General features: G+C 59.9%; 55 protein-coding genes (2 of these 55 cut by a window edge). 15 read left to right on the top strand and 40 right to left on the bottom strand.

Features of this window, described 5'->3' with window-relative positions:
• From DDZ17_RS09015 to DDZ17_RS09035, 5 genes are all read right to left on the bottom strand, one after another.
• Positions 1–167, bottom strand: the start of a protein-coding gene (locus DDZ17_RS09015) for an amidohydrolase family protein (protein WP_116365960.1). 1114 nt of this gene lie to the left of the window's left edge; only the first 167 of its 1281 coding nucleotides appear in the window; its start codon is at positions 165–167; the stop codon falls past the left edge of the window.
• 44 nt (positions 168–211) lie between these two features.
• Positions 212–2017 carry a DUF885 domain-containing protein gene (locus DDZ17_RS09020; RefSeq protein ID WP_157976555.1) on the bottom strand — a complete coding sequence of 602 codons (1806 nt, stop codon included), beginning with the start codon at positions 2015–2017 and terminating at the stop codon, positions 212–214.
• 17 nt (positions 2018–2034) lie between these two features.
• Positions 2035–3789, bottom strand: coding sequence for a DUF885 family protein (locus tag DDZ17_RS09025; protein ID WP_116365964.1), 1755 nt, complete (start codon positions 3787–3789; stop codon positions 2035–2037).
• Between the two features lie 95 nt (positions 3790–3884).
• Positions 3885–6038 (bottom strand): TonB-dependent receptor, encoded by a 2154-nt coding sequence (locus DDZ17_RS09030; protein WP_241505834.1) that lies wholly within the window; start codon positions 6036–6038, stop codon positions 3885–3887.
• A 632-nt stretch (positions 6039–6670) separates the two neighbouring features.
• Entirely contained in the window at positions 6671–7585 is a 915-nt protein-coding gene (locus DDZ17_RS09035; RefSeq protein ID WP_116365967.1) for a LysR substrate-binding domain-containing protein, read from the bottom strand.
• Positions 7586–7908: 323 nt separating this feature from the next.
• On the opposite strand from DDZ17_RS09035, the gene DDZ17_RS09040 reads away from it, so the two are divergent.
• Genes DDZ17_RS09040 through DDZ17_RS09055 form a run of 4 tightly spaced genes read left to right on the top strand, consistent with a single transcriptional unit; the run spans position 7909 to position 11759 of the window.
• Positions 7909–8832, top strand: a complete 924-nt coding sequence (locus tag DDZ17_RS09040; protein WP_116365969.1) for a dihydrodipicolinate synthase family protein — start codon at positions 7909–7911, stop codon at positions 8830–8832.
• Complete coding sequence (locus DDZ17_RS09045) at positions 8832–10016, top strand: NAD(P)/FAD-dependent oxidoreductase (RefSeq protein ID WP_206613488.1); 1185 nt, start codon at positions 8832–8834, stop codon at positions 10014–10016. The genes DDZ17_RS09040 and DDZ17_RS09045 overlap by 1 nt, the downstream gene beginning before the upstream one ends.
• A gap of 2 nt (positions 10017–10018) precedes the next feature.
• Positions 10019–10348, top strand: coding sequence for a (2Fe-2S)-binding protein (locus tag DDZ17_RS09050; protein ID WP_116365973.1), 330 nt, complete (start codon positions 10019–10021; stop codon positions 10346–10348).
• Positions 10338–11759, top strand: coding sequence for an FAD/NAD(P)-dependent oxidoreductase (locus tag DDZ17_RS09055; protein ID WP_170150190.1), 1422 nt, complete (start codon positions 10338–10340; stop codon positions 11757–11759). The genes DDZ17_RS09050 and DDZ17_RS09055 overlap by 11 nt, the downstream gene beginning before the upstream one ends.
• Here the strand turns inward: DDZ17_RS09055 and hpaR are convergent.
• On the bottom strand, positions 11753–12211 hold the full coding sequence (gene hpaR, locus DDZ17_RS09060; RefSeq protein ID WP_241505835.1) for a homoprotocatechuate degradation operon regulator HpaR: 459 nt from the start codon (positions 12209–12211) through the stop codon (positions 11753–11755). The two genes, DDZ17_RS09055 and hpaR, sit on opposite strands and share 7 nt — an antisense overlap.
• Before the next feature lie 32 nt (positions 12212–12243).
• Complete coding sequence (locus tag DDZ17_RS09065; protein WP_116365977.1) at positions 12244–13104, bottom strand: fumarylacetoacetate hydrolase family protein; 861 nt, start codon at positions 13102–13104, stop codon at positions 12244–12246.
• Between the two features lie 206 nt (positions 13105–13310).
• On the opposite strand from DDZ17_RS09065, the gene hpaE reads away from it, so the two are divergent.
• From hpaE to DDZ17_RS09100, 7 genes are all read left to right on the top strand, one after another.
• Positions 13311–14834: a 5-carboxymethyl-2-hydroxymuconate semialdehyde dehydrogenase gene (hpaE, locus tag DDZ17_RS09070; protein ID WP_116365979.1), complete on the top strand. Its 1524-nt coding sequence runs from the start codon at positions 13311–13313 to the stop codon at positions 14832–14834.
• Between the two features lie 21 nt (positions 14835–14855).
• Positions 14856–15245, top strand: a complete 390-nt coding sequence (locus DDZ17_RS09075; protein WP_116365981.1) for a 5-carboxymethyl-2-hydroxymuconate Delta-isomerase — start codon at positions 14856–14858, stop codon at positions 15243–15245.
• Positions 15242–16051 carry a 2-oxo-hept-4-ene-1,7-dioate hydratase gene (hpaH, locus tag DDZ17_RS09080; protein WP_116365983.1) on the top strand — a complete coding sequence of 270 codons (810 nt, stop codon included), beginning with the start codon at positions 15242–15244 and terminating at the stop codon, positions 16049–16051. Before DDZ17_RS09075 ends, hpaH begins: the two co-directional genes overlap by 4 nt.
• Positions 16052–16065: 14 nt before the next feature.
• On the top strand, positions 16066–16878 hold the full coding sequence (locus DDZ17_RS09085) for an aldolase/citrate lyase family protein (RefSeq protein ID WP_116365985.1): 813 nt from the start codon (positions 16066–16068) through the stop codon (positions 16876–16878).
• An 8-nt stretch (positions 16879–16886) separates the two neighbouring features.
• Positions 16887–17813, top strand: coding sequence for a 4-hydroxyphenylacetate catabolism regulatory protein HpaA (hpaA, locus tag DDZ17_RS09090; RefSeq protein ID WP_116366216.1), 927 nt, complete (start codon positions 16887–16889; stop codon positions 17811–17813).
• A 100-nt stretch (positions 17814–17913) separates the two neighbouring features.
• A complete protein-coding gene (gene hpaD / locus DDZ17_RS09095; protein ID WP_116365987.1) occupies positions 17914–18840 on the top strand; it encodes a 3,4-dihydroxyphenylacetate 2,3-dioxygenase in 927 nt (308 codons plus the stop codon).
• A gap of 46 nt (positions 18841–18886) precedes the next feature.
• A complete protein-coding gene (locus tag DDZ17_RS09100; protein ID WP_241505836.1) occupies positions 18887–19984 on the top strand; it encodes an aromatic ring-hydroxylating oxygenase subunit alpha in 1098 nt (365 codons plus the stop codon).
• Between the two features lie 15 nt (positions 19985–19999).
• Here DDZ17_RS09100 and DDZ17_RS09105 read toward each other — a convergent pair whose 3' ends face one another.
• The 16 genes from DDZ17_RS09105 to DDZ17_RS09180 all read right to left on the bottom strand — a co-directional run bounded on the left by DDZ17_RS09105 (position 20000) and on the right by DDZ17_RS09180 (position 37855).
• On the bottom strand, positions 20000–21502 hold the full coding sequence (locus DDZ17_RS09105; protein WP_116365990.1) for an amidase: 1503 nt from the start codon (positions 21500–21502) through the stop codon (positions 20000–20002).
• A gap of 105 nt (positions 21503–21607) precedes the next feature.
• The gene (locus tag DDZ17_RS09110) at positions 21608–22723 is read right to left on the bottom strand and encodes a DmpA family aminopeptidase (protein WP_116365992.1); all 1116 of its coding nucleotides are present in this window, start codon (positions 22721–22723) and stop codon (positions 21608–21610) included.
• A gap of 48 nt (positions 22724–22771) precedes the next feature.
• Positions 22772–23926 carry an MFS transporter gene (locus tag DDZ17_RS09115; RefSeq protein WP_157976556.1) on the bottom strand — a complete coding sequence of 385 codons (1155 nt, stop codon included), beginning with the start codon at positions 23924–23926 and terminating at the stop codon, positions 22772–22774.
• The gene (locus DDZ17_RS09120) at positions 23916–24314 is read right to left on the bottom strand and encodes a nuclear transport factor 2 family protein (RefSeq protein ID WP_157976557.1); all 399 of its coding nucleotides are present in this window, start codon (positions 24312–24314) and stop codon (positions 23916–23918) included. Before DDZ17_RS09120 ends, DDZ17_RS09115 begins: the two co-directional genes overlap by 11 nt.
• Positions 24315–24357: 43 nt before the next feature.
• Complete coding sequence (locus DDZ17_RS09125) at positions 24358–25473, bottom strand: class II histone deacetylase (RefSeq protein ID WP_116365999.1); 1116 nt, start codon at positions 25471–25473, stop codon at positions 24358–24360.
• 97 nt (positions 25474–25570) lie between these two features.
• Positions 25571–28015, bottom strand: a complete 2445-nt coding sequence (locus DDZ17_RS09130) for a TonB-dependent receptor (protein ID WP_116366001.1) — start codon at positions 28013–28015, stop codon at positions 25571–25573.
• 57 nt (positions 28016–28072) lie between these two features.
• Positions 28073–29830, bottom strand: a complete 1758-nt coding sequence (locus tag DDZ17_RS09135) for an amidohydrolase (RefSeq protein ID WP_116366003.1) — start codon at positions 29828–29830, stop codon at positions 28073–28075.
• A gap of 225 nt (positions 29831–30055) precedes the next feature.
• The gene (locus DDZ17_RS09140; protein ID WP_241505837.1) at positions 30056–31126 is read right to left on the bottom strand and encodes an AraC family transcriptional regulator; all 1071 of its coding nucleotides are present in this window, start codon (positions 31124–31126) and stop codon (positions 30056–30058) included.
• 55 nt (positions 31127–31181) lie between these two features.
• Positions 31182–31748 (bottom strand): c-type cytochrome, encoded by a 567-nt coding sequence (locus tag DDZ17_RS09145; RefSeq protein WP_116366008.1) that lies wholly within the window; start codon positions 31746–31748, stop codon positions 31182–31184.
• Positions 31745–32182, bottom strand: a complete 438-nt coding sequence (locus tag DDZ17_RS09150) for a c-type cytochrome (protein ID WP_206613490.1) — start codon at positions 32180–32182, stop codon at positions 31745–31747. Before DDZ17_RS09150 ends, DDZ17_RS09145 begins: the two co-directional genes overlap by 4 nt.
• Positions 32179–32700: a methylamine dehydrogenase light chain gene (locus DDZ17_RS09155; RefSeq protein ID WP_116366010.1), complete on the bottom strand. Its 522-nt coding sequence runs from the start codon at positions 32698–32700 to the stop codon at positions 32179–32181. The genes DDZ17_RS09150 and DDZ17_RS09155 overlap by 4 nt, the downstream gene beginning before the upstream one ends.
• Positions 32697–33317, bottom strand: coding sequence for a redoxin domain-containing protein (locus tag DDZ17_RS09160; protein ID WP_116366012.1), 621 nt, complete (start codon positions 33315–33317; stop codon positions 32697–32699). Before DDZ17_RS09160 ends, DDZ17_RS09155 begins: the two co-directional genes overlap by 4 nt.
• A gap of 3 nt (positions 33318–33320) precedes the next feature.
• Complete coding sequence (locus DDZ17_RS09165) at positions 33321–33845, bottom strand: MauE/DoxX family redox-associated membrane protein (protein ID WP_116366014.1); 525 nt, start codon at positions 33843–33845, stop codon at positions 33321–33323.
• A gap of 9 nt (positions 33846–33854) precedes the next feature.
• Complete coding sequence (locus tag DDZ17_RS09170; protein ID WP_157976558.1) at positions 33855–35051, bottom strand: amine dehydrogenase large subunit; 1197 nt, start codon at positions 35049–35051, stop codon at positions 33855–33857.
• 55 nt (positions 35052–35106) lie between these two features.
• Positions 35107–36528, bottom strand: coding sequence for an aldehyde dehydrogenase family protein (locus DDZ17_RS09175; RefSeq protein ID WP_116366019.1), 1422 nt, complete (start codon positions 36526–36528; stop codon positions 35107–35109).
• A gap of 136 nt (positions 36529–36664) precedes the next feature.
• The gene (locus tag DDZ17_RS09180; protein WP_116366021.1) at positions 36665–37855 is read right to left on the bottom strand and encodes an MFS transporter; all 1191 of its coding nucleotides are present in this window, start codon (positions 37853–37855) and stop codon (positions 36665–36667) included.
• Between the two features lie 70 nt (positions 37856–37925).
• On the opposite strand from DDZ17_RS09180, the gene DDZ17_RS09185 reads away from it, so the two are divergent.
• From DDZ17_RS09185 to DDZ17_RS09200, 4 genes are all read left to right on the top strand, one after another.
• Positions 37926–38639 carry a response regulator transcription factor gene (locus DDZ17_RS09185; RefSeq protein WP_116366022.1) on the top strand — a complete coding sequence of 238 codons (714 nt, stop codon included), beginning with the start codon at positions 37926–37928 and terminating at the stop codon, positions 38637–38639.
• A 92-nt stretch (positions 38640–38731) separates the two neighbouring features.
• Positions 38732–39529, top strand: coding sequence for an SDR family oxidoreductase (locus DDZ17_RS09190; protein ID WP_116366024.1), 798 nt, complete (start codon positions 38732–38734; stop codon positions 39527–39529).
• 19 nt (positions 39530–39548) lie between these two features.
• The gene (locus DDZ17_RS09195; RefSeq protein ID WP_116366026.1) at positions 39549–40856 is read left to right on the top strand and encodes an aspartate aminotransferase family protein; all 1308 of its coding nucleotides are present in this window, start codon (positions 39549–39551) and stop codon (positions 40854–40856) included.
• Positions 40849–41880: a phosphotransferase enzyme family protein gene (locus DDZ17_RS09200; RefSeq protein WP_116366028.1), complete on the top strand. Its 1032-nt coding sequence runs from the start codon at positions 40849–40851 to the stop codon at positions 41878–41880. Before DDZ17_RS09195 ends, DDZ17_RS09200 begins: the two co-directional genes overlap by 8 nt.
• 103 nt (positions 41881–41983) lie before the next feature.
• Here the strand turns inward: DDZ17_RS09200 and DDZ17_RS09205 are convergent, their stop codons facing one another.
• The 17 genes from DDZ17_RS09205 to paaK form a co-directional block, all read right to left on the bottom strand.
• The gene (locus tag DDZ17_RS09205) at positions 41984–44257 is read right to left on the bottom strand and encodes a TonB-dependent receptor (RefSeq protein ID WP_170150191.1); all 2274 of its coding nucleotides are present in this window, start codon (positions 44255–44257) and stop codon (positions 41984–41986) included.
• Positions 44258–44438: 181 nt separating this feature from the next.
• Entirely contained in the window at positions 44439–45395 is a 957-nt protein-coding gene (locus DDZ17_RS09210) for an AraC-like ligand-binding domain-containing protein (RefSeq protein ID WP_116366032.1), read from the bottom strand.
• A gap of 78 nt (positions 45396–45473) precedes the next feature.
• Positions 45474–47171 (bottom strand): sodium:solute symporter family transporter, encoded by a 1698-nt coding sequence (locus tag DDZ17_RS09215; protein WP_116366034.1) that lies wholly within the window; start codon positions 47169–47171, stop codon positions 45474–45476.
• Positions 47172–47175: 4 nt separating this feature from the next.
• A complete protein-coding gene (locus DDZ17_RS09220) occupies positions 47176–47418 on the bottom strand; it encodes a DUF485 domain-containing protein (protein ID WP_116366036.1) in 243 nt (80 codons plus the stop codon).
• A gap of 6 nt (positions 47419–47424) precedes the next feature.
• A complete protein-coding gene (locus DDZ17_RS09225) occupies positions 47425–47784 on the bottom strand; it encodes a cytochrome c3 family protein (protein ID WP_157976559.1) in 360 nt (119 codons plus the stop codon).
• On the bottom strand, positions 47781–48494 hold the full coding sequence (locus tag DDZ17_RS09230; protein ID WP_116366040.1) for a ferric reductase-like transmembrane domain-containing protein: 714 nt from the start codon (positions 48492–48494) through the stop codon (positions 47781–47783). Before DDZ17_RS09230 ends, DDZ17_RS09225 begins: the two co-directional genes overlap by 4 nt.
• Positions 48491–48811, bottom strand: coding sequence for an EthD family reductase (locus DDZ17_RS09235; RefSeq protein WP_116366042.1), 321 nt, complete (start codon positions 48809–48811; stop codon positions 48491–48493). The genes DDZ17_RS09230 and DDZ17_RS09235 overlap by 4 nt, the downstream gene beginning before the upstream one ends.
• 15 nt (positions 48812–48826) lie before the next feature.
• A complete protein-coding gene (gene paaE, locus DDZ17_RS09240) occupies positions 48827–49918 on the bottom strand; it encodes a 1,2-phenylacetyl-CoA epoxidase subunit PaaE (protein WP_116366044.1) in 1092 nt (363 codons plus the stop codon).
• 8 nt (positions 49919–49926) lie between these two features.
• Positions 49927–50469, bottom strand: a complete 543-nt coding sequence (gene paaD / locus DDZ17_RS09245) for a 1,2-phenylacetyl-CoA epoxidase subunit PaaD (protein ID WP_241505838.1) — start codon at positions 50467–50469, stop codon at positions 49927–49929.
• Positions 50466–51230 carry a 1,2-phenylacetyl-CoA epoxidase subunit PaaC gene (gene paaC, locus DDZ17_RS09250; protein WP_116366048.1) on the bottom strand — a complete coding sequence of 255 codons (765 nt, stop codon included), beginning with the start codon at positions 51228–51230 and terminating at the stop codon, positions 50466–50468. Before paaC ends, paaD begins: the two co-directional genes overlap by 4 nt.
• Positions 51231–51243: 13 nt before the next feature.
• Positions 51244–51528, bottom strand: a complete 285-nt coding sequence (paaB, locus tag DDZ17_RS09255) for a 1,2-phenylacetyl-CoA epoxidase subunit PaaB (protein WP_116366050.1) — start codon at positions 51526–51528, stop codon at positions 51244–51246.
• A 9-nt stretch (positions 51529–51537) separates the two neighbouring features.
• Positions 51538–52500 (bottom strand): 1,2-phenylacetyl-CoA epoxidase subunit PaaA, encoded by a 963-nt coding sequence (gene paaA / locus DDZ17_RS09260; RefSeq protein WP_116366052.1) that lies wholly within the window; start codon positions 52498–52500, stop codon positions 51538–51540.
• A 13-nt stretch (positions 52501–52513) separates the two neighbouring features.
• A complete protein-coding gene (gene pcaF, locus DDZ17_RS09265; protein WP_116366054.1) occupies positions 52514–53719 on the bottom strand; it encodes a 3-oxoadipyl-CoA thiolase in 1206 nt (401 codons plus the stop codon).
• Positions 53716–54165: a hydroxyphenylacetyl-CoA thioesterase PaaI gene (gene paaI, locus DDZ17_RS09270; protein WP_116366056.1), complete on the bottom strand. Its 450-nt coding sequence runs from the start codon at positions 54163–54165 to the stop codon at positions 53716–53718. The genes pcaF and paaI overlap by 4 nt, the downstream gene beginning before the upstream one ends.
• A gap of 2 nt (positions 54166–54167) precedes the next feature.
• Positions 54168–54959: a 2-(1,2-epoxy-1,2-dihydrophenyl)acetyl-CoA isomerase PaaG gene (gene paaG, locus DDZ17_RS09275; protein WP_116366058.1), complete on the bottom strand. Its 792-nt coding sequence runs from the start codon at positions 54957–54959 to the stop codon at positions 54168–54170.
• A gap of 32 nt (positions 54960–54991) precedes the next feature.
• Positions 54992–57028 (bottom strand): phenylacetic acid degradation bifunctional protein PaaZ, encoded by a 2037-nt coding sequence (paaZ, locus tag DDZ17_RS09280; RefSeq protein ID WP_206613491.1) that lies wholly within the window; start codon positions 57026–57028, stop codon positions 54992–54994.
• Between the two features lie 56 nt (positions 57029–57084).
• Positions 57085–57359, bottom strand: partial view of a phenylacetate--CoA ligase PaaK gene (gene paaK, locus DDZ17_RS09285; RefSeq protein ID WP_116366062.1) — the 3' end only. Its footprint extends 1021 nt past the window's final position; only the last 275 of its 1296 coding nucleotides appear in the window; its start codon lies beyond the right edge, outside the window; its stop codon occupies positions 57085–57087.

Consider the following 57359-nt stretch of genomic DNA (forward strand, 5'->3'; position numbering starts at 1 on the left):
GCGGTAATGCGCTCGTCTTCAACAAGCACCACCGCATCCTTGAGGATGTCGCCGCTGCTGATGTCCACTACGTTGCCGCCAACAACTGCACGGAGTTCCGCCAGTGCAACGGGGCTGGCCAGCAACGGCATCAACATCGCAAACCACAGTGTTCGCACGCTTTTCATTGTCATCTACCTCATCTGTTTTCTGGTTTTCCGGGGGTATATATTCACTGGCGGCTGGCGGTCGCAATCCAGCGGTCGATCTGTTGCTCCAACAGGTGCAGCGGCACCGGCCCGCTGCGCAGAACCAATGCGTGGTAGTCGCGGCTGTCGAATTGCTCACCAAGGCCCGCTGCGGCGCGCTCACGCAACTCAAGCAGTTTACCCATGCCAATTCTGAAGGCGGTGGCCTGCCCGGGCACAGCCAGGTATCGGTCCACCGCCCTTTCGTTGTTCTCAACTGAACTCGCCGTGTTGTCATTGAGATAGGCGATGGCCTTCTCACGCGACCAGCGCCTGGCATGCAGCCCGCTGTCCACCACCAGACGGCAGGCACGCCAGAGCTCGCCGGCCAGGCGACCAAATTGGGCATAAGGGTCCTGATACAGTCCCATATCGTTTGCGAGCGACTCGGCGTACAGGGCCCACCCTTCGGTGTAGGCGGTATTCTGCCACCAGGTGTAATACTGCCGGATGGCGGGAATGGCTGGTTCAGTCTGCATCACCGCTGCCTGCAGATGGTGGCCCGGCACCCCTTCATGGAAGAGCAGCGCGGGCAAATCGTAACGGGCAGCCCCTGCCATGTCATACATGCCAAGGTAGACCGTGCCCAACTTGCCTTCAGCAACATTACCCGCCTCATAAAAGCCAACTGGCGCAGACTTCTCCCGATAGGCCTCGATTCGCTTGACCCTCAGCGGCGCGGGAAGCTCCCCGGGAATCACCTCACCTACCCGCGCCACAGCGCCATCGACCAGTTGCTGGGCCAGTGCAAGATAGGCGGAGCGGCCCTCGCTGCTATTGTCGAAATAGAACTGGGGATCGGTTTTGAGATGCGCTAGAAAGTCCTTCAAGTTGCCATCGAAGCCCACCTGCTCACGGATGGCATCCATCTCACGATGCAACCGCTCGACTTCAGCGAGCCCCAGTGCATGCACCTCATCGGGACTAATGTCGGTGGTGGTGTACTGACGGAGCAGAAACCGGTAGAAAGCATCGCCATCGGGCATGCGCCAGACACCATCGTTGCCCCGCGCCCGGGCCTGCTCCGCTTGCAGCTCTGCCACCAGGCGCGCATAGGCTGGCGCGAAGGCGCCATCGAACGCTGCACGAGCACCCTGCAACAGCGCCTGGTGTTGCGCCTCAGGCAATGCCAACTTCTGCAACTTGCGCTGGAAATCACTCAGGATCACATTGTCATCACCCACACCGCTTGCGATGGATTGGGCTGACTGGATCAGGCGTGGAAACAACGCAGCGGGCAGCTGGAAACCCCGGGCTTCACGAACCTTGAGCGCAGCAATCAACTGATCGACCGGCTCACCAACACTTGCCAGCCTATGTATATAGGCTTCCGCTGCAGCAACGTCATCGACGGTATGGTAGTTGACCAGCACGCCAGTAATTTCAAGGTGCAGGCCGACAATCTGGTTGATGGGATTGATATGGTAGCGCCAGCGGTCGCGCTCAAGGCGCAGGTTGAGATCCGCCTCGAAGGCGCTGTAATTCAGTTGGGCAGTGCTATCAAGTTGCTCCGCATCAATATCACGATGCAGGCGCGTAAGATCAGCGCGCACCTCGGCCACGCCGCGTTCATAGGCCTCTGCCGAAAGATCTGGCCAGGCATCCATGCCGCTGCGCCTGCCCAGTTTGGTCGCCAGTATCGGATCACTCTGAACACGGCGTTCGTAAACGGCATCAAGCATGTCATCGAGCTTCTGCGCCTCGGTGGATAGAGCCGACAGCGGGAGCAATAGCAATAACAATAGACAGCTGAATTGGCTGCGCCAGACCATTGTGCGATTGAAGATCACGTTTGCTGATTCCCCGTTCAGAATGAGTGCGCAGCACTTCCACCAAGCAACGCCGGCAGATCGGGGACCGGGATTGGCCCGGCCTGCAACACGGCATCCACCAACGCTCGCTGATTGAATTTATCGCCCTGTCGTTCCTGCTGCTTGCGCCAAAGCTGCTGAAACTGGTGATAGCCGACGAAATAGTCCGTTAGTTGCATCGGTGAATTGACAACCCGCTGCCAAAGGTTGACCGCAAACTGCGGCGCCAGCAATCCGCGTTCCACCGCGAAGGCCGCCACTTTATCCTCGCCCCAGCCACGGGTATGAACCATTACGCTGACGTAGCTGCGGGTCGCATTCTCCAGGCGCTTGCGGTAGTGGGCCAGCCAGGTCAGTGGATCATCATCTCCCCAGCCCGCCTCCAGCATCAGCACCTCGCTGAAGCTGCCCCAGCCTTCCACGTACGCGCCGTTGGCAAAGATGGAGCGAATCGGCGGCGCGTGGGTTACCGCCACCTTGTACTGCATATAGTGTCCCGGGAACATCTCGTGGGAGATGATCATGGTATTAAAATGCGTGTTGAATGAGCGATAGAAGCCTTCAGCAACGATTGGACTGACATCGGCCGGGATGGAGGGCAGGTAAAACAGCGTATTCGACTGCGGCATGAAGGGACCTGCGGGATAGACACCACCCACCGCCGCACCCGCGAAATGATCCGGTGAACTGGCGATAAGGAGAGTCGTTGGCTGTGGCACTGTCGCCAACTGCTTCTCGCGCACGAACTGCTCCGCCGCGTGGGTCATGTCACTGAACTGTTGCAGGAAGTCAGCACGATTGTCTGCGCGGTCGCCCTCCATGGCCGAGAGCGCCGCGGCGAGCAGCGCTGCGTCATCGGGTGCGGGCGCTGCATCACGGCGTGTGTGTCGCCACCATTCCCTTGCAGTGGCAACCATGCGTTGCCGAACCTGATCTATCTCTGCCAGGGCATGCTTGGCCAGCGCCTCGGGCGTCAGGCGGCCGTCGCTGCGCTGCTCGAGTCGCGCTGCATAGCGCGCTTCACCCATGGATGGCGAGTCCACCGCCACAGGCAGCACTTTTTGCCCAATGTGGCGGCGCAGGGCGCGCACCGCTTGGGCCGTATCGCGGGCCGCCGAAGATAACGCTGGCTCGGCTGCGCCCTCCTGCGGTAGCAACAGCGTCGGCAATGCATCCTGGAAGAAGTCGGCGGTCGCTTCCAGTGAACGCATGGCGGACTCACTACGCAGGCGATTTCCGGCTGTAAGTTCACGGCGTCCCTGCTCACAGAGTGTACGGATACCGGCGAGCCTGGCCAAAACCGCATCGCGCTTCTGCGCCAGTGTCAATCGCTCGCTTACCAACAGGTAGGTCAAGGCCTGGGAGATCTGTTCGGCATACCATTCAGGTTGGTTCTGCAGGGGGTGATCATCCCGCCACAGCGCCAGTTCAGCGTTCACCTGCCGCGCCAGCACCATGGCGTCTATGCGGTCACTGGCATCAGCAGGTGTGGCCCTGGCAGCCAGTTCATCCCTCAGAGCCCGGTTTGCACTGCGCCATTGCGCGAGATTGTTATCGGAATAATCTTCAAACTGCGCGGCTGCCTCTTGCGATCCTTCGGCGAAGGCGCGCGTTGGATAGAAGGCGGTCCACAGGGATAGATAGCGGTCAGCCAGTTCGTCGATCGTTGCGGAGTTCGCTGCGGGGATACAACACCCGAGCACGAGAATACCGAGCAGGCGATTGCAGAATTTTCGCGGGAATGCCGTCATCCAGATGACCACCTTTAGCAGAGTCCGGTGAGAAAAGAGCGCGGGGGCGCCGAGTAACCACCCCCGCGAAAGCGTCGACCTGGGTCAGACGGCGGTCAGTTGAAGTTGTACTTCACCCGCACACCGTAGGTCTGGAACGAGGGCTCAATAAACAGGCCACTCATAAACGCCTTTTGGTAAGCATTGGTGTAGTACTCCTCATCCAGCGCATTCTCGATATAGGCAACCACTGAGTAGGTGTCGTTCTCTACACCGGCGCGAAGGTTGACCACATCATAGCTTGGCACTTCCCAGGGGAATCCGGTATTGATCAGCGCCGTGGTAGACGGGCGCACCTCGTCGCGGTAGTTCCACTCTGCGCGTACAAAACCGCGCAGATTATCCGTTACGGCAAAACCGTACTCCGCATCGGCCGATGCGGTCCAACGTGGCGCATTGGGGATGGTCTTGTCGTCAAGAACCCGGTTCTCACCATCGATGAACGCCGTGAAGGTATCGAACTTGGCATCGAGGTAACCAATACCGAAGTTGACCACAAAATCTTCACCCAGCACTGCGGTACCGCTGAGTTCTGCCCCTTTGGAGGTCGCCTGCTCGGCATTGTCGATACCGCCAAAGAGAATGAAGTTGCCCTCATCATCCGTGCCGGCCTGCTGGAAGGAGGCCTGCATATCTTTCCAATCCATGTAGAACACGGCGGTATTCAAACGCAGGCGGCGCTCGAAGAACTCACCCTTCATCCCGACTTCGTAGTTCCACAGGGTTTCTGGCTCATAGGATTGGGCCGACTCGAAGGGCGCGTCCTGTACACCACCGGATTTGAAGCCCTTGGAAATCGTCGCGTAGAGCGTGACCTCCTCATTCATGGCGAAATCGGCGGATACCTTGGGCGAGAAGTCATAGAACGTATCTTCATAACTGACTTCGGTCACCAGGGCGCCGGAGAAGCCGAGAATGGTGGCGGTTTTGGTCTCCTCGCTGTAGCGACCACCGGCAGACAATGTCAGTCGCTCGGTGATCATGTAGTCCACCTGGCCGAAGGCTGCCCAGTTTTCGGCTTCATGCTCGGAATCTTCACTGTCGATCAGGAAGCCACCTGGCAGGCCGAAGCTCGGTAGCCCCGCATCACCCACGTAGGTTTTGTTGTCCATGGTGCCTTCGTCTTTGGCGTACAGCAGGCCTACGTTCCAGTTGAAAGCGGAGTCGTTGGCACTCTGCAGACGGAATTCCTGGCTGACGCTCTTGCGCGGCACGGTGCGGTACTCGCGCAGGTAGTCCACGCTGCCGCCATCAATGTCACCCTGCAGGAAGAAGTCCGACTCCATCCAGCCGGTGATGCTGGTGAAGGTCATGCTGTCCATGGCGTAGTCGAGCCGGCCCACCAGGTACTTGAACTCGGTGCCCACATCCTGGGGCGCATTGAAGTTGACCTTGTCCTGGTTATCCGGATAAAAGCCCACACCATCCGGGTCGGGATCAGCGAGGCCATCGCCATCGCGGTCGGGAAAGTCAGAGAACAGCGTGCCACCGGCAAAGGTGGAAAACACTCCGGACGGCACGCCTTCGCGCATCCCGACGTTCTCGTCGGCGTAGCTACCGAAGACGTTGATGGTCAAGGCATCGGTAGGGGTATAAAGCACAGACGCCTTGGCATATTGGTACTTGGAGTCGTTGCCACCGCCGATGGGGTTGATGTTCTCAATGTTGCCGTCAGACTCGGACTGCTTGAGATTGACCCGCGCGGCCAGCACATTCTCAATGATGGGAATGTTCAGGACACCTTCGACATCATAGGTATCAAAGCGGGAATAGTCCGCCATGATGGAACCTTCCAACTCGTCGGTGGGCTTGTTGGAGGTGATGCTGATACCGCCACCCAGTGCGTTGCGTCCGAAGTAAGTGGCCTGCGGCCCACGCAATACCTCGATACGCTCAATGTCCATCATCGGTGGGTTAATGCTGGCACTGGACACACTGAAACCATCAACATAGAAGCCGAAGGTGGAAGTCCGGATGGCGTTGTTCTGGCCAACAAAGTTGGTGACCCCGCGAATACTGATATCCCGGCGCGATCGTGCACCGGCGGAGGTAAAGCTGGCATTCGGGGTTTTCATGACGTAGTCAGTCACATCCCGGAACATGTTCTTCTCGACCGCCTCGCTGGTGAAGGCCGAAATGGCGATGGGCACATCCTGCAGGTTCTGCTCCCGCTGCTGGGCCGTAACAACAATCTCTTCGATTTGGGCCATGGCTGAAGGGGCGATAATCCCCGAGGCGATTGCGACATTGGCAGCCAGTACAGTGCGAAGTGCGGCAACGCTCCGGCGCGATGCGGCCGGCTTATTGGTGGTATCCAAAATATCTCTCCCGTTTGTGATTTTCAGTGACATGCGTGTCAAGCGGCGCCAATGCGCAGTACTGAATCGTTGATTATTTTTTGACGTATGCGTCCCACATTGCCAAAACACTTAGACGGGAAAGTGCCTGCCAGAGCCTCTGTTGTGGGTATCGCCAGTGCCAGAACAGCCCGGGGCAAGAAATGTCTCATGCTGGCATGCTCCTACTTCTTCGTCAGGTGTTTCCGCTGCACCCGACTCTTAGACGGGCAGGTTGCAGGGACGACAGATTCATTCGACAAGATTGCACCCATTGTTTCAATAACAGCAAAAGCTACTGTTTGTTGCTTCTGCCGCAAACTAAATCACTGGGTTGACGAGACCACGCAATCCGCCGGGAACGGCAAAAATGGGGCATATCAAGCGACAAGCCCGCTGCAAACAGCAGCGCTTGCAGGGGAGAAAACGACACGGGCGGATTGGCAGCAGCCCCCAACGCACCAGTGGGCCAGGTCGGTCCTGCCCAATACGAAAAGGGGAAGAAATCAGGTTTCGACGGCTTCCTCGGCGGCCTTGAGGAAACCTTCAAGGCTCAGCAGCAGGCGGTAGGCACCGATCGGTAATTGCCGCCCCACCCGCGTAATCAGGCTGGTCTTGGTGGAATTAAGAATCGAATTGTCCGTGTCCAGGGCATACAGCGCGCCCGACAGCAGTTCCTCATGCACCACCAACTCCGGCAGAATGGAGATGCCGCGCCCGGACTTTACAAAGTCCATCAGCAAGGTCAGGGAATTGGTTTGCAGGGACGCTTCGAGAAAGGCGCCATCTTCCTGCTCCGCCGCGTGAATGAGCTGGCGAATACGATAGCCCTCGTCGGCAAGCCCGATGCTTTCCGATGCAATATCCCGCAGGTTGACCCGCTGCCGCTGGCTGAGCGCATGGCTGCGATTGACAATAACCTTCAGGGGCTGGGGAATCACCAGCCGGGCCCTCACTTTGGGCTCGCGGGGAATATCAAAAATCAGCCCCATGTGGGCCTCGTCCTCACGCACCCGCTCCACCACACGGGTGGTGTTGCCCACCTGCACCTGCACCTCCATGCCAGGGTAGCGCTGCATGAAGTCATCCAGCAGGTCGCTGAACGACTGGGTGACGAAGGCTTCGCCCACCGCCAGCGATATCTTGCCGGTGCGGATGCTCTTCATCTCCTTGATCCGCGACAGAAAAGCCTCTTCCTGGGAGAGCTTTTCCCGGTAGTACTGACAGGCGGCCTCTCCGGCCTCAGTGAGGCGAATGCGACGACGCCCCTTCTCAATCAACGCCAGCCCCAGTTCCTGTTCCAGTTCAGAGATCTGGCGACTGACTGATGAGGTGGCCACATCGAGCTTTTCACTCGCGGCGCGCATGGTCCCGAGTTGGGCCGATTCAAACAGGTAGCGCAAGCGCACGTCACTGGGCATGGCGGGTAACCTTTGGCAGCGGTGTGGTAGAGCAGGCCTTGGCAATCGCTCCACAAGCGCGCCGGCAGCCGTCACAGAGCCTCGCCTGCCGCTACCTCAGGCCATTGTTTGCCTTTCAGGCAACAAAAATCACAGTCTATTGTTATTGAATGAAAAATACTATCGATTACCTTGGCGCGGTATCAGGCAGCCGACCCTTTCGGCTGACAGAGACACCGCGCCTGTCCTTTAGGAACTGCTGGCAGTCTGGCCGCCATCAACCGGACCGCTGCAATGAATCACGGGTGGGCGCCTATCCCTAACCCCTGGGCTGGAGACCCCGCATGGATCGAAATTCGGTTGACTGGCGCGGCTATATTCCCGCGTTGACCACCCCCTTTACCGCCGACGGCGCCTTTGACATCGAGGCTACCCGGCAACTGCACCGCTGGGTCTACGACAACGGCGTCCACGGCTTCATCATCATGGGCACCCAGGGCGAATGGTTCAGCATGAGTACCGAGGAAAAGCACGCACTGATGCATGTGGCCGGGGACCAGTTTGCCGGCAAGCTCACCCTCATTGCGGGGTGCAGTGCCTACACGGCAACAGAGGTCTTGCAGAATATCGAAGTCGCGCGCGCCGCCGGCATGGACGGGGTGTTGCTCACCGCGCCGCCCTATATAATGCCTACCGAAGAGGAAATTTATCGCTTTTTCGAAGAGGTCAGCGACAACAGTGCCCTGCCGATTTGCGTTTACAACTGGCCCCCGGGTACGCATGTCGACCTGTCGCTACCCCTGCTGACCCGACTTGCGGACCTGGACAAAGTGGTGGCCATCAAAAATTCAACCCCCAACCTTCGCCACTTTATGGACGTTTTCTTTACCCTCAAGGATAAAGTCCGCGTTTTCGGTATCCCCATGAACGAGTTGGGCATTACCCTCACGCAGCACCACAATGCCGACGGCACCATGGGCGCGGGTGCCGTTCTGGGGCCCGACCAACCCGGGTTTTTCAACGCCATCTGGGAAGGTGACATTCAGCGCGCGCGACAGTTGGGGCAGCGTGACAGCACCATCATGAAGGACTGGTTCACCCCCGGCCTCACCGGCCGCTTTGGCTCCGCCCAGTCGATCTTTAAGGAGGCGCTGAACCAGCTCGGGCAACCCGGGGGTCATCCCAGGCGCCCGATTCTGCCGCTGGACGACAGTGGCGTGGAGAAGGTGCGCGCGACCCTCGACAAACTGGGCCTGCTCGCCAGCTGATGCACTACGATGCCCTGGTGATTGGCGGAGGGCTGGCAGGCTGCGCCACTGCCTGCTACCTCGCCGAAGCGGGGCTTTCTGTGGCGCTGCTGGAGCGCGGTGAAATCAACCGTGGCGCTTCCGGCCAGAACGCGGGGTCCCTGCACTTCCAGCTTGAGCACCGGCTGATCCACCACGCCGATGCGCTCGCAGACGAGCTGCAACACTATGTCGCCCTGACACAGGTAGCCATAGACCACTGGCGCGGCATCGAGGCCGAACTGGAAAGCCCGCTTGAACTGGCCATGCATGGGGGGCTCATGCTGGCTGAAACAGACGAAGATATTGGGCTTCTGGAGCGCAAGGCCGCCATCGAACAGGCACAGGGACTGGAAGTCACCCTGCTGGACGCGGCTCAAACCCAGGCCCGCGCGCCCTACCTCAGCCCGGCCGTGCGCGCCGCCCTTTACTGCCCCCACGAAGGCCACTGCAACCCAAGGCTCCTGACCCCCGCCTACGCGCGCAAGGCAAAGCGCCTTGGCGCGAGTATCGTCACCCACTGCGCGGTAACCGAGACCCGCCGCCAGGGCAACCGCTGGCGGGTTCGCGGCGCTTTGGGCAGCGGGGAGGTTTGCGAATGGACGTCTGATGTCCTGGTCAATGCGGCAGGCGCCTGGGCCATGGACCTTGGCCGCATGGCGAATCTGCACCTGCCAGTCTTTCCGGTGGGCCTGCTGATGAACGTGACCGAGCGCACCGCGCTGTTCATACACCACCTGATCCAGCATGTGGGGCGCAGGCTGTCCATGAAGCAGGTGGACGATGGTAACGTCCTGATCGGCGGCGGCTGGTCGGCACGCCTGCCGCAACAGCATGGACAGTGGCTGCCGGGGCGCCCCCAGGTTGACATGGCGGCCCTGCGCGCCAACCTGCGCACCGCCCTCGCCGTGGCTCCTGGCATTGAATCGCTGCGGGTGCTGCGCAGCTGGACAGGCACCACTGGCATCACCCCGGACCAGCTGCCCCTGATTGGAGCTGTTTCGCGCGCGCCGGGCTACTATGTTGCCGCCGGCGGCTCCGGCTTCACCTACGGCCCCACCTACGCCCGGCTGCTGTCGGAGCTGATCACCCGTGGGGAAGCCTCCCATTCACTGGCGCCCTACTCACCAGATCGCTTTGCACACATGAACATGTTTATGGGATAGCCATGGCCAGACGAATTGAACAGGGCGTGCAAAGAGGCGAACCGGTCGAACTGATCGTTGACGGCGGGCCTGTCATTGCCCGCGAGGGAGAAACCCTGGCCAGCGTATTGTTGCTGCAGGGTTGTAGCGCGTTTTACCGGACCCACAACGGCCAGCCCCGGGCACCCTTCTGCAACATGGGCACCTGCTTCGAATGCCGGGTGCAGATTGAAGGGCGCGGCTGGGTGCTTGCCTGCCAGAGCCCGGTCGAGGCGCACATGCAGGTACACACCGGCCGACAGCTGCCCTGCCTCAATGCCGATGCAAGGAAGGCAGACAAGCATGCGCACTGACCTGGCCATTGTCGGCGCCGGTCCGGCGGGTATGGCGGCGGCCCGCATCGCCGCCAGCCACGGCCTGGCGGTAACGGTCATCGACGAGCAGGCCCGTGCGGGCGGGCAGATTCTGCGCCAGCCACCGCAAGCCTTTCGCGTTGACCGCTGGCTGACCGATCGCATCTATAGCCCCCAGCAGCAGCTGCTGCGCCAGAGCACGGAACTCACCAACGTGCGCTGGCTACAGGCCACCACGGTACTGGGCGCCGACCTTGTCGCCGAGGGTGTTCGACTGCAACTAAACGGAGCAGGCGGCACCTGTGAACTGACCGCAGACCGTCTGCTGATCGCCACTGGCTGTCATGACATGCCGGTCAGTTTCCCGGGCAGCACGCTGCCGGGGGTTATGGCCACCGGCGGTATTCAGGCTTTTATCAAGAGCCAGCAAATAGTGCCGGGGGAACGTTTTCTGTTTAGCGGTAGCCATCCCCTGCAATTGATCGTGGCGGACCAGGTGCTGCAGGCCGGCGGCGACGTGGCCGCGGTGCTGTTTTCACAACCGCCTTCGGTTATCGGCCAGGCCCTGCGCCACAGCCCGGCGCTGTTGCCCCACCCCGGAAAGATCCTGTACTTCAGCCGCGCCTGCGCCCGCCTGTTGCGCCGTGGAGTGCCCGTTCGCTTCGGTCAGGTGGCCAGCTGCGCGCGAGGCGATGGCCGCTTGCAGAGTGTCGAAATCACTGCCAGCAAAACGCTGCAAAACGGCGCCCCATCCCGCCCCGTCGATAGTATTGACTGCGACCGTCTCGGCATCGGGTTTGGCTTTCTGGCCAACAGCCAACTCGCCAGCCAGCTCGGCGCTAGCGGCCACTGGTCGGATACCGCTGGCGGCTGGGTCGCGGAGGTGGATGCCTGGATGCGCAGCTCGCTGCCTGGTGTGTACGTTGCCGGCGAGACAACCGGCATTGGCGGCGCCGATGTCGCCCAGCGCGAGGGCGAGCTGGCCGGGCTGGCCGCCGCCTTGGATGCTGGTGTGCTGCCAGTTGATGCGGCGAACAACCAGGCCCGGCCCACACGCCGTGCCCTGCGCTCACTGTATCGCTTTGCCGACCTGCTCAGCCGTCTGTCGCACCCGGGAGCAGACCTGCTGCGCGGGCTAATGACACCGGATAGCACCCTGTGCAAATGTGAGGAGGTCAGCGTTGGCGACGTTACCACCGCCCTCAAGAACAACCCCTTCGCCACCGACATCAATGCGCTCAAGCTGCTGTCACGCTGCGGCATGGGCCTGTGCCAGGGCCGGTACTGCCAATACCAGTTGCGCAGCCTGCTGGCAGAACACCGGGGCGAAGCGGTCTTTCAATCGCGCTTCCCCATCAAGCCTGTATCGATTGGGGAGCTGGTATCCGGCACCAGCGACCAGATTCACTGATTGCGGGGATTCTGCCTATCGGCAGCTGACGCAGAATCGGCAGCGCTGAGTTTATCCGTCAACTCTTCCAGCAATTCGTAGAGCAGTTCCAGCTTGCCATAGCCAAATACCTCGGTAATGTGCTCGTAACGGGCTTCGGATTGCACGGCCATCATCTTCACCAACTCCGCGCCACTGTCACTCAGGCGAATCATGGAACGGCGCTGGTCGGTCTCGGAGGAACGACGCAGGATCAGCTCGCGCTTGAGCAGGTGCTGGACAATACGCGACAGGCTCGGCATGAGCAGATAGCACTGTTCGGCCAATACCGTCATCTCTACCTCCGGCGCCTGGCCCTCCCGGGCATCAAACAGCGCGCGCAAAACACGCCACTGCTGGGGGGACAGGTCGTGCTCACGCAGGTGGGGGATGAACTTCTTCATGACTGCCTCCCGCGCCTTGAGCAGGGACATCGGCAGCGATCGCCTAAACGCACGCATGGGCATCAAAGCTCCTCGTCGGCAACGCCGTTGCAAAGCGTCCCCACGCCCTGCACCTCCACTTCCACCTCGTCACCGGGCACCAGATACCGGGGTGGATCAAAGCGTGCCCCCGCGCCGTTGGGGGTGCCCGTGGCGATCACATCACCCGGTTTCAACGCGCAAAAGGTGGAAAGGTACTCAATGATGAAATCCATGGGAAACATCATACTGGCGGTGGTGTCATCCTGGCGCACCTCGCCATTAACGCGGGTTGTGACGCGCATGTCCCGCAAGGCTTCTGGGGTGAATTCGTCGGCGCTCACCAGCCAGGGGCCCATGGCACCCGAGCGATCGAAGTTCTTGCCCTGGGTGACGTTGAACTTGGCATGGCGCACCCAGTCGCGCAGTGTGCCCTCGTTCATGATGGTCAGGCCGGCGATATGCTCAAAGGCCCGCTCACGCGGAATGCGCCGCCCGCCCTTGCCAATCACCACAACGATCTCGCCCTCGTAATCGAGCTGCCGGGATTCTGGCGGGCGAATCAGGGGCTCCCCGTGGCCGGTGAATGAGTCGGGAAAGCGGATAAACACACTGGGCTTAGTGGGGGCGTCGCTACCGTCTTTGTACTCGGCGTTGCGGTTGGCGTAGTTAACGCCAATGCACAGGATCTTTTCCGGCGCAGCAATGGGCGGCAGCCAGGTTACCTTCTGCAGGGAAAGCGTCGGCAGCCCTTCTAAGGCCACCGAGGCAAGCGCGTTCTGCTCGATTGCGCACTTCAGGCTGGGCGCTATGTGCGCAAGATCCACAAGCCGGTCTTCGCCAGCCTCATGGATCACCGCCCCCCAGGACTCCTGGCCTGCACGGCAGTAAGTTGCTAACCGCATTTCTCCTCCTTTGGCACCCTATCGACATGCTTCAGAAACACCACAATATAGTTAACTCGTTATCTTATCAACCCGCAGAGAACGAAAGTGTCGGCGCATATCACTGGTTATTATCCAGATTTTCCGAAATACCATCACAAAATCACCTAAGGGCTGGCCAACTATTATTTAACGCGTTATATTTATTGCTCTACGGAGGAACCGCCATGTCCGATTTGACGCACAACCTGTCTCGCGCCCAAGCCTACCTGCAGCGCTTCCGCGACAAACCGACCACGCACTACATCAACGGCGCCTGGACGCCTGCGAGTGGCGACACCTTCGACAACCTGACACCGGTCGACAACAGCAGCCTTGGCAAAGTCGCCGCCGGAACTGCCGATGACATCGACGCTGCATGCGCAGCGGCCGAACAGGCCTTCCCGGCGTGGCGGGACCTCAGCGGCCAAGAGCGCAAGCAATGCCTGCACCGGTTTGCAGACCTTCTGGTGGAGCGCGCGGATGAAATCGCCCTGGTTGAAAGCATGGATTGCGGACAGCCCCTGCGTTTCATGAAGCAGGCGGCAGTTCGCGGGGCTGCAAACTTTCGCTTCTTTGCCGACAAAGCCCCGGAGGCTCGCAACGGCCAGGCCCTCTATCAGCCAGAGCACTCCAACCTGACCCTGCGCACCCCTATTGGCCCCGTGGGCGTTATCACGCCCTGGAATACGCCCTTCATGCTGGCTACCTGGAAGATCGCGCCGGCGCTTGCCGCTGGCTGTACAGTCGTGCACAAGCCGGCAGAATTCAGCCCCCTTACGGCGGCCATTCTGGCCGAAGCCAGCGAGCAGGCACTGCCGCCGGGGGTATGGAACATGGTCAACGGCTTTGGCGAAAGCGCGGGCAAGCGCCTAACCGAACACCCCGCCATTCGCGCCATCGCTTTTGTTGGTGAGTCAGTTACCGGCTCGCACATCATGGCTCAGGGTGCACCCACCCTGAAGCGAATGCACTTCGAACTGGGCGGCAAGAACCCGGTGATCGTGTTTGACGACGCCGATTTCGATCGGGCGCTGGATGCGGTGGTCTTTATGTTGTACAGCCTCAATGGCCAGCGCTGCACTTCAAGTAGCCGATTGCTGGTGCAATCCGGCATACGGGACCGGTTTATCGCGGCCCTTAAGGCCCGGGTACAGAACCTCAATGTGGGCCACCCTCTGGACCCCGCCACCGAAGTGGGCCCGCTGATCCACAGCAGTCATTACCAGAAGGTACTGGACTACATGGCCATTGCACGTGAAGAGGGTGCGCACATCGCGGTGGGCGGCCACCCGTTCGAGGGCGACAACATCAGCCGCGACGGCAATTATGTACAGCCCACGCTGTTCACCGGTGCGCGCAATGACATGCGCATTGCCAGGGAGGAGATTTTCGGCCCCGTGCTGACGGTACTGAGTTTTGACACGGAAGATGAGGCCATCACCATCGCCAACGACAGCCCCTACGGCCTGGCCGCCTACGCCTGGACGGGCGATCAGGGCCGCGCCATGCGGCTGGCCCACGCCATCGACACCGGCATGCTGTGGATCAACTCAGAAAACAACCGCAATCTTCCATCGCCGTTCGGCGGCGTCAAAATGAGCGGCGTCGGCCGGGATGGTGGCGATTACAGCTTCGACTTCTACATGGAAACAAAAAACGTCTGCCTGGCGCACGGCACCCACAAGGTGCCAGAGCTCGGCAAACACTGATCGCAGCGACAGGACCATCCCATGCATTTTGTGCTCGAATACTCCGACAATGTCGAACCCGACACCCTGGCACCCCAGGTTCTGTTCGCCGCACTGCACGACTGTGCCGTAGCGACCGGATTGTTCCCGCTCAAGGGTATTCGTAGCCGCGCCTACGCCTGCCACGACTATCGCCTGGCGGATGGCAATCCGGCGCACCGTTTTGTCCATCTCACGGCCCTGATTGGCAGCGGCCGTAGCGATGAGGAAAAGGAAGCGGCGGCACGCGCCCTCTACGCCGTGTATGAGCGTCATTTCGACGGCTGCTTCGATAGCGGCGGTATGGCACTGTCGTTTGAGATGAAGGAGTTGGCACCCGCACTCAAGTACAACAGAAACAACATTGACCAGCACCTGGAGGCGGCGTCGTGACAACTCTCAGCCAGCCGCAGATAGAGGCTGCGGCTGCCGAACTGCTCACTGCCGAGCACGAGCGGGTGCAGATTGCCGCACTCACCCGGCGCTATCCGGCGATGGATATGGAAGACGCCTACGCCGTCCAGTCGGCCTGGGTGCAGCGCAAGATCGCTGGCGGAGATGATGTCATTGGCTACAAGATTGGCCTGACATCCCGGGTAATGCAGCGCGCCATGAAAATAGACACGCCGGACTTCGGTGTATTGTTGCAGTCGATGTGGTTTGCCAACCGCAGCCGCATCGCTCATGCCGACTTCACCGACCCACGCATTGAAGTGGAACTCGCTTTTGTCCTCAAAGAGCGCCTGTCTGGTGACAACCTCTGCATCGACGACGTACTGGATGCCACCGACTACGTTGTGCCGGCGCTGGAACTGATTGCGGCGCGCAGTTACCGGGTCGATCCGGCCGGCGGCTACACGCGCACGGTGATGGACACCATCGCCGACAATGCAGCCAATGCCGGCATCATCGTCGGCGAACAGCATTTTGCGCCGCGGGCCATTGACCTGCGCTGGAGCGGCGCCATTCTCTATCGCAATGGCGTCATCGAGGAAACCGGACTGGCCGCCGCAGTGCTCGACCACCCGGCGAACGGCATCTGCTGGCTCGCCCGACGCCTCGCCCCGCACGGCATTGCCCTGGAGCCAGGTCAGATTCTGCTGTCGGGCTCATTCACCGCCCCCATCACGGTGCAACCCGGCGACACTGTGTGGGCCGATTACGGCCCCCTGGGCGACATTCGCTGCCAGTTCACCTGACAACAGGAGGCGGTATGCAAACGCCACGCAACACCTTCAAACAGGCCCTGCGCCACGGGCACCAGCAATACGGCTTCTGGCTGGGGCTGTGCAACCCGTTGTCAGCGGAGTTGTGCGGGCTGATCGGCTACGACTGGCTGTTGATCGATGCCGAGCACGCACCCAATGACCTGACCGCCCTGCACGGGCAGTTACTGGCCATAGAGAACACCCCCTCGCAGGCCGTTGTACGCCTGGTTGACGGCAATCCGTCTCTTATCAAGCAGGTGCTTGACCTGGGCGCTCAGACCCTGCTGGTGCCAATGGTGGAAACGGCAGAGCAGGCAAAAGAACTGGTTGGCGCCATGCACTATCCGCCAAACGGACGGCGCGGCGTGGGTACGGCGCTTGCCCGGGCCGCGCGCTGGAATCAGGTAGAAGGCTATTTTGCCGACGCTAACGAACAGATGTGCCTGCTGGTCCAGGTCGAGACCGTTACCGCGCTTGCAAACCTCGACGACATTCTGGCTGTGGACGGCGTGGACGGGGTGTTCGTCGGACCGGCGGACCTCGCGGCCTCGATGGGCCACCTCGGCAACCCCGCCCACCCCGACGTGAAGGCAGCCGTGACACAGGCACTGCAGCGTATCCGCGCCGCTGGCAAGGCGGCCGGCACGCTAGCCACCCAGCGCGAGCTGGCCCGGCAGTACGAGCGCTGCGGCGCCCAGTTTGTCGCCCTGGGCGTCGACACCCAGGTACTGGCCAATACTGCCAGGGAACTGCTCATCAGGCACACCAGTGGCGGTGGCGAATCCTCACAGGGCGAACAAGGCAACGGCGCCTACTGATCCCGATGATGGCCACCGCAGCACATCCCAGCCCCGAGTGGATACCCAATATCAACCTTGGCGAGGACTACGACCAGCGCTACACCGACGCCATCATTCACTATGATGCCCTGGACAATCTGGCCGGCTTTTTCGGGCGCGATATGCCCGTACACCGACACGCGCAGTTTCTGCAGATCCACTACATTGAGCAAGGCGCGGTTCGTTTTCATATCGACGACAAACTCTATGAAACCTGCGGCCCGGCCTTGTTCCTAACGCCGCCGGCCACCCCCCACTCCTTTTGCACCGAAGCCAACGCAGGTGGCCATGTGCTCACCGTGCACCAGTCGATGGTGTGGCGCCTGCTGCGGGAAGGGCAGCAGCGGCAGGCCAACCTGCCCCTTGACCAGGGGGTGTGCCTGACGGCGCCTACTGCGGGCCACACCGGATTGGCCTTGTGGCGTCACCTGCAAACTGTTTTGCAGCAACTAGGCGAGGAATGGCAGAACAGCCATCCGGGCAAAGCCATGGCGCTGGAATACCTGGTCGGCCTGCTGTTGCTGCAGATTGCGCGACTGAGTCGCCAGTGCGCACACAGCACCGCCGTCCCCGGCGACGACCTGAAGCACTTTCACCGCTTCAGCAAACAAGTAGAGCTCCACTTTCGCCAGCACTGGCGCCTTAGTCACTACGCGCAGGCAATGGGCCTGTCAGAAAGTCGACTCAACCAGGTGTGCCAGCGGGTATCGAACAGCACACCCAAGAAGATCGTTCACGAACGCCTTTTGCAAGAGGCCAAGCGCATGCTGATATTCGGCACTCATTCGATCAATGGCATTGCCTACGAACTGGGATTTAGCGACCCGGGCTACCTGTCGCGCTTCTTTAAAAGTCAGGTGGGCTTGAGCCCGCTGGCCTACCGAAGGCTGCAACAGCGCAGCAGCACACGATGAAAGTCCTGTTTTTAACGATTTTTTTGCATTTTAATATCCTGCTTGCCGCCGGATACTGACGCAATCAATAAGCACAAGCCGGTTTCACGGAGTACCGATCATGGGCACAGTCGCACTGGCCGCAAAAGTTACCCACGTACCCTCCATGTACCTGTCTGAACTCGACGGACCGACCAAAGACTGTCGCAAGGCAGCCATTGAGGGGCACCAACTTATCAGCCAGCGTTGCCGCGAATTGGGTGTGGATACCCTGGTGGTCTTTGATACCCACTGGCTGGTGAACTCCGCCTACCACATCAACTGCCGGGAACGTGCCCACGGCACCTACACCAGCAATGAACTACCGCACTTTATCAATAACATGGACTTTGACGTACGCGGCAACCCCCTGCTCGGAGAAATACTCGCCCGGGAGTGCAACGCCCAGGGGGTGGAAACACTGGCCCATGTAAACACCACGCTGGACCCGGAGTACGGCACGCTGGTGCCGATGCGCTATATGAACCCGGATCAGCACTTCAAGGCGATTTCGGTCTCGGCCCTGTGCACGGTCCACTACCTCAACGACAGCGCCCGACTCGGCTGGGCTATGCGCGAGGCCGTGGAAAAACACTACGACGGCACGGTGGCCTTTCTCGCCAGCGGCTCCCTGTCACACCGCTTCGCCCAGAATGGCATGGCCCCGGATTACCTCAACCGCGTGTGGAGTCCGTTCCTCGAGCACCTCGACCACAATATGCTCGAACTCTGGCAGCAGGGCGACTGGACTACGTTCTGTGCCATGCTGCCGGAATACGCCGCCAAGGGGCACGGCGAAGGTTTCATGCACGACACGGCCATGCTGCTGGGTGTGCTGGGCTGGTCCGACTATGACCAGCCAGCGGAAATTGTCACGCCCTACTTTGGCAGTTCGGGTACCGGACAGGTCAACGCCATTTTTGCGGTGACACCCCAATCCGGTGCGGCCGTACCGGCACCACAGGCGTCGCGCACCGCCGCCATGACCTATGGCGACAGTCGCCTGTAAGCGCGTCGCAGCACCTTTTCGAACGACCCGATACAAGAGGCCCAACGTGAATATCGAGAGAACCTTTGTTGAGAACCTGTGGTATGCCGCAGCCTGGGAATGGGAGGTTGCCGAGGCGGACAACAAACTCGCCAGAACCATCTGCGACGTACCCCTGGTGTTCTACAAGTCAGAAAGCCAGGGTTATGTTGCGCTGGACAACCGCTGCTGCCACCGCTCTGCCCCCCTGTCACTAGGGCGCGTTGAGGGCAACTGCCTGCGCTGCATGTATCACGGCCTACTGTTCAACCCGGCGGGTGAGGTCATCGAAATCCCCGGGCAGGAGCACATTGGCAACAACATGAAGGTGCGCAGCTACCCGGTGTGCGCCAAAGGCGGCATGCTGTGGATCTGGATGGGCGATGCACAAAAGGCTGATGAGGGCGATATCCACGATTTCGCGCCACTGAGCCAGCCCGAGAAGTGGCGCGGCTTCGACCGCGGCGACTACCTGCACTACGACGCCAACTGGCTGCTCATCGTGGATAACCTGGCCGACTTCTCCCACGTTGCCTTCGTACACGCCAACACCCTGGGTGGTTCCGAAGCCTACGCCTACGACACCCACGCCGAAGATCTTGAGAAACTCGACAATGGTTTCAGTGTGGTTCGCTGGCACCGAAACAGTGGCCCGCCGCCCTTTCACCGCAAGGTGATTCCCGCACAGGAACACGACGTCAACCTTGACCGCTGCAACGCCATGGCGATGTACTTGCCCGGCGTATTCCTGATGGAGACCCTGTTTGAGCCGGTCGGGGAAAACGCCGGCCTGGGCCAGCGGCGCGAATACCGCAACTGCCAGTTCATGACACCGGAGACGCGCAATACCACGCATTTTTTCTGGGACTACCTGCACGGCTACGACCTGGACAACCCGGCCATTGCTGAATCCCTCAAGGAGTCCTTGATGGAAGGCTTTATGGAAGACAAGGTATTCATTGAGGCTCAGCAAAAACTGCTGGAAAAAAGCCCGGACTTTGTACCGAAATCGTTCACTGCCGACCGCGCCTTCTCCCACTTCCGCAATCGCTGGAAGGCGCGCCTGGAAGAAGAGGACACTATCGCCCCGCTAGCCTTCAGGGACAACCCCCGGCGGATTCTCTAGCGGCGCGAAACGGGCCTATTGCGCCTGGTTATCTGCCACCTGCAGGGTCGGGCGCTTGGCCAGCCATTCGGTACGTTGGACATAGGCGCGAGCAAAAGACAGTACCCTGGCATCGGCGCCAAAGGGCCCGATTACCTGCACCCCCATGGGCCTGCCGCTTTCATCAAACCCTGCCGGGAGGTTCACCACGGGGCAGCCAGAGAGGGTGCCACCGATAACCACCTCCATCCAACGGTGATAGGTGTCCATCTTCACCTCACCTATCGCTTTCGGCCAGTGCAAGCCTGCGTCAAACGGAAATACCTGTGCTGTTGGCAGCACCAGGAAATCATAGCGCTGGAATAACGTAAGCAGGGCACGGTACCAGTCGCTGCGGGCGACACCGGCGGCAGCCACATCGGCCGCATCGAGTCTCAGACCGTTCTCTATCTCCCAGACCAGTTCGGGCTTCATTTGCGCACGCTTGTCTGGCTGGGCATACAGCGGCCCTGAGCCACCGGCAATTGCCCACTGCCGAAGGGTCAACCAGCAACGCCACAAGCGATCCATATCGTAGTCCGGCGCAGCATCCTCCACGGCAATGCCGTAGGGTTCGACGCCGGCCAGCGCGCGTCTGCACAGGCTGAGCAGGCCGGCTTCCATCGGCAGGTAACCGTTGTAGTCGCCCAGCCAGCCGAGGCGCAGCGCCGAAAATTCGGCGTCCGTCATCGGCGGAGCACCGCTGAAGGAGTCGCGTAAACTCAGGGGAGCGCGGCTGTCGGCACCAGCCAGAGTGCCAAGAAGCTGTACCACATCGTCCACATCGCGGCCCATGGGGCCTTCGTAACCCAACTGCTGCAGAAACAGGTCGCCCCCCACATGAGGCACACGCCCCTGGGTGGGACGAAAGCCAATCACATTGTTAAATGCAGCAGGATTGCGCAGCGACCCCATCATATCGCTGCCATCGGCCACCGGCAGCATGCGTGTCGCCAGGCCCACAGCAGCGCCGCCACTGCTACCGCCGGCTGCCAGGCTCGGCCGATAAGCATTGCGCGTCACACCGTAGACAGGGTTATAGGTTTGCGAGCCCAGCCCGTACTCCGGCACATTGGTCTTGCCGATGAAAATAGCGCCTGCCGAGCGCATTCGCGCAGTAATCAGGCTGTCCTTGGCGGCAATACGGTCACGGAACAGTGGGGAGCCCCCGCTACTGACCATGCCGGCTACATCGGAGAGGTCTTTGACCGCATGGGGCATGCCGTGCATCCACCCGCGGTAGTGACCGCGGGCCAGGTCCCGGTCGGCGGCATCTGCCAGGCGCAGCAGTTCGGCGCCATCTGGCATGGCAACGATGGCGTTGTACAGCGGGTTGTAACGCTCGATACGCGCCAGGTAGGCCGACATGACCTCACGACAACTGACCGATTGCGCGCGGATGGCCGCAGAGAGCACCAGAGCGCTCATGTCGCAGATATCCGACGGCAACTGGCTCTGGGAAGCCGCGCCTGCCCCCAGGGCCGGGTGCAGCGCTGCCATACCCACGGCTGCCACGGAGGCACCCAACAAACGACGGCGGCTCAGCCCGCCACCTGATGTTCTCTGTGTCTCGTGCATAGTAGCGAATCCGTTCCAAGGGGTGGCTTATTCCACAAGCCGATGATAGCGGCGCAGGATTGTGCGCAGAGCGTCATGATCCAGCGCTTGGAGAATCTGGCCTGGTGGCTTGAAGGTGGGAACGGACTGCGCCGCCACCATCGCGTTCAGCACGGACTCTTCCACTGCTTGGACAGCTGCTTCGTGAATTACATCGCAGTGCGCATCGTTGATGCACTCCAGCGCGAACGAGCGCGGTTGCTCTGCACCCAGCGCAGGCATATGAATGTCATTCGCGGTTGAGAACGCCAACATGAGGTCGCCCGAAAAATGGCCGCCGTAAGTGCCGGTTCTGGCGATACCCAAGGCGCCACGCTTGGCGAGGCGCTTTAACTGCGTTGGCAACATGGGAATATCGGTGGCTATGATCGCAATGATCGATCCGGTTTCGTGCCCGGTTGCGCCTGAGATAATCGCGTTTTCGCTCAAGTGCTGGCCGACCGGAACACCAGCGACAGTGAACTCAGGCCGCAATCCGAAGTTCGACTGCACAAAGGCCGCAACGGTGTACGACGTGCCCTGAATATCGATCACCCGGGAGCTGGTGCCGCTGCCGCCTTTGAATTCATAGGTCTGCATTCCGGTACCGCCACCCACGTTGCCCTCCTCCACGCGGCCTGTGGTGGCGTTGTCCAGCGCCTCGATGACATGCTGCTCAGTGATATGCTGCGCACAGATATCATTGAGCAGGCCGTCATAGGTTTCTGCGATAACCGGCATCGCCCAGCTGTGGTATTCACGGTAATGTTCCCGGTACTGCCGTACCATCCAGGCTACGGTAGCATGATGGGCAACACCCACGGAGTGGCTGTTGGTCAGGCAAATGGGGCTGGCGAAGTAACCCGCATCATCGATCCAGTGGGTACCGGTCATCTCGCCGTTGCCGTTCAGGTCAAACTGGCCAGCCCAAACTGGCCGCGGCTGTTCGCCGCGCCCCCGTGGAAGAATCGCCGTAACCCCCGTACACGCGGGGCCGGCATTGCCGGCAGCCGCGCGAATAACGGTGCTATAGCCCACCTCCACGCCCGCCACATCAGTAATCGCATTCCATTTGCCAGTGTTCCCAGCCAGGGGTATACCCAATGCGCGTGCTCTTACTGTCATGGCTGTCCTCTACAGATGGTTGTCAGGTCGTACATGTTAGAAACGACGCTAGCAGGCGACGGTGGCAGGCCGGCTGGTGCCCCGTTGCCAGGCAATTACAAACAACAACAGGCTACCCACAATCCCGACGATCGCCAGTATGAGTACCGATTGGTAACTTTCCCGGGTGACATACAGCGCTGCAATCAAGGGGCCCGCCGCGGCGCCAAATCCGTGGAACGCCGGTGCAACCGCAACGCCCCTGCCACTGTCATCTACCCTCTGCACCGCTGCGTACTGGAAGGTCAGGCAAAAATTCCAACTGAAGTTATACAGTGCCAGCGCCACCATATAGGCTGGACCGGTGAGGCTCATCGACAACAGAGCAATCGAACCAAGCATGATCACCGACCCAAGTGTCAACGGCACGATCTGGCCAAAGCGATCGTCACACCAGGATCCAGCCAGTGCACCGGGTATTCCAAAACTGACACCCACGGCCAGGCTCAGGCCGATAAAATCCGGCGCCAGCCCGGCTGCCGAGCCCATGCGCTCAATAAACGCCCACACCGCCCCAACATTAAAAAAGAACATGAAGCAGCCCAATAAAGCCAGCACCGCCGGCACGCGAAGCAATGGCCCATGCCGCACCCGTTGCGGCGACAACAGGCCTCGCGGCGGTAGCAGGGCTGACAGAAAAAGGCCCACCACATCCAGCACCAGCAGCAGAACCAGCACTGCGGCAAAACCGTGAGCCTCGGTAAATGCCGGTAACAGCAGCATTCCCACGACCTGAAAGCTCACCTGGGCCGCCACCGAAAAACCAAAGTAGCGCGCCGCTTTGGGCTCATCTGCCAGTACTGTCAGCGCGATGGAGTACGCCGCGCCGCCGCCAAGCCCGGTGAGCAAAAGCAACACTGTCAGGACATCGGCGCGGGATGTGAAAAGGCAGCCAATATGGCCAGCGAGTATCAGCAGTACTGAAACCAGTGTGGCCCTGCGCCAGTTCACAAGGCGAATCCACAACAGCGCGACAGCGGAACTTACTGCAGCCCCCCCCATCACCGCTGTTGCAAGCAGGCCCACCCTGGCTTCGCTGAGTTGGAAATCCGCCGCTGCAGCCGCAACAAGCAGCGGTAGGATAAGGAATCCCCCCGTAGCAATGAAGCTCAGAAGGATGGCTGCAACAATCGACGAACGAGAGTCATATCGATCATGTGTCACGGCCATTCTCCGGCGCTGATTCAAACAGCTTTGCGGTGATGTACCACTGGCCATCCTCCAGCATCAGGTGGAAGTGGTTGATAAAATTCATGCCGAGATAGCCCTGCTCGTGCAGTTCCACGGTGCCAATACGGTCGCTCACGATGACCGCCTTGATCGTCGCCTCATAGGGAAGCCCGGTTGTCTGTGGCGCTGGATTCTGCGCCACTGCATCAAAAAATGGCTCCGGCGTACCCAATATCTCTGCCCCGCCCAGAAAGCCGCTCATCGAAGCCTCGTCGTGGAATAGGGCGCGCAGGGCCATCGTGTCACCACTGCGACAGGCCTTTACATAGGACTCAATAACCGCCCTCACGGCCAGCGCCTGTTCTTGATCCTTGCGTGACATAGCCGCACTCTCCCCGTTTGACCAGATCAGTTTGACACTCATGCTAAGCCAGGGCCGCCAACAAAGCCTCTGCCTTTGTGATCGCGTCGGACTGGTGCGGCTGCAGCGCTTGGCCGCCCAGCGCCGCATGCATCTCCAGGAAAGGGTCCTGCGTTCCGGTGCGAACTCCACTCAGTGCCTCCATTACTGCCAGGCCGAAGAATGGTACTGTCCAGGTGTTGTACCCACCTTCATGGCACATCAGCAGACGGCCATCGCAATGGCGATCAGCCGCGGCAAGCAGCATTTCGGTCAGCTGCCGGTAACCGTCGCTGTGCATTTGCATGCGCCCCAAAGGGTCATAAGCTCCCGCATCAAAACCGGAAGGCACAATAATCAACTGGGGCTTATAGGCATCAAGCGCCGGAATTACCACGCGCTCCCATGCTGCCTCATAGGCACCCACACCGGAACCCGCAGGCAGAGGCACGTTGAGGTTGAAACCCACCCCCGCACCCGTGCCGCGCTCGTGTAAATGGCCCGAGTCCGGTGGAAAGCAATTGTCCTGGTGCACCGATATTGTGAGCGCCCGCGGGTCGCTGTAGAAGGCGCTTTGCGTCCCGTTACCATGGTGAACATCCCAGTCGACCAGGGCGATACGCTCCAGTCCGTAGTGCTCAAGCGCGTGAAAGCCGGCTATAGCAGCATTGCCGAGGAGACAGAAGCCCATGCCCATATCGGCCAGCGCGTGATGGCCCGGAGGGCGTACCAGAGCGTAGGCATTATCCACGCTGCCTTCCATGATCGCTTCGAGCGCCGCCAGTACTCCCCCGGCGGACAACAGCGCTATCTCGTAGCTGCCCCGGCCCATTGGCGTGAAGATACCCGCATCACCGCCGTGTTCACCGCTCAGGGCTTTAAGCTTGTCGAGATACCCCGCCGTGTGAAAACGAAGAATTTCTGCTTCTGTAGCCTCCCGCGGTGCAATCGGGTGCAGTAGCGGGGTCAGCCCGGCGACCTCGAGAAGATTACGAAACCGGCGCTTGGTTTCGGGGTTTTCCGCGTGGGTATCTGGTTGGACGGGGTTGCCGTAGGGCATCGGCCCGGCGTAGTTACCAGTGTTATGCCACAAGTACAGTTCATGGGCGACAAAACCGGTACGGGTGGGGCGAGAAGTCATGACGTGTTCGCTCCTTCATCATGCGCACAAAGCTGGGTATTGGTAAAAAAGAGCCCGGAAGCCCGGGCCCAAGCAGGTTGAGCAGTAGAGGGTATTGTCACTGCCCAAGGAAATAGCTGAGGGTTACACCGTAGGTACGCGGCATACCGTAGCTGCGAACGTAGGGTCCGTTACCACCGGTATAGGCTGCGGGATAGTAGTCCTCATCCGTCAGGTTGCGCGTCCACAGCAAGGCACGCCAGCGACCATCAGCAGAACCAATACCCACGCGCGCGTTGAAGACGGTGTAATCCTCTGTGGCACGTTGCGGCGTAGGGCCACCGGTGGTGTCATCGGTAAAACTGACGTCTGCCGCCACCTCCATGCTCAACGCATCGCCGACGGGCCACTCATAGCTAACCAATGCCGTATAGGACCACTCTGGCGCCTGCGGCAGTTCAATCCCCGAAACATCGCGGGTCACTGTCACTGGCCAGGCACTCGCATCCGGGTCAACCGCATTCCATTCGGTCACTTCCGTATCCAGCCAGGCAATCCCTGCGCTCAACGACAGCCCATCCATCGGCAGCCATTGCAAATCCAGTTCCGCGCCGAAGATTTCTGACTCAGGCACGTTGGTCAAGCCAGAGATATTGCCGACAAACGTCACCGCTGTATCGGTTTCCTGCTTGTCTTCGTAGTCATAGAAGAAGGTAGCCGCATTCAGTTGCATAGCTCCATCAAGCAGGGTCGTTTTGGCACCCAACTCATAGGAAGTCAGCACTTCCTCGTCATAGGGCTTGAGTTGCTGGGTTGTATTGGAGTTTGCGCCGTTAAATCCACCAGATTTGAAGCCGTTGGAAATGGTGCCGTACAACAGAATGTCGTCATTCAAGGCATAGTCCAGACCGATCTTGCCCATCCAGCGCTTGGTGTCGATGGTATCCTCAAAGACCTGGAAGGCGTCGTTAACCTGCGCGGTGCCAATCAGGTTGAAGATGTAATCGGGTGAATCGGGGTTGTCGTTGATCGTGCCGCAATCGCCCGCCCCCAGCGTGGAGCCAAACTGAGCATTGAGGAAATTGCCCAGCGAACCATCTTCCGCCACAAAGGTGCAGCCGGCCCACTCACGCTCTTCTTCGGTATAGCGGGCGCCCAATGTCAAACGCCACTTCTCCGTCAGCATCCATTCAACATGACCGAAAACCGCAGCCGACTCGGTCTCCTGTTTGTACTTCGTATCAAGTTCCAGAATCGGGGTGGCGGCGAACTGTGCAACTCCCCAGGGAATGGAGCCCTGCCCAAACACAGAGTCAGCCATGAAGTAATGATAGTACTCTTCCATCTCATCGTGAGAGTAGTACAGGCCGGCAATCCAGCTCACCTCGCCGGTGTCACCTGAAATCCGCAGTTCCTGGGAGAATACGTCCAGGTCAGTGGTGTTAATGTTGCTGGAGTCGGTGAAGAATCCGCCGTCCCAGTCATTGGACTCGGTGCGCTCAAACTCGTCATAACCGGTAATGGAGGTGACAGTCATATCACCAATGTCCCAGTTTATCCTTGCCATGAAGCCGGTAAGTTCGTTGTCGCGCTGGGGCCTAAGATCAAACGTCTTGCCAGTGATGGGACTGGTGTAGCTATTGGTCCAGTCGGCAGCTTCTGCGTCATCGGTGGAGTACCAGGGCGGCGTCTCGCCAAAATGATCGCCACCTGGCAGGCGGTACTCGTCCAAGGGTGAATAGGGGTTGTTGAACTCACCCAGCCCAATCTCATTGCCGTTATAGGGGGAATTGGCGCGATTCTCCGACTTATCTTGTACGTAATGCGCGCTCAGAAGAATGCTCACGTTATCCGTCGCATCGATATTGATGGTGCCCCGCGCTGCGGTGGCGTCCTTCTCGCCCAATTCGTCATCGCGCGAAAGGCTCTCCTGCCAGCCCTCACCAGACTGTGTGGTTTTGAAAGCCAGCCGGCCCTGCACGAGGTCACTACCGCCTGACACGAAGCCTTCAAGATCAAAGGTTTCGTAGCTGCCATAACTGCCTATGACCCCGGCCTCAAACTCGCGCGTGGGCTTATTGCTGATGAAGTTGATCTGCCCGGCCGTGGTGTTGCGACCGTACAGGTCTCCCTGTGGTCCCTTGAGCACCTCAACCCGGGCCGTATCGAATACCAGGCCTCGGGTCATAACCGTGTAGGGCATAGCGACTTCGTCAAAGTAGATACCGACGGTGGAAGACGCCGCCGTTGAATAGTCCTGAAAACCAACCCCACGAATGGTGTACAGAGGAACACCTGTCGCGGCAGTTTCATTCACCGTGAGACCCGGTGTCATCATCGCGATATCTTCCGCAGTCAGAACACCAAAATCCTGCAGTTGCTGGCCGGTAAAGGCATTGATTGTGATACCCACATCGTTGGCGCCCTGCTCACGCTTTTGCGCAGTAACCACCACTTCTTCAATCTGGGCGGCAAGTGCCGACTGCGCGGGCGCCAGCAGGGACACCGCGAGTGCGCCCCATAGTGCGGAACGCATTTTGTCGTACTGGATGGGACTGTTCATCGTTTGTAACCCCTCAATAGCTATATTATTGCTTTGAATGTATGCAAGGCAGCGGACTCAGCGGCCGCTCGCCTCTCCCGGATAGACCGTTTTTCCCTGAAAAACCGTTTGCAGTACCTCAACATCGCTGATCTTCTCCGGCGCAATGTCGAACAGGTTTTGCCGAATCACCACGAAATCTGCGGATTTTCCCACCTGAAGTGATCCGGCACGGTCGCTCAACCGCAGCGCGCGTGCATTCTCGACGGTGTAGATTGCGATCGCTTGCTCGAGGGAAATTGCCTCCTCCGGCCACAGTGATCCGGCCGCGCTGCCCTCGGGGTTACGGCGCGTCACCATGGCCTCCAGGCCCAGCCAGGGGTCGATAGTCTCCACCGCCGCGGGCCAGTCAGAACCGGCAAGCACCGGTGCACCGGCTTTGAGCAGGCTCCTGATGGGGAAGTAATGCTCACCACGGGGGCCAACAGCGCTGATGACCGAATCAATAATGGGTGAAGGGTTCCAGATATAGGGCGACAGGTCGGCCACCGCATTGAGACTGGCAAATCGCGGGATATCGCTCGGGTCGATAAATCCGGCATGGGCCAGTTCGTGGCGCAATCCGCTATCGCCGTTTTTGGCACGCGCCGCTGCGATAGCATCCAGGGCTACGCGTACGGAGCGGTCTCCTGCCGTATGGATTTTTACTGTAAAGCCACGCTTGTCGAACTCAATCAGGTCTTCTGTCAGCTGATTGGGCGACAGGTGAAGTGGTCCGCGTGTACGGTCGGCCCCGGGCGACTCTGCGGTATACGGCTCGAGCATGGCAGCGGTGCGCGATGGGGTTGGCACGCCGTCCATGAAGATCTTGATAAACCGGGTGTCGACATTCCCGGAACGATACTGGTCGCGAAGTCTCGGGTACTCGTCATAATCCAGGGCAGACTTGCGGCTGCCGTAAGGGGTCAGAATCGACAGGGCCATGTGCGCATTCAACTCGCCCTGCTTATCCAGCGTCTGAAAGGCTTGCAACACAGACTCAGGCGCCATGGCGCTTTTCATGGCGGTAATACCAAAGCGATTGGCGATACTGACTGACTTTCGGGCGCCGTCCAAACTCTGCTCAAGGGTCCAGTCCGGCAGTTTCGCCTCGGCCATCTGCGAGGCGCCTTCCAGCAGCAAGCCGTTTGGCTCTCGGCTTCCTGCAAGACGCAGGATAGTGCCATCTTCAGGGTCGGGCGTCGTTGCGGTAATACCTACCAACTCCAGTGCCTTGCTGTTCAACCAGGAGTTGTGGCCGCTATCGTCGCTCAGTATCACCGCAGCATCGCCAGACACCTCGTCCAGCAGCTTTTTAGGCGATGGGATACTAAACCGATCAAAGAATCCGCTGTCCCACTGCCCTCCTCGAATCCACACCCCACCGGGGGTCTTCGCCACACAATCTGCCACCGTGTCAGCAACATCCTGTGGTGTCGCGCTGAAAGGAAAATTGCACTCGAACAGCGTTTTTATGCCGCCTTTTAACGGATGTACATGTGCATCAATGAGGCCGGGCAGCACCATCGCGCCGCCGAGATCTCTGATCTGTGTAGCAGAACCCTGAAGCGCCAGGACGTCGTCGGATTTTCCAATCGCCACAATACGCCCATCGCTAACGGCCATAGCCTCTGCCCAGGGCTGTTCAGCATCCAGCGTATAAAACCGCGCGTTGGTGTAGATGGTGCCGACAGCCTCTTTTGTGTAGATGGTGCCGACAGTCTCTGATGCCAGGACGGGCAATGTGCTGGAAGTAGTCAGCGCAATGGCAAGAGAAAGGCGCTGTGCGAGTTTCATCGTTGTTATCTCCCTGATATTTTTCTTGTTCAGCGTTTACAGGGGATACTAAACCTCTGGGGCAGGTAGACTATTGACAAAGCGGGCCATTCTGTTGACCGCGTGACGGGTTTCTGGGGCCAATATCGGGCATGGGCGCACAGCATGGGTGCAGTGGTACGAGGGCGCACAACCAAGGCACCCCAAGCAGGACAAAGCGGTCAATAGATGGGTGAGCGGCCGTATCTAGGAAGATCGCAGAAGTGTTGCAGCATGTTCCCGATAGGACTGGGGTGTCTGGCCTACCCAACTCCTGAAAGCGCGGCTGAAAGCGCTGAGCTCCGAGTACCCGAGTTCGAATGCAATTTCCGATAACGGCATACTGGTTTGACTAAGGTAGTACTTGGCGCGCTTTTCTCGCGCCATTTTTTTTACTTCCTGAAAGCTGTAACCTTCGTCAGCCAGGCGTCGGCGCAGGGTGCGGGGTGACATGGTCAGGCGCTCTGCAATACGCTCAAGTGTGACAGCCTCGTCTGTGCCGGCACGTATGAGTTCACGGCACAGGATGTCAACAATACCCTGCCCCGAATGCTTGGAGCCAAAATACGTACGCAATGCCTGTGTGAGTACCTCGTGCAGCAGGGCGTGGCTCGTATAGAACCGCTCATGCAGGTAGGCACTGTCAAATCGCAAACAATTTTCGCTGGATCCGAACTTAACCGGAGCTTTAAAAAAACGCTCAAGCACTTCGCGGTTTTGCGCATCTACATGCTTGAACTGAACATCCGCAATCGGCATAGGCTGGCGTGTCGCGTTGTTCAGCGCCTGCACGAGAAAGCTGGAAAGATATTCATTCAGTTGACGCGTATCCACCTCTGAAGGAGCCAGCAGTCGATGTGAAAATTCAGCGCGACGGCTGTCGAAATCAAAGCGGGTTTCAATGGAGGTATCGACAAACCGGTCATAGCGACACAAGCAGCGAATGCCCTCGGCGACATTGGGTGCTGAAACGACAGCGAGTATCAGAAGACTCGACGCCTCATAGTGATAGTTGCGCGCCATATCCAGGCCGATCGACGGATTGTCGCTGTATTGCGCCGCTTTGTTAAGCAGTTCGCATACCGTCCTTACCGGCAATGGCTGATCGAATTCATCACAATGCTCAGCATCAAGGCCGCATTCGGTGAACAGCCTCGAAGGATCAATACCACGATCCATCAGGTGGTCACGAACATAGGTCACAAAGCGCGGTGACAGCGTTGGCTCTAGCTGCCCACTACCGGAGACAAACGACAACGGGTTATCGGCAGTTGGCACGGGCCCGGAAATCATTGGCTGCGCGCCTCGCTGTCCTGTACCCGCTGGATATTCATCACTCAGGAACGAGTTGGCTATAGTAGGCGGCGAGCGCTTTGAAATCGTCGTTGCCCAGACGCGACAGCGCCGCCTGCATCAACGGATGCACACGCTTGCTGGATTTATAGGCTTTTAGCTGCTGCTCCAAATAGGCGGCGTGCTGGCCTGCAAGTATCGGCCAATTCTGCGCCACCGGTTCACCGCGCATACCGTGGCAAGCAGAACAATAACCCGCCAGGCCCTGACCGCGCTCAACCAATGCGGGGTCACCGCTTGCTGATGTCGTCAGGGGCAACTTGGCATAGTAGTCGGCAAGTTGCTGAATATCTTCGTCCGACAGCTCTTTGACAAAGGGCATCATGGCTTCGTTTTCCCGCGTGCCGTCGCGAAATGCCGTTATCTGGTCCGCCAGATACGCCGCGTGCTGGCCGGCGAGATTGGGCCATTGCGCACTGGCTGATTGCCCCTGCTGCCCATGGCACGCAACACAGCTTTGGGCCGGCCCAGGCGCTTCGGCTATCGCTGTACCGCTCGCCACAGTCAGCACCGTGGCTGCCAGTACTCGATAAACCCTGTTTTTCATTGCTTTCTCCCTGTCGCACCGGTCAACGCTTGTAGTAGCTCGGCGCGGTATTTGTCGACTTCGTTGAGCGGTTGCTGGCGCAGCTCGCTCACCTCAGCACTTGAATAGGGCTGGAACTCGCCCGTAACGCTATCACCGGCAAATTCGCGCACCATCCAGTTAAGAACAGACGCAAGGCGCTTGTCGTTTAACGCCGATGTTGCCGAACCGGGTACGCGAACCAGGTACTCACGCCCAGCCTTGCTCTGCAGGAATACGCCCACCTCGTTCTTCATCCGCGGGACCGAATCCGCGCCGCTACCGTCGGGTGTATGACAGCCCTGGCAATGCAACTGATAATCAAACTGTGCCTGTTGGTATTCGCGATCGTCAGCGGCAGCCGACGACAGTACCGCGCCGCTCAACAGCGCTAGCACCAGTCCACTGCGGGTCATGACTCTTCCAGGGCCACTCCCACCACGATGGCGGTGGAACAGTGATAGGCCGCGCTGGTGGTGCCAAGGCACCAGTTGATGTCATTGGTTTTGTCTGGGCGATAGGGTGGGCGGTCTCCCTCATCGCGCTGGCAAAGACAGGCACCACAGGACGATTTACCGCAGCAATCGTTGTAGGAAATCACATAGTTGCGCCCATCGGCCGGATTGAGGCAGGTGCCAATCCATGTCACCGGCGACATTTCCGTGCCTGGTGGGCAGGTGTTGGCGCTGCCGCCACAGCAACTGCAAAGAAAACCGTCAATGGCACAGTAACGCCAGTAGTCACAACTGCTCGGGTCGCCCTCTTCCTGCGGTTGGCCGGCTCCTTGCGCGGCACTGGCGCGTGCTACTGGCAGCAGCGGAATGCTGGCGGTACCGACCAGAAACCCACCAAGCCCCTTGAGCAATCCGCGACGGGAGCTGCGTTGGGCGAGATCACGACTGCCCTGTTCGATCCATCGGTCGAGAAACTTCATGCCTTGTCCGCCTCCACGTATTGCACGCCACTGCGCTTGTTCATGTAATCCTGAATCGATGCGACTTTCAGCTCTTTGGCCTCAAACAGGCTGTCGAGGTGTTCGCGGGAGTTGATGATGCCCATGGAAGCGATCACCCCGTGCTCGTCAATCAGTACACCAAAAGGCAACTTGGACACGCCGTAGGTTTTACCCAGCCGTTCCGATACCACGTAGGGAAACGCATCCAGCCCCTTGCGCGCAATGTATCCACGATGGTCATACTCATCGCCGTCACTGGCGAGAATCACTTCAAGCCATTCGCGCTCAGCGCGCGCCGCGGACTTCAGCGCAGGTGCAAGCTCGTTGCAGATGGGGCAGTCCGGCGACATGAAGAACAGCAGCCGCGAGCGGCCCGATCCTTTGCCGCCAACAACCAGGGCGCGCCCATCCAGGTCACTCACACTGATCTCCGGCGCATCAGCACCTACCGACAATTGCTGGTTCAACATCAGGGCACCAGCGGGTGCAACACGCTCGTAGAGCACACCGATTTGCCGCGCCAGGGCGAGGTTTACCAGCACCATGGCCAGAAAGCCTATCCAGAGCACAACATTGGATACGATTAACCAATCCATTCCTTACATTCCTCTCGACATACGTTGTGCGTTGCTGATCAACTGCTCACAACACAGATACATTACAATCAGGAACCCCGCCACCGACAATGCCAGCAGTCCCGTCAGCACGGGCCCCAGGGGCCCCGGCACCCACTGCACCGCCATCAGGCTCAGCATTGCGCACAGCACGTTGCGTAGGATCAGCAGGGGATCCAGCGCGACATCGGACGCCGGTCCAGCACAACCGCAGCGCTGATCCCGCCGCCCCGAAACAATCTGCACCAGCATCAGCAGGGCATAGGCCAACAGTATGCCCGCGCAGGCGCCCAATGCCGGCGCGCGCGTCGCGGGCAACAGCAACAGCAGGACTATGCCACCCTCGAACAGCGCCAGCGCATAGACCAAAACCCTGACGTGAGCGAGCCCTGGAAAATATCCGGCAATCAGCTCGCCGTAAAAGGATGGGGCTCGAAATTTGTGCCAGGACGAGAGCCCCATCAGCCAGACCAGAAAGCCGGTAATACCAAAAACAAGGATGTCAGGCATGACGTGGGCCTACTTTGCGCCGTAGAGCATCAGGGGCGTTTCCTGGCCAAGGCCCGTGAGGGTCTTGAGGTAATCGCCGCTCTGCCCATCGTAGAGCTCTACCGCCATCGTTACCGGGTTAGTGACCAGCAGTTTGGGTTGCTTGCCACGGCTTACTGCAATCGACAGTCCCCACTCCTGCAGTGGGATACGCAGCACGCGGGACTTTTTCTTCGGGTCGTACACCCAGACCTCCGAGCCGCCTCCGTTTTGGCTACCGTCTTTCGCATCCGGGTGCATCAGCACATAAAAGCGGCCGAGGTCATCTTCATCGATAATGCCAATACCACCCGGCGCCCAGCCTTCGGCACGCTCTGTCTCGGGCACCAGATTCCAGGCCTCGCCCACCTTTGCCTGGGCCCCGCTGAAATCGACCGGCCACACCATGCCGTCGATGCTTGGGAACCAGGCACGATCGCCCATGACCGCGGGGCGCTCAAAGATGGGATTGTCATCGGAGCTGAAAAAAGACGCTGTACGTACCTGCTTGTCGATGCTGCCGTCAGCCTTCAGGGTGGTGGACAGAAAACGACCATCAGCACACAGCGCGCTGAACCCCCGGGTGGCGGTCGGGTAGACAAAGGTGCAACCCGGCGTGGCCACTTCGCTGATGATTTCCCGGGTATCAAGGTCAATGATGGTGGCTGAAGAGGCCGGGCTGAAGTTGGCAACGGCAAGCCACTTGCCCTTGTTCAGCAGCAGCAGTGCCTCACGCCCGGGCATGCCCATGAAGCGTTTTTTACCGGGCAGGAACACCTCGCCTACCGGGCTGAGTGTTTTCTGGTCCCAGATCGTGAGGTAATCGCGGCGCTCGCCCCGGGTTCCACGGCTGTGAAAGGTCTCGGTGGCGTAGATTTCGCCGCGCTCGCTGGACTGCAGGATATTGCCAATCAGCGACACATTGAATGTGCCCTGAATCTGCTCGGCCACGGTGTCTTGCGCCGTATCAACAACAATCACTTTGCCATCGGACATGTGAAAGAACGCCGCATCATGCAGCAGAAACCAGCTTTCGGGATACTGCTGTGGCAGGGTTTCCACGATGCCAATGGGCTCGATGGGCAGCGGCGGCGGGCGCGACTCAGTCTGTGCGCTGGCTGCACCAGCAGTTGCCACGGCAAGCACCGCTGCGGCGCAGATCCGCCTTGTCAATGCAGGGTAGGTCATAATGAATTCCTTGTTTTTCTTACCGAGTATAGTTTTCTGCAAGAAAAGCACCAACTTACACCTTACTGACCTGAAGGGTCTGGATACTGGTGTACTCCTCAAGTCCGTAGCGGCCAAACTCCACCCCAAAGCCAGACTCCTTAACCCCACCAAAGGGCGCATCAGGCTGGATCATCGCGTGATTGTTGACCCAGGCGGTGCCGCACTCCAGGCGCGATGCCAACCGGGTGGCGGCCTCGATATCACTCGACCAGACCGAACCGCCCAGCCCGTTGGTGCTGTCGTTGGCCCGGCGCAGGGCATCCTCGACATCAGAGAATTTCAACACCGGCAGAATGGGACCAAAGGGCTCTTCGCGCACCAGGCGGGTGCCTTCGTCGATATCCGCTACGATGGTGACAGGAAAGAAGTACCCCGGCCCTGGCAGGGGCTCACCCCCGGTGAGAATGCGAGCGCCGCTGGCCTTGGCGTCCGCCGCTATGGCGCAAACCTTGTCGAACTGGGGTTTGTTCTGCACCGGTCCGAAGTCCACCTCGCCGTCACCGGGGCCCGTTTTTACGCTGGCCGCAATGCCGGCCAATGCCTGGCACAATTCATCGTACACCGCCTCATGCACGTAAAGTCGCTTCAGGGCCGCACAGGTCTGGCCATTGTTGATCAGCGCAGTGGCGAATATCTTGGGTGCAACCGCGGCCACATCCACATCGGGCAGCACAATGGCCGCATCGTTCCCGCCCAACTCCAGGGTAAGGCGCTTTAAATTGCCGGATGCGCCCTGCATGATTTTTTTGCCTGTTGGTGTAGAGCCGGTAAAGACAATTTTGTCGATACCCGGGTGACTGGTCATTGCCGCACCCAGGCTGCCGTCACCTGTAACAATATTGAATACCCCGGGCGGCAGAAGCTCATTGATGATCTCGGCGGCGCGCAGCGTGGTGAGCGGCGTAAACTCAGAGGGTTTGATCACCACGGTATTGCCGCTGCGCAAGGCCGGCATGGTGTGCCAGATGGCAATCAGCAGAGGGTAGTTCCAGGGGGTAATGGAAGCCACCACACCCAGGGGCTTGCGATGCACCTCAATGCGCGCTTCGTCGTTGTCCTGAATAATATCAACAGGCAGTGTCAGGTCCGCCGTGGCGTGACACCAGGCAACGGTGCCCCCCATTTCGAACTGTGCGCCCAGCCCGGCAAAGCCACCCATTGGCTTGCCCTGCTCCTGCACCAGCAACTGGGCCAGTTCGTCGGCGTGGCTCGCCAGCGCGGCGCCGATGGCATGGACCCGTTCAGCGCGCGCGCTATCGGACATGTCGCGCCAGGCGGGAAAGGCCTGACGTGCGGCATCTACGGCCGCGTCAAGGTGTCCGGAGGTTGCCTGAGGGCACTGGGCGATAACGGTTTCAGTGGCGGGGTTGAGGACGGGAAAGTGCTCGTCGGCACTCACCTTTTCCCCATTAATGATCATCTGATACTCAGACATGACTCACCTCAGATTAAAATTATGTGACACAGCGGTGTAAGCCTGCATTGAATCAGGTCACCGCGGGACTGTCTTGTCTCTGAGGGTAACTGGCGCTTGTCTCAATGCGCACGCCAGCACCGGCGGAAATGCAACTTCAGGCGGTTGCGCTGGCGCTGCGGTGCAGGCGCCGCCAGTGGTCCAGCAAGGGCACGAGAATCAACAGGTAAGAAGCAACAAACAGACCGATACCGGCAAGAACGACAGCGCGATAACCGCCCACCGGCAACAGGGAGGCAGCAAAGGCAGGCCCGACTGACAGCCCCAGCATCTGGGCAGCAACAGCATAGGACACCACCCGCCCTTTGCGGTCAAAACTGGCCATTGCGCCCAACAGGAAGGGATGGGTCATATTCCAGGCGAAGTTATAAAGGCACACGGTTACCGCATAGGCCACAGCACTGAAGGGGCCAAGTAGCCAGAGCAGTGTCAGCGCCCCGCCCAGGATACCCACCGCCAGAGGCCAGGCCCGGCCATACCGGTTACCCAGCACAGCAGCCACCAACGCCCCTGCGATGCCCAGGAACTGGGACAGCATGAGCCCGTTGGCAACTGCCTGCTCCTGCAAGCCGGCATTCATGCCAATCAGGAAAAGATAGGCCCAGATCACCCCCTGGGCGAAGAAATAGGTAAACATGGCGCCGATAGCCAGGCCCCGGCCGGTGGCGGGCAAGTCTACCGCGTCGGCCTCCACCACGCAGTGCTCGCCCAGGGTCGCAGGCACCACGCGCACAAACAACAGGCCGCTGGCGCCGAATAGAGCGAAACAGACAATCAGGCCCTCAACCCCAATGGCGGCAATCAGCTCGGGCATGACCCACAGACCCAGCGCACCGTAGGTGAGCACCCCCATGATCAAAAAGCCAAAGTTCCTGTCGGGTTTGTCAGTCAAACCGACTTGGGTAAAGGTCAGCGACACAAGCCCGCCGGAACCCAGCCCGGCCAGAAAACGGCAAGCGGTAAACAGCCAGGGCTCGGTTGTCAGCAGGGACAGCAGGTTGCCAAGAACAAACAGGATGATGGATGCGACTGTAACGCGGTATGCCGGGGTACGATGGCCACTCAATGCCAGCGCTACGGTGGTGAGCGCTATGCCCCACATCTCTGCCGAGGCAACGTAACCAACCTGTTGCTCTGTCAGGCCAAAGCCGGAAACCAACCCCTGCACAAACCCCGGCTGGACAATAAACACCGCGGCTCCAATGGTGCTAAGGTAAATAACGCCAAACAGGGCCGCCGCACTGTTGATGTCCAGCCCCCGGCCGGTTTTATTATTTATCGGCATCATGCTGTGCCCAAGCTGTTATGCGATCTGGCATTATGCAGAGATTGTTCCTGCCACCCCATCCGCCATAAGTATGATAACTGCGCCTCCTATCCAATTCCCCAACCGTTTCCAGCAAGAGAGCCTCAACCTGATTGAGCGCCTGCTGCCGGTAGACTCGTCTGGCTTTTACCTTGTGGGGGCCGACATGCGCCACAGCGGCGTTGTCCTGCACAATATCTCCGCCGATGCCGAGCGCCGCTACACCCAGCGCTACCAATTCAGCGATCCGCTACACCCCCGCCATTTCCACCAGAGTGAAGTCTGCCTGGTGAATATCGACGAGGTAGTGGAGGAATCTGAACTGCTGCAGTCGGATTACTACCGTTCGTTCATGGCGCCCCTTGGGCACCGGCATGTGACTGATATGTATTTTCGTCGTGATGGTGACGTGGTCGCCATCATGACTTTGCTGCGCACCGTCCGCTCTGGCCCTTTTCGTCCCGATGAGCTGGCCATACTGCGGTCACTGCAGCCGTTTCTTCAGTACTCTTTGAACGCCACCTATGTCCCGGCCCGGCAAAGCCAGCGTAGCGCGATGCAGGCGCGCTACGGTTTGACAGACCGGGAACTGGATGTGGTCGAACAGGTGGTCAGTGGCGCCAGCAACAAGCGCATCGCCCAGGAACTGTCACTCAGCCTCGCCACCGTAAAAACACATTTGCAGCACATTTTCTACAAAATGAAGGTTTCCTCACGCACGGAGATGAGCGCTCGTATCCTGGGCGACCTGGATGCGGATGCCTGAGACACCGGTATACACGCGGTAATACTTTCGGCGGATACACAGCCTGTCGTAAATACTCTAGCGTTACACCAACCGTAACGAGGAGAACCGGCATGCTGGGAAAACTGGAAGGGAAAGTCGCGATTGTTACCGGAGCGGGCCAGGGCATTGGCGAAGGTATCGCCCGCGTATTCGCCGCTGCGGGCGCAAAGGTTATCGTAGCCACCCGCTCTGCCGGCAACGGCCAGGAAACCGTGGATGCAATTCGCGCCGATAGTGGGGAAGCGACGCTGGTACAGTGCGACGTCGGTTCCCGCCAGGCGGTAAAGGATCTGGTCGCAGCCACACTCGACACCTACGGCACCGTCGATATTGCCATTCACAACGCCGCCGTATATCCACTGCACTATATCGAGGATCTGTCCGACGAGGTGCTGGACCAGACCCTCAACGTGAACATGAAGGCCGGTGTATGGCTGACCCAGTACTGCCTGCCGGAGTTTCGAAAGAAGCGCTGGGGACGGATCATTTTCACCTCGTCGGTGACAGGCCCCACCGTCGCCATGCCGGGCACCTCTCACTACGCAATGTCCAAAGGAGGCATGAACGGCTTCATCCGCACTGCCGCGCTGGAATACGCGCGCGAGGGTATCACCGTGAACGGCGTAGAACCGGGTTACATCCTGACCAAAGCAATGTCTGCGCTGGGTGACGAGGACGAACTGAAGGCGATGGCAGCCTGCATCCCCGCCGGCCACCTTGGCAACCCCGACGATATCGCCAATACCATGCTGTTCCTTGCCGCCGAGGAGGCCGGCTATATTACTGGCCAGACCATCATCGTTGATGGCGGCTCCACGCTACCTGAGAGCCAGGTGGTGATGGATGGCTTCTACGAACAGCGCGGCTAACTTGGCAAAGGAAATTCGCATGAACCACCCATCCACTTCCAATCTGCTGCAACGCCGCTACCGCGTCCTCGGCAGCCACTCTCCGCTGTTTTACGAAGAGCCACTGCAACTGGTGCGCGGTGAAGACGTCTGGGTCTACGACGCGGATGGCAAACGCTACCTCGACACGTACAACAACGTTCCCCACGTCGGGCACTGCCATCCGCATGTTGTGCAAGCCATCAGCCAGCAGGCGGGCACCCTCAATACCCACACCCGGTATCTGCACGAGAACGTGGTGAACTATGCGGAACGCCTACTGGCCAAATTCGCCCCCTCACTCAGCATGGCCATGTTCGCCTGCACCGGCAGCGAAGCCAACGAAGTAGCCCTGCGCATGGCACGCCACGCTACCGGCAAGCAGGGCATTATCGTCACCGACTTCGCCTACCACGGCAACACTGCTGCAGTCGCCGAACTAGGCACCGGGTTCATGCCGGAAGCGCAGAACTCCCAGCGCGTGGTCAGCTTCCCTATTCCAGACACCTACCGGACGCCGGATGGGCTGAGCGGCGAAGCCCTGGCCAATCACTATCTGCAGGCAGTGCAGCGGGCTATCGACACCCTTGAAGCACGTGGCCTGGGCGTGGCGGGCATTCTTATCTGCCCGGACTTTGCCAACGAGGGCCTGGTGTATGAACCCGACGGCTTTATCGCGCGTGCGGTAGCACAGGTGCGCCAGGCTGGTGGCCTGTATATTGCCGATGAGGTACAGGGCGGATTTGGCAGAACCGGCCGCTACTGGTGGTCCCATGAGTGGGCCGGCGTGACGCCGGATATTGTTACCCTGGGCAAGCCGATGGGCAATGGCCATCCCATTTCCGGCGTGATAGCCAGCGAATCGTTGATTGAATCCTTCGGAGAATGGGGACTGTATTTCAATACCTTCGCCGGCAACCCCGTGTCCTGTGCGGCGGCATCAGCCGTGCTCGACGTGCTGGAGAACGAAAACCTGCTGCAAAATGCGGTCGAAACCGGCGCATATATCGCGGCCGGGCTGCGCGAACTGCAGTCCCGACATGAACTCATTGGCGATGTTCGCGACAAGGGGCTGTTCTTTGGTGTGGAACTGGTCCGGGACCGCGACACCAAAGCAGCCGCCGAAACAGAGGCGCGCGATCTGGTCAACGCCATGAAGCAGGCCGGCGTCCTGATCAGCAGCATTGGCAAGCAGAACCAGATTCTGAAGCTCCGGCCCCCGATGAGCTTCCGGCGGGAACACGCCGACCTCCTGCTGGAGCGACTCGACGCTTGCCTGCATCAGGTGACGGAGGCGCGCCGTGGCTGATTTCGATACCCTGAGCGCCGCTGAACAAACAGCTCGACTCACCAATCTCGCACAATCAGCGCTGCCCTTGTGGGGGTTGGCGGCGAGCGAACTGCATCTCATCAAGTTTCGCGAGAACGCCGTTTTTCGTGTGTCCGCCCCCGGCGGGGAGAAATACGCACTACGCATCCATCGCCACGCCTACCACAGCGATGAGGCACTGCGCTCGGAACTGCAATGGATCGCGGCCCTTGATGCCGGAGGCATTCGCGTGCCGTCGATCATCCCCACCAACGATGGCAGGCTGTTTGCTCATGCGCAGTCCAACGATGTGCCCGGTGAACGCCAGATCGATCTCTTTGAGTGGGTGGAAGGCAAGCAGCTTGGCGCTGTTGAAGTCGGGCTCGACCCTGGCCAGTCCATCGCCCATGTCTACGGTACCATCGGCGAGCTGGCCGCCAGGCTTCACACCCAGGCGCTGGCCTGGCAACCGCCAGACGGCTTCCGCCGGCACGCCTGGGATGCCGACGCACTGGCGGGCGACAATCCCCTGTGGGGAAGATTCTGGGACTTGGCAGCGCTGACGCCCTCGCAACGGTCGCTGCTGCTTGAGGCAAAGGATCGCGTTTACCGCGGCCTCAAGGAGTATCAGGCAGACCCAGAAAATTCCAACCGCTACAGCATGATTCACGCCGACTTTGTGGCAGAAAATCTGCTGGTTAACGGTAGCGATGTACGCTTGATTGATTTTGACGATGCCGGGTTTGGCTGGCACTTGTTCGAGTTGGCAACGGCCCTGTATTTTGAGCGTGGCGAGCCCCACTTCAACGAGGCTTACAGGGCTCTCATCGCCGGCTATCGCAGCGAATGCCACCTGCCGGACACACAGCTGGTGCACATGCCGCTTTTCTTTGCTGCACGCAGCTTCACCTACCTGGGCTGGGTACACACACGCCCCGAAACAGAAACGGCACGCAACCTGACGCCAGCGTTGATTGAGATGTCCTGCGAGGCAGTCAACGACTATTTCAGCGCCAGCCAGTAACCCCCGGCGCAGCTCGGTTTAGTTTCCAAACGCTGAAGCAAAAAACGCCGCGGCTCATGCCGCGGCGCTTTTGGTGGTTGTGTTCGCCCCTGTGGTGCCTGGGTTAAAAGCTGTAGCGCGCAGACACGCCCGCCCAACGCGGCTTGCCGTAGGCCTGCTGGTTAAAGCCGAAGGAGCCCGTGAAGTCGAAGGTGTACACAAGGTACTCCTCATCGGTCACGTTATTAACAAAGGCAGAGAATATCCAGGCGTCACTCGGGCTCGCCCACTCCAGGCGCAGGTTAGTCAGCGAATAGCCATCCTCCCGTGCGATGTCGGGGTTCTGGATATCAAAATACGTCTCACCTTGGTAAGAATAGGTTGCCAGCGCCGACATGGTGCCGTCCATAAAGCCCCAGGCGTAACGTGCGGAGCCATTGAATGACCAATCCGGCGCCGATACTGCGGTACGATCGCGCAGCACCCCGGCACCGTCGGGAACATCTTCCACCGTGGTGTCGAGATAGGAAACACCGAGCGCAAGGTCCAGCCCCTCTATCGGTGCTGCGGTGAGCTCCAGTTCACCCCCCCAGTATTCGCCATCGGTGTTAAAGATAACCTGGTTGAGCAGTTCGAAGCGGAAGGTCTGCAGGTCCGAGTAGTCGTAGTAGAACGCCGCACCATTCAGGCGCACCATCCCGCCGGCGAGGTCGCTCTTAAAACCGATCTCGTAGGCATCAAGCACTTCTTCGTCATAGGGGACGGTCTCTGGCACATTACTGGCGAAAATGAAGGTCTCGTCCAGGAAGCCGGTGTTAAAGCCGGCTGATTTGGTGCCGCGCGAATAGCTGGCGTAAACCAGCAGGTCATCGGTGGGGCGCCAGTCGAGTTCCAGCTTGCCGGTGACACTGGATTCATCATGCTTGGCCAGGCTGCCGACGGTATCGGTGCTGAAAAAGAAGGTACTGTCAGGCAGTGGGCGAGTTGGCGTCAGTGGGAGGTTGCCTGCCGCCGTCTCCGCGGCAAATATGCCGGACCGGTCGAAGCCCTGGTAGTCCAGCTCCTTCTCTTCCGAGCTGTAACGCAGCCCTGCGATAATGCTCCACTGGTCACTGATGGCGTATTCATATTGCCCAAACACCGACCAGGACTCGGTCTCCTGGGTCATATCCGTATCCAGGAAAACGAAGTCCAAACCCAGCGCATCCAACGTGTAGTTGGCGGTGACCTCGTTGTCAAAGTAATAGATGCCGGTAACCCACTGGCTGCGATCATCGCCACCGGACAACCGGAGCTCCTGGGTAAACTGATCCGTTTCAGCGGGGAAGCTGGGCGCTAACGGCACCGGGCCCGCATCGGTATCCTCTTCCTGGGTCCGCTCGACGGTCTGGTAGGCAGTGATCGAGGTCAGCAACAGGTCATCGTTGAGCTGCCAGTTGGCGGTAGCTGCGCCACCTTCGGTTTTCACATAGACCCGCCCTTCCCGGTCGTAATCCCCCGCCCACGGGTCACCGTCGGTATCCTTGTAGCCGAAGACATTACAACCAGGGCAAGTGCCCCAGAAGTCCTCGTTACCGGGCAGCGCAACCGAGGTAAACCCGTCGGCACCAATCTTGGTTGACTGGTGCTGCCAGGCCCCCACTTCGGCATCGTTCTTGCCGTAATTGGCCGACAGCAGCAGGTCAAACGTATCGCTGGGCACCCACTTCAACTGGCCCCGGGCAGCCCGGGACTCCAGGCCATTGTAATCGCGGCCAATACGGTTTTTGACGTAGGGATCATAGTCGTGTGTCGCCACCGAGAGGCGGCCCATCAGGGTGTCACTCAAGGCTCCGCCAATCGCACCCTCAAACTTGACCTGGCTTTCCTCACCAAGGGTCAAATCGGCGTAGCCATTGAATTCGTCGGAAGGTTGCTCAGACAAAAAGTGAACCAGGCCACCGGTGGTATTGCGCCCGAACAGTGTTCCCTGTGGCCCGCGCAGTACTTCTACGCGCTGCAGGTCGAACAACTGGAAGGACAGCCCCGCCATTGCCCCGCGGTACACTTCGTCCATGTACACGGCGACGGGGTTTTCATTGGCGTCAGTAAAATCATTGAGGCCAACGCCGCGCAGGAAGAAGTTGGTCTGGCTGCCCTCGGCGTTCGGTGTGGTGTAGTTCAGTCCTGGGGTCATGGTCACTACATCGGTGCTTGTGACCATGCCCAGCTCTCGCATGCTTTCACCGGTAAAGGCAGTAACAGACACCCCGATATCCTGCATGCTCTGCTGCCGCTTCTGCGCGGTAACCACCACTTCTTCCAGTTGCTGGGCAAGCCCTGGTGCGCAAGTAAACAGCGCCAGGCTGACCGCTGCGCCGATGCGGCATTTGGGGATTCCGGATTTATCGTTCTTCATGGGACTACCCTCTGTCATTGTATTGTTATCGACACCAAGCATACCGACGACACAATACCGCCTGCCTCGCCGTCGCTGCACTGGTGAATATCGTTAACCCTACAACCTTACTGCGCCACGGGAGTTGTCTCTGCGCGCAAACCCAGATTGGCTCAGGGAGAATGAGGTCCCGGAGGCTGCGCTACTCGGCCCCGAGTGCACGCCGGTAGCGGGCGGGGGAATCCCCGAAGGCGCGCTTGAAGGCCCGGCTGAAATGGGCCGGATCCTTGAAACCGAAGCGGTAGGCAATGTCTGCTATGGAATACCGGTGATAGGAGGCATTACTGAATGCCTGGCGCGAGGCATCCAGGCGCATCCCAAGAATGTAGCGAGAGACGGACACCCCTTCATCAGCGAATAACAAATGGAGATAGCGCGTGGAGATGCCCAGCGACTGAGCGACCCAACCCGGCCCCAGGCGCTCGTCATGCAGATGTGAGCGAATGAACTGTTTGATCCGGTGCAGATGTTCGCATTTCACACCGCTATCCAGGCGATCCCGCCGCTCCGACTCCTCGCTGTGTGTCAATGTAGTAGCAAGCAGGTCAATCACGTTGGCTTCCAGCCGTTGAGCCAGCACACCGTCCATATCATCCAGCCGACTGACAATGGATGTCACAAACTGGGAAAACAGGCCGTTTGCCCCGACCCTGGCGTCCCTGCGCACTCCAAGATGCCGCTCGGGATGATGCAGGCAGTCCTCCATCAACGGCTGGGGTACCGACAACACCACCTGGGAATAATCAGAGGGAAAGTGTAATTCGTAGGGCTCGGAACTCAGGCAAAGCGTAAAGTCACCAGGGCGCAGGTGCGCTTCGCGCCCCCGGTGGCAAATCAGGCTTTCCCCCTCTACCTGCACCTTGACCAGATACTGGGTGCTGGACACACGGCCAATGTGGCTGCGCCGGCGGTACACATCCAGAGGCGTACTGCGTACGGCGGCAAAACCCAGTTCACCAAACTGCCGGCGCTCAATCGCACCACGAAAGCCTCCACGACTGTCGCGCGGGGTCTCGCAGTCCATGGGAAAGAACAGTTCACTCACCTGCGTGTCGAACTGATCAAAGCCCTGTATCTCGACCTCCATCAGACTACCCATCGCAACTGCGGCCTCCTCACCGAATTGCCCTGACGCCGCTGCAGGTACCACCAAGTGAACGCCTGCAGCGCCATAAAGTCAAACTGTCCGTTGCGCTGAGCGCGCCGCCCCTGCAGGCGGTGCGTTACCAAACTCCGACCGCAGCAGCAGGGCAGGATAGTTCCCGCGATCCCTGTCAGCCCGGCTGGAGCGGTCAGTGACAGAGAACAACCAGCAGGCGGCCAGCGCCATTGGCAGGGTAAACAGGGCAGGATAATCGTAGGGAAACAGCGCCTGCTCAAAGCCCAGCACCGATACCCAGACCTGCGGGCCAATGACAATCAACACCACCGACGACACCAGGCCCAGCAGGGCACCAATGATTGCACCGCGGGTTGTGAAACCCGCCCAAAACAGGGAGAGAAACAGCACCGGGAAATTCACCGACGCCGATACCACCATGGGCATTGCCGCTATAAAGGCGACGTTTTCGTCCTGGAACAGAATGCCAAGCACCACAGCGATGGCGCCAATGGTCAACGTGCTAATTCGGGTCAGTTGCAATTCCTTTGCCGGGTCGGGCTCACCCTTGCACAGCACCTCGGCATAGAGGTCATGGGAAATCGCCGCGGCCCCGGATACCGTCAACCCCGCCACCACCGCAAGGATTGTGGCAAAGGTGACCGCCGACATGAAGCCGGTGAGCATGTCGCCGCCAACGGCGGTGGCCAGGTGGATGGATGCCATGTTGCTGCCACCGATGATCCCGCCGTCTGCGTCAAAGAAACGGGGGTTGCCATAGAGCAACATGACGGTGCCAAAGCCGATAACCAACAGCGCAATGTAGAAGTACCCGATAAATACCGAGGCGTAGAATGCGGACATCTTCGCCTGGTGCATATCCGGTACGGTATACAAGCGCATCAATACATGCGGCAGGGCCAGCGTGCCAAACAGCATCGACACCAGCGTCGTGGTGACCTGCAGCGGATCCTTGAACAACAGCCCCGGGCGAAGGATGGCATCGCCCGACGGGTGCGCCGCCGAAGCCTGTACCAGCAACTCATCTAAGCTGTAGCCCACGTTGTGTAGCACCAGAACGGCACAGATAGTAACCCCGGTAAGCAGCAGCACCGCTTTCACAATCTGCACCCAGGTCGTGGCCAGCATGCCGCCAAAAGCGACATAGGCCAGCACCAGAGCGCTGATAGCGATCACCGCCACTTCGTAGGGCAAGCCAAACAGCAGCTGGATCAGCTTACCGGCGCCAACCATTTGGGCTATCAAGTACAGAATCACCACAATCAGGGTGCCGAATACCGTCACCAGGCGGATCGGTGTGCGTTCCAGGCGCTCGGAAACCACGTCAATGAAGGTGAAGCGGCCGAGATTGCGCACCCGCCGCGCCAGCAGGAACAGCATCAACGGCCAGGCTGAAAAGGCACCCAAGGCCAGCACCAAACCGTCGAAGCCGCCGAGGAAAATCAGCCCCGTAATGCCCAAAAACGATGCGGCAGACATAAAGTCGCCGGCTATGGCCGCGCCATTCTGCAGGCCACTGATCTGGCCACCTGCATTGTAAAAATCGTGACTGCTGCGGGTGCGGTTGGCCGCCCACCAGGTAATAAACAGCGTCACCAAAACAAACAGCAGGAACATGCCAATGGCGACAGGATTGAGTGTGTGGCGGGCCGCCCCACCGTCGGGCGCAGGCGCGGCGGCAAGCGGAGCGCTGGCCAGCAAGAACCCCGTGGTCGCCGGAAACGCACGGAAAAGGCGATAGAGAAGTGAGCGCATTTTCCTAGCCCTCCCGCCGATAGAGCCACAGGAACGCCAGTTCCAGCGCCAGGAAGAACAGGATGAGAAACACGAACATCAGCAGCGACCCGGTGATGTGGCTGCCGGGCAGGGCGCGAGTCAGGAAGGCCCCCGCGCCAGTCCAGTTGAGGACAAAGGCAAAATACGACAGCAGAATGATGACCGAGAACACCATTCTGCGCCGGGTGCGGCGCCGGACCAGCGCAAGTTTACCTTCCGTTTCCATGGCCCCTCACAGGTAGTTATTCTTTGGATGGCAGGTCGCGCAACTGTGCACCGGCCCGGAAGCCTCGCCCTTGTCCCGCGCCGCCAGATGGCAATCGCGACAGAAAGCGTGGAAGCGGGTTTCGATATCCATCACCACCTCCGGCGACGATTTGTGACACTGCAGGCAACTGCCACCGCCGGAACCGTCAACGAAGTTATGGTGGCACTGGGTGCAGGAGGTGGCAATATGATCAGCATGATCAAACGCCAGGGGCCACAGGGGTTGTGAAGGCAGCACCGCCCGATGCCACCGGTGGGCCAGCGCCAGCACACAGGCCAGCAGGACGGCCGCCAAGGCCAGGCCGTAGATGCGAAGCACATTCACTCCACAGCCTGCCCGGGCAGGCTCCACCAAAGCACGAGACTGCAGGTAAATACAAAGACATAAAGACCCACCAGCTCAGTCCGCCCAAAACGGGCGTCGGGCGCGAGCAGCGGGCTGGGCAGACGCAACTCTACGGACAGGCAGTAGGCTAGCGTCAGCAGCCCGCCCGCCGCCAGCAGCAACGCGCGTGGCAATGCCGGCAGCAGCAGCGCGGCCCACACCGCATGGTACAGCCCGGCGAGCAGACCCAGGAGGGCCAGCACGCCGTGCAGCCAGCGCCAGGAGGGCAGGCCGCCGGGAAAAGCCCGGCGCAGCCGCTGCCCGGACAATAGCGCCAACAGTAGCAACGCCACCGTGGCCAGCAGGGCGGCCAGCATCGGCCCCGGTGCCCGGGGATGCAGGTAGGAAAGCACCTGCTCCTCTGCGACCAGGCTGAGTACCATATGGGCCGCTACCAGAGCCAATGCCAGGTAACCCAGTTGCCGGTGCAGTTCGCGGGTAAGCAGCGCTCCGGCACGCTGGGCCAGCGGGCGCAGGACGAAGGGCAGCGCGAGGAAGCCGAGGGCCAGATAGCCCAGCAGCATGGCCAGCCCCTGTACCGGCTCGGCAGCGGCCAGCCGTTCGGCCGCCAGCGCCAGCCCGACGGGAATCAGGGCCAGGCCGTAGCACAGGACGAGTAATCCCCAACGGACAGCGCCACGCCGCTTCATTCAAGCTTGAGACGCACTTCAGAGAAGCTCATTCTCGGGGTGACATCGGTGTAATTGGGCACGTCGGCGCCAATCTCCTTGCCGGCGGCGGCCAGCCCGGCTTTCAGCTGGTCGATATCCTCGAACAGGATATCCACACTCGCCCACAGCAAATCTTCTCCTCCGGGTGCCTTGCCCGCACCCAGGTGTAGCACGGTTCCAACGTGGCCAAAATCGGCCAGCAGGCGCTCACAAAGCGGTATGTGTGAATCGCGGTAATAATCCATGTCGAACTTGCTGCCTTCGGTGCGCGGATACTCAACTCTCATGCCGTACATAATCGTTATTTCCTGTTATTTCTGGTCAAAATCAACAATCACCCGATCAGATATCGGGTGGGCCTGGCAGGTCAGGATAAGGCCCGCTTCAAGTTCACCGGGCTCCAGGGCATGGGTGATGTCCATGTCCACTTCACCTTCAATCAGCCGGGCCTTGCAGGTGGAGCATACGCCCCCTTTGCAGGAATACGGCAAATCGAGACCATGACTGATGCCAGCGTCCAGCACATTTTCACCGTCCGCAGTGAGGTCGAAGGTGCTGGATCGCCCGTCCATCACCACTGTCACCTCACTGACTTTGCCGGCAAAGGCCTGGGCGCGCGCGTGGTGCTTTTCGACAATTTCACGGGCGTCGTCTGCAGAGGCAGCAAACAGTTCGTAGTGAATGTTCGATTCGGCAACCCCGACGCCGCGCAGGCCACGGGACACTTCAGAAATCATCGACTCGGGGCCACAGATAAAATAGTGGTCGAAGCTGTCGAGGCTAATCAGCTGCCGGTTGAGCTCGGCCCCTTTGCGATTGTTCAACCTGCCGTTCAGGATATCCGCCCCCTGGTCCTCCCGACTGAGAATGTTGATCCATTGAAAGCGGGTCAGGTAGCGGTTCTTCAGGAAGCTGAGTGTCTCCCTGAACATAATGGTATTGGTGCGCTGATTCCCGTAGAGCAGAGTAACCGAAGCCTCGGGCTCGACTTCCAGGATCGACTTGATGTTCGATACCACCGGCGTAATGCCGCTACCAGAGGCGATAAACAGGTATTTGCGCCCCGCAGCCGGATCCAGCGGCACAAAAAAGCTGCCCTGGGGCGGCATCACATCAATACTGTCGCCGGCCTGCAGGCTGTCGTTGATGAAGTTGGAGAAAACGCCACCATCCACCCGTTTCACCGCCACTTGCAGCTGACGATCGTTAACCCCGGAACAAATCGAGTAGGACCGACGCAGCTCAGCCTCCCCTACCGTGGCGCGCAGGGTCAGATATTGGCCAGGGTCGTGGCGAAAGGTGTCCTGCAAAGGGCCGGGAATATCAAAGCTCAAGCGCACCGCATAATCGGTCTCTGGCTCTACACGGCCTACCGTCAGGCTATGAAACTGAACGTCGTTCATGGCGACTCCTAGAAACTCTTGAAATAATCAAATGGCTCGCGACAGTCCAGGCACTGAAACAGCGCCTTGCAGGCGGTGGAACCGAATTCGCTGATAGAACGGACCTCGACACTGCCACAGTGGGGGCAGGCCGGGTCTGAGCGCACATCCCCGGCGACGGGTGCCGCAATACCATAGGCTTGCAGGCGGGCCCGGGCGTCGTCGTCCATCCAGGTGCTGGACCAGGCGGGAGAGAGCTGCGTGAGCACACGATGTTGCCCGTAGCCAGCGGTGGTTAACGCCGTAGCTATTTCCTCGCGAATCACGTCCATGGCCGGGCACCCTGAATAGGTGGGGGTAATGGTGACTACAACCGTCTCCCCTTCGCGCTCAATGTTCTGCAACACCCCCAGCTCCCAGATACTGATCACCGGGATTTCCGGGTCTTTCACTGCGTCCAGAACACACCAGAGCTCCGGATGCGACGACTGGGCACGGCGTTGCCGGCGCTCGTACTCCTCATGCGGCAGCAGCGGTATAGTGGAACCAGAAACACAGGGCTGCGTATTCACCATTGGCATCCGGGATAAGCGCGCTGTACAAACTGCAGGTCACTCAGCAGGTGACCAAGGTGCTCGGTGTGATACCCGGTCCGGCCGCCAACCACTTCCCAGCCACCGCTGGGAACAGTCACAGCGGTTTCACTGAAGACGCTGTGGACCGCTGCCTGCCAGGGGGCTTGCAGCGCAGCCCGGTCGACAGCAATACCCAACTCATACAAAGCCGTTTCCAGCTCATCCATCAGGAAGAGCTCTGGCGTATAGCCCCAGAGGTCATCCAGTGCATTCTGCAGCCGGCGCTGTGACTCTTCGGTGCCATCGCCCAACCTCAGCATCCACTCACGGCTGCGCCGCTGGTGGTAGCGCGATTCCTTGATCGCCTTGCCTGCAATGGCCGCCAGCTCGCTATCCGACGAGCGCCCGAGCTGATCAAGAAACAGCAGGGAGTGTTCATCGAGCAGATACTGGCGCACCATGGTGAAAGCGAAGTCACCACGCGGCAGCTCATTGATTAACAGGTTGGTGAACTCGCGGCAGTCCCGCTGGTAAGCCAGGGTGTCTTCGGTGCATTCGCCACCACGCAGTTGGGCTGCGTAACCGAGGAACATGCGGGCGCGGCCGATGTAATCCAGCGCCACGTTGGTCAGCGCCAGATCCTCTTCCATGAACGGCCCGCGACTGCACCACTCAGACAGCCGGTGGCCCAGAATCAGGGCGTCGTCACCCAGGCGTACCGCATAGTCCGCAGTTGCCTGTGTCAGATCGTTGTCCATCGTCGGCCTCGCCTCACATATTGTTGACTTTGTCCGGCAACTGGTAATGCGTTGCATGCCGGTAGGGTTTGTCATCGAGCGGGTCGTAGAAGCTCTCGCAGTCGCTCTCCTGGGAGGCGTGAATGTCAGACGAATTCACTATCCAGATGCTGACCCCCTCACTGCGCCGGGTGTAGAGATCGCGGGCGTATTCCATGGCCTGCTCGGCATCTTCGGCATGCAGGCTGCCCACGTGTTTGTGATCCAGCCCACGACGCGACCGGATAAACACTTCGTACAATTTCATATGATGTGACATGTCTACTTCCTAGGCTGCGCGATTGGCACGCTGTTGTTTTTTGGCTTCGTGGGCGGCAATCGCATCACGCACCCAGGCGCCCTCCTCGTGGGCGCTGATGTGATGCTCCAGTCGCTGACGATTACAGGGGCCGCTGCCGTTGATCACCCGGTTAAACTCCTTCCAGTCGATCTCACCGAAGTCGTAATGCCCACGTTCTTCATTCCACTTGAGGTCGGGGTCAGGCAGGCTGATGCCGATCACTTCGGCCTGTTCCACGGTCTGGTCAACAAATTTCTGCCGCAGTTCGTCGTTGCTCTGCCGCTTGATCTTCCAGGTCATGGACTGGGCGGAGTGGGCGGACTCGGCGTCGTGGGGGCCGAACATCATCAGCGACGGCCACCAGAAGCGATTCACGGCATCCTGTGCCATCTCGCGCTGTGCGGCGCTGCCCTGCATGAGGGTCATCATGATGTGGTAGCCCTGGCGTTGGTGAAAACTCTCCTCCTTGCAGATACGCACCATACCGCGGGCGTAGGGGCCGTAGGAGGTGCGCTGCAGTGACACCTGGTTCACGATGGCCGCGCCATCCACCAGCCAGCCGATCGCGCCAATATCGGCCCAGGTCAGCGAAGGGTAATTGAAAATGGAGGCGTACTTGGCGGCACCGGAATGCAGGGCCTGAATCAACTCTTCCCTGCTGATACCGAGGGTTTCGGCCGCACTGTAGAGATACAGTCCATGGCCACACTCATCCTGCACTTTGGCCAGCAATACGGCCTTGCGGTGCAGCGTTGGCGCGCGGGTGATCCAGTTGCCCTCGGGCTGCATGCCAATCACTTCAGAGTGAGCATGCTGGGAAATCTGCCGAATCAGGTTCTGGCGGTACTTCTGTGGCATCCAGTCCCGGGGTTCGATCTTTTCCTCGGCGTCAATTCTCGCCTGAAAATCCGCATTCAATTGTGCTTCCGTCTGCAAGCTGTCGTTGGTCATAACCTCTCTCCTGTCAGACACGTTCAATGATCATTGCGATGCCCTGCCCCACACCGATACACATCGTGCACAAGGCATAGCGGGCGCCGCTGCGGTGCAGTTCGTACATGGCGGTGGTCACCAGTCGCGCACCGCTCATGCCCAGCGGGTGCCCCAGTGCAATGGCCCCGCCATTGGGATTGACGTGACCGGCATCGTCCGGCAAACCGAGCTCACGGGTGACCGCCAGGCCCTGGGCGGCAAACGCCTCGTTCAGCTCGATGATATCCATGTCGCCGAGGGTCAAGCCGGTTTGCTGCAGCACCTTGCGCACCGCCCCGACCGGGCCGTAGCCCATGATGCGTGGCGCCAGGCCACTGGTGGCCATGCCCACCACGCGGGCCCGGGGCGTCAGGCCGTGCTGCTGTGCGGCAGCTTCTGAAGCCAGCAACAGCGCACAGGCGCCATCGTTGACGCCCGAGGCGTTGCCCGCAGTCACCGAGCCGTCCTGCCGAAAGGGGGTACCCAGGCGGCTCAATGCCTCCAGCGTGGTGTCCGCGCGCGGATGTTCATCGGCATCGACCACTACAGGATCGCCCTTGCGCTGGGGGATGGAGACCGCGGTGATTTCCTCCGCCAACCGCCCCGCCTCGATCGCCGCAGCAGCGCGCTGCTGGCTGCGCAGGGCAAAGGCATCCTGGGCCTCGCGCTCAATGCCGAACTCGGCGGCCACGTTCTCAGCCGTTTCGGGCATCGAGTCAATGCCATACTGCGCCTTGAGCAGTTTGTTGACGAAACGCCAGCCGATGGTCGTATCGTAAATCTGGGCATCGCGGCTGAAGGCGGTCGACGCCTTGGGCATGACGAAGGGCGCCCGCGACATCGACTCGACACCACCGGCCAGGGCCAGCTGCACCTCGCCGGCGCGGATCGCACGCGCCGCCGTGCCCACCGCGTCCATGCCGGAACCGCACAGGCGGTTGACGGTAACCCCGGGCACATCGACGGGCAGGCCCGCCAGCAGGGATGACATCCGCGCGACGTTGCGGTTGTCCTCCCCGGCCTGATTGGCACAGCCGTACCAGACGTCATCGACCCGGGACCAGTCCACACTGCCATTGCGGGCCATCAGGGCGGCCAGTGGCACCGCGCCGAGGTCGTCGGCGCGCACCGCCGACAGCGCGCCACCGTAGCGCCCGATGGGCGTGCGGATGGCATCACAAATAAAAGCGTCATTCATTTCAGGGAATCTCCATTCTCGGGGTCGACCAGATTGCCACCGATACGGTGGGCATTGCCACGGAAGACCGCCAGCGTCTTGCCATCCTGGTTGCGAACCTCGACGTCATACAGCCCGGTGCGGTGCCCCTGGTGAACCTGTTTGGCCACAGCCGTCAGTGTGTCGCCCAGTTTGCCTGGCGCCAGAAATTCGATCCGTGCGCCCGAGGCCACCGTGCTGTGGTTCTCGCTGTTGCAGGCGAAGGCGAACGCACTGTCGGCGAGCGTAAACAGAAAGCCACCGTGGCAGAGCTGGTGGCCGTTCAGCATGTCCTCCCTGACCGTCATAGACAGTTCGGCCCGCCCCGGGGACACCGCGTCGATGCGCATGCCCACGGCCTGGGAAGCCCGGTCGCCCGACCACATCGCACCGGCGGCAGCTTCTGCCAGTTGTTGCGGTGCCAGCATGGCTATTCTCCCCGGTACACCGGCTGGCGCTTGTCCAGAAAGGCTTTGACCCCCTCCTGATAATCGTGCGTCTTGCCGGCGGCGCGCATCAGCTCCTTTTCCAGCTCAAGCTGCTGGTCCAGGGAGTTGGTGGCAGATGCTGCCAGGGCCTGCTTGGAATAGGCGAACCCTCGGGTCGGCTGGGTAGCCAGCTGGCGGGCGAGGCCGAGTGCGGTCTCCATCAGTTCGGCGTCATCGACAACCTGCCAGATCATGCCCCAGCGCTCGGCCTGCTCGGCGGAGACTTTGGGGCCCAGCATGGCCAGGCCCCGGGCCCGCGCCATGCCAACCAGGCGCGGCAGAATCCAGGTGCCGCCAGAATCCGGGATCAGGCCGAGTTTGCAGAACGATTCGATAAAACTTGCCGAGCGGGCGGCAATCACAATGTCGCAGGCCAGCGCAATATTGGCCCCGGCGCCAGCGGCGACACCGTTGACGGCACAGATCACCGGCTTTTCCATCCCCGTTAACAGGCGAATCAACGGGTTGTAGTTTTTCTCCACCGAATCGCCGAGATCAGGCATCGCCTCACCGGGCGCCACGGCGCGATCATTCAGATCCTGCCCAGCGCAAAAACCACGGCCGTTTCCGGTGAGTAAGACCGCACGCACCTGCTTATCTTCTGCGGCGATGGTAAGGGCGCTGCGCACTTCCTGGTGCATCTCGGTGGTAAAACTGTTCAGCGCATCCGGACGGTTCAGGGTTAGGGTTGCTACGCCCGCATCAATGCTGAATGCTATGTTGCTATAGGACATATTCAGTTCCTTATCACTGGTTGCACAGGACGTCAGTCTTCCCGACGCTCCACCAGCGTCATGATGTCGTAGACGGCAACCAGCTGTTCTTCCTGGTTGGTGACTTCAATGGCCCATACCACGACGCCATTGGGTTTCTCGTCGCCGCGCTTGGCCTTCTTGATCTTGTTCTTTACCGTGAGCTTGACGCGAATCGTATCCCCCGGCGCCACCGGCTCCACGAACCGCAGGTTCTCCAGACCATAGTTGGCAATTACCGGGCCCGGTGACGGCTCCACAAACATGCCGGCTGCGGCCGATATCACGAAGTAGCCATGAGCTACGCGCTTGCCAAAGAAGGAGTCGCGGGCGGCAATTTCGTCGAAATGCGCGTAGAAGTGATCGCCACTAATACAGCCGAAATTGACGATGTCCGCCTCGGTCACGGTACGCCGGTGAGTGACCAGCGTTTCGCCCACCTGCAGATCCTCGAAATACTTCTTGAACGGGTGTACCGCGTCGCTATAGACCCGCGCGCCGGGGTGGTACTCGGAGGTAATAGCCATCAGCGTTGACGGCGAGCCCTGCACAGCAGTGCGCTGCATATAGTGCTTGACGGCGCGCAGGCCGCCCAGCTCTTCGCCGCCCCCTGCGCGCCCGGGGCCACCGTGCACCAGCGGCGCCAGGGGGGAGCCGTGGCCGGTCGACTCGCCGGCACAATCGCGATTCAGCACCAGCATGCGGCCGTGCCAGGGGGCAGTGGCAAGGATGACCTCACGCGCCTCGCGATCATCATGGGTAAACAGGGATCCCACCAGACTGCCTTTGCCAAGACGGGCAATTGCCACTGCGTCGGCAAGACTGTCGTAAGGCATGACCGTGCTCACAGGGCCAAAGGCTTCTACTTCGTGAACAAGGTGCTTTTGCAAAGGCGCATCGCAGTACAGCAGCGTCGGCGGGTAGAAAGCGCCGCCGCTGTTGTCGGTGCCGGTAAGCGGCAGGTTGTCATCACGGTGAATCAGCTCGCACTCCTGCAAGAGCCGCTCCACTTTCGCCCGAACATCCTCCGCCTGGTCACGACCGACCAGCGACCCCATGCGAACGCCTTCGGCATCGGGGTGCCCTACAACCAACTTGCCAATCCGCGCCTTCAGCGCCTCCGTAACGGCCGGCACCTGCGCACGAGGCACAATAACGCGGCGGATGGCGGTGCACTTCTGCCCCGCTTTCACCGACATTTCGCGCACCACTTCCTTGATAAAAAGATCAAACTCCGGGTCATCTGCCTGTACAGACTCACCAAGAATCGCGCAATTGAGCGAATCGGCCTCCATCGTAAACGGGATCGATTTGGCAACAATATTCGGGTGTGCGCGCAGCTTTTGCCCGGTGCTGGCCGAGCCGGTAAAGGTCACCACATCCTGCTCGTCCAGTTGATCAAGAAGGTCACCGGCAGAGCCACAGATAAGCTGTATCGCACCCTCGGGGAAGAAGCCGCCGTCAATGATCTCCCGAACAACGGCCTGAGTGAGGAAGGCACCCGGCGTAGCCGGCTTAACGATCACCGGCATGCCCGCCGCAAGACTGGGCGCAATTTTCTCCAGCATGCCCCAGCAGGGAAAATTGAAAGCGTTGATGTGGACCGAAACCCCCGCCTTGGGTGTCAGGATATGCCGCCCAATAAAGCTGCCCTGTTTGGACAGGCGCTCAACATCACCTTCCACCATAACAACGTCATTCGGCATTTCCCGCGTCACCAGGCTTGCATAGGTGAATACCGTGCCTATTCCACCCTCAATGTCGACCCAGCCATCGGCACGGGTTGCCCCGGTTTTCGAAGACAGGGCATAGAAAGCTTCTTTCTTGGCCATCAAATGCTTGGCCATGGCCTTCAGGGCCGCTGCGCGGTCGTGAAAAGTCATTGCACGCAATGCCGGGCCGCCCACTTCACGGCCATGACGCACCGCAGCGCCAAAATCTATGCCGTCACTGGACACCTGGCACACCCGCTCGCCGCCCACGGCATCGCGCACGGTAACGCCCTCGCCTTTTCCTGCTTGCCATTGCCCGGCTACGTAGCTCTCTAGCATGATCTGGTTACTCCTGTTTCTGTGCGAATACTGGTTGGCGGTTGTTTCTGTGGATATCAGCGCTTGTCGACCACGCGCTTTGCCTTGCCCTCGGAGCGCGGAATGGCGCCAGGCTCGTGTGCTGTCACCACAGCGGATACACCAATCATTGACTTCACCCGGTGCTGCAGGGTCTTCTGTGACGCCTGCATGGCTTCCGGTGAGCTGGGGGCGGCCATTTCCACATGGACGGCGAGCGCGTCCAGGTGTCCCTGCTTGCTGACTTCAAGGTAGTAGTGAGGCGCCAGTCCCTCTACCGCCAGCACTTGTTCTTCAATCTGTGACGGAAAGA

The organism is Parahaliea mediterranea (assembly GCF_003402235.1).
GTDB lineage: Bacteria > Pseudomonadota > Gammaproteobacteria > Pseudomonadales > Halieaceae > Parahaliea > Parahaliea mediterranea.

Excerpts from the sequence above, each read along its gene's own strand:
- DDZ17_RS09155 (WP_116366010.1), bottom strand. The coding sequence starts at position 32,700 with ATGAAGTTTCTCGACCGATGGATCGAACAGGGCAGTCGTGATCTCGCC.
- DDZ17_RS09185 (WP_116366022.1), top strand. The coding sequence starts at position 37,926 with ATGATAACTGCGCCTCCTATCCAATTCCCCAACCGTTTCCAGCAAGAG.
- DDZ17_RS09040 (WP_116365969.1), top strand. The coding sequence starts at position 7,909 with ATGGATCGAAATTCGGTTGACTGGCGCGGCTATATTCCCGCGTTGACC.
- paaB (WP_116366050.1), bottom strand. The coding sequence starts at position 51,528 with ATGTCACATCATATGAAATTGTACGAAGTGTTTATCCGGTCGCGTCGT.
- DDZ17_RS09145 (WP_116366008.1), bottom strand. The coding sequence starts at position 31,748 with ATGAAAAACAGGGTTTATCGAGTACTGGCAGCCACGGTGCTGACTGTG.
- DDZ17_RS09055 (WP_170150190.1), top strand. The coding sequence starts at position 10,338 with ATGCGCACTGACCTGGCCATTGTCGGCGCCGGTCCGGCGGGTATGGCG.
- hpaR (WP_241505835.1), bottom strand. The coding sequence starts at position 12,211 with ATGTCCCTGCTCAAGGCGCGGGAGGCAGTCATGAAGAAGTTCATCCCC.
- paaI (WP_116366056.1), bottom strand. The coding sequence starts at position 54,165 with ATGCTGGCACCGCAACAACTGGCAGAAGCTGCCGCCGGTGCGATGTGG.
- DDZ17_RS09065 (WP_116365977.1), bottom strand. The coding sequence starts at position 13,104 with ATGCGGTTAGCAACTTACTGCCGTGCAGGCCAGGAGTCCTGGGGGGCG.
- paaE (WP_116366044.1), bottom strand. The coding sequence starts at position 49,918 with ATGAACGACGTTCAGTTTCATAGCCTGACGGTAGGCCGTGTAGAGCCA.
- DDZ17_RS09235 (WP_116366042.1), bottom strand. The coding sequence starts at position 48,811 with ATGTACGGCATGAGAGTTGAGTATCCGCGCACCGAAGGCAGCAAGTTC.
- DDZ17_RS09215 (WP_116366034.1), bottom strand. The coding sequence starts at position 47,171 with ATGCGCTCACTTCTCTATCGCCTTTTCCGTGCGTTTCCGGCGACCACG.
- DDZ17_RS09230 (WP_116366040.1), bottom strand. The coding sequence starts at position 48,494 with ATGAAGCGGCGTGGCGCTGTCCGTTGGGGATTACTCGTCCTGTGCTAC.
- DDZ17_RS09110 (WP_116365992.1), bottom strand. The coding sequence starts at position 22,723 with ATGACAGTAAGAGCACGCGCATTGGGTATACCCCTGGCTGGGAACACT.
- paaZ (WP_206613491.1), bottom strand. The coding sequence starts at position 57,028 with ATGCTAGAGAGCTACGTAGCCGGGCAATGGCAAGCAGGAAAAGGCGAG.
- paaG (WP_116366058.1), bottom strand. The coding sequence starts at position 54,959 with ATGTCCTATAGCAACATAGCATTCAGCATTGATGCGGGCGTAGCAACC.
- DDZ17_RS09175 (WP_116366019.1), bottom strand. The coding sequence starts at position 36,528 with ATGTCTGAGTATCAGATGATCATTAATGGGGAAAAGGTGAGTGCCGAC.
- DDZ17_RS09130 (WP_116366001.1), bottom strand. The coding sequence starts at position 28,015 with ATGAACAGTCCCATCCAGTACGACAAAATGCGTTCCGCACTATGGGGC.
- DDZ17_RS09180 (WP_116366021.1), bottom strand. The coding sequence starts at position 37,855 with ATGATGCCGATAAATAATAAAACCGGCCGGGGGCTGGACATCAACAGT.
- DDZ17_RS09195 (WP_116366026.1), top strand. The coding sequence starts at position 39,549 with ATGAACCACCCATCCACTTCCAATCTGCTGCAACGCCGCTACCGCGTC.
- DDZ17_RS09205 (WP_170150191.1), bottom strand. The coding sequence starts at position 44,257 with ATGAAGAACGATAAATCCGGAATCCCCAAATGCCGCATCGGCGCAGCG.
- DDZ17_RS09050 (WP_116365973.1), top strand. The coding sequence starts at position 10,019 with ATGGCCAGACGAATTGAACAGGGCGTGCAAAGAGGCGAACCGGTCGAA.
- DDZ17_RS09165 (WP_116366014.1), bottom strand. The coding sequence starts at position 33,845 with ATGCCTGACATCCTTGTTTTTGGTATTACCGGCTTTCTGGTCTGGCTG.
- DDZ17_RS09170 (WP_157976558.1), bottom strand. The coding sequence starts at position 35,051 with ATGACCTACCCTGCATTGACAAGGCGGATCTGCGCCGCAGCGGTGCTT.
- hpaD (WP_116365987.1), top strand. The coding sequence starts at position 17,914 with ATGGGCACAGTCGCACTGGCCGCAAAAGTTACCCACGTACCCTCCATG.
- DDZ17_RS09220 (WP_116366036.1), bottom strand. The coding sequence starts at position 47,418 with ATGGAAACGGAAGGTAAACTTGCGCTGGTCCGGCGCCGCACCCGGCGC.
- DDZ17_RS09045 (WP_206613488.1), top strand. The coding sequence starts at position 8,832 with ATGCACTACGATGCCCTGGTGATTGGCGGAGGGCTGGCAGGCTGCGCC.
- hpaE (WP_116365979.1), top strand. The coding sequence starts at position 13,311 with ATGTCCGATTTGACGCACAACCTGTCTCGCGCCCAAGCCTACCTGCAG.
- DDZ17_RS09125 (WP_116365999.1), bottom strand. The coding sequence starts at position 25,473 with ATGACTTCTCGCCCCACCCGTACCGGTTTTGTCGCCCATGAACTGTAC.
- DDZ17_RS09105 (WP_116365990.1), bottom strand. The coding sequence starts at position 21,502 with ATGGCAGCGCTGCACCCGGCCCTGGGGGCAGGCGCGGCTTCCCAGAGC.
- DDZ17_RS09160 (WP_116366012.1), bottom strand. The coding sequence starts at position 33,317 with ATGGATTGGTTAATCGTATCCAATGTTGTGCTCTGGATAGGCTTTCTG.
- pcaF (WP_116366054.1), bottom strand. The coding sequence starts at position 53,719 with ATGAATGACGCTTTTATTTGTGATGCCATCCGCACGCCCATCGGGCGC.
- DDZ17_RS09190 (WP_116366024.1), top strand. The coding sequence starts at position 38,732 with ATGCTGGGAAAACTGGAAGGGAAAGTCGCGATTGTTACCGGAGCGGGC.
- DDZ17_RS09025 (WP_116365964.1), bottom strand. The coding sequence starts at position 3,789 with ATGACGGCATTCCCGCGAAAATTCTGCAATCGCCTGCTCGGTATTCTC.
- DDZ17_RS09120 (WP_157976557.1), bottom strand. The coding sequence starts at position 24,314 with ATGTCACGCAAGGATCAAGAACAGGCGCTGGCCGTGAGGGCGGTTATT.
- hpaA (WP_116366216.1), top strand. The coding sequence starts at position 16,887 with ATGGCCACCGCAGCACATCCCAGCCCCGAGTGGATACCCAATATCAAC.
- DDZ17_RS09085 (WP_116365985.1), top strand. The coding sequence starts at position 16,066 with ATGCAAACGCCACGCAACACCTTCAAACAGGCCCTGCGCCACGGGCAC.
- paaC (WP_116366048.1), bottom strand. The coding sequence starts at position 51,230 with ATGGACAACGATCTGACACAGGCAACTGCGGACTATGCGGTACGCCTG.
- DDZ17_RS09210 (WP_116366032.1), bottom strand. The coding sequence starts at position 45,395 with ATGGGTAGTCTGATGGAGGTCGAGATACAGGGCTTTGATCAGTTCGAC.
- DDZ17_RS09150 (WP_206613490.1), bottom strand. The coding sequence starts at position 32,182 with ATGACCCGCAGTGGACTGGTGCTAGCGCTGTTGAGCGGCGCGGTACTG.
- DDZ17_RS09035 (WP_116365967.1), bottom strand. The coding sequence starts at position 7,585 with ATGCCCAGTGACGTGCGCTTGCGCTACCTGTTTGAATCGGCCCAACTC.
- DDZ17_RS09075 (WP_116365981.1), top strand. The coding sequence starts at position 14,856 with ATGCATTTTGTGCTCGAATACTCCGACAATGTCGAACCCGACACCCTG.
- paaA (WP_116366052.1), bottom strand. The coding sequence starts at position 52,500 with ATGACCAACGACAGCTTGCAGACGGAAGCACAATTGAATGCGGATTTT.
- DDZ17_RS09135 (WP_116366003.1), bottom strand. The coding sequence starts at position 29,830 with ATGAAACTCGCACAGCGCCTTTCTCTTGCCATTGCGCTGACTACTTCC.
- DDZ17_RS09030 (WP_241505834.1), bottom strand. The coding sequence starts at position 6,038 with ATGGCCCAAATCGAAGAGATTGTTGTTACGGCCCAGCAGCGGGAGCAG.